At 51.9% G+C, this 55,153-nt stretch carries 62 protein-coding genes and 2 pseudogenes (1 of these 64 running past the window's edge); 33 read left to right on the top strand and 31 right to left on the bottom strand.

Annotated elements, in window-relative coordinates; all coding sequences use genetic code 11:
• The 10 genes from AC0T7J_RS03375 to AC0T7J_RS03330 form a co-directional block, all read left to right on the top strand.
• A protein-coding gene (locus AC0T7J_RS03375; protein ID WP_473792146.1) for a tail assembly protein crosses the window boundary here: on the top strand, window positions 1-485 show its 3' portion. Its footprint begins 139 nt before the window's first position; 485 of the gene's 624 nt are visible here — the last part of the coding sequence; its start codon lies off the left edge, out of view; its stop codon occupies window positions 483-485.
• Between the two features lie 55 nt (window positions 486-540).
• Entirely contained in the window at window positions 541-3,753 is a 3,213-nt protein-coding gene (locus tag AC0T7J_RS03370; RefSeq protein ID WP_473792145.1) for a TipJ family phage tail tip protein, read from the top strand.
• A complete protein-coding gene (locus AC0T7J_RS03365) occupies window positions 3,753-4,055 on the top strand; it encodes a hypothetical protein (RefSeq protein ID WP_425025093.1) in 303 nt (100 codons plus the stop codon). Before AC0T7J_RS03370 ends, AC0T7J_RS03365 begins: the two co-directional genes overlap by 1 nt.
• Window position 4,056: 1 nt before the next feature.
• A complete protein-coding gene (locus AC0T7J_RS03360; RefSeq protein WP_143788960.1) occupies window positions 4,057-4,737 on the top strand; it encodes a hypothetical protein in 681 nt (226 codons plus the stop codon).
• Between the two features lie 86 nt (window positions 4,738-4,823).
• Window positions 4,824-5,048, top strand: coding sequence for a phage exclusion lipoprotein Cor (gene cor / locus AC0T7J_RS03355; RefSeq protein WP_473792142.1), 225 nt, complete (start codon window positions 4,824-4,826; stop codon window positions 5,046-5,048).
• Between the two features lie 62 nt (window positions 5,049-5,110).
• Window positions 5,111-6,007, top strand: coding sequence for a hypothetical protein (locus AC0T7J_RS03350; protein WP_473792140.1), 897 nt, complete (start codon window positions 5,111-5,113; stop codon window positions 6,005-6,007).
• A complete protein-coding gene (locus tag AC0T7J_RS03345; protein ID WP_473792138.1) occupies window positions 6,007-6,294 on the top strand; it encodes a hypothetical protein in 288 nt (95 codons plus the stop codon). The genes AC0T7J_RS03350 and AC0T7J_RS03345 overlap by 1 nt, the downstream gene beginning before the upstream one ends.
• Window positions 6,295-6,511: 217 nt before the next feature.
• Entirely contained in the window at window positions 6,512-6,751 is a 240-nt protein-coding gene (locus AC0T7J_RS03340; protein WP_143990317.1) for a hypothetical protein, read from the top strand.
• 2 nt (window positions 6,752-6,753) lie between these two features.
• Window positions 6,754-7,077, top strand: coding sequence for a S24/S26 family peptidase (locus AC0T7J_RS03335; protein WP_473792136.1), 324 nt, complete (start codon window positions 6,754-6,756; stop codon window positions 7,075-7,077).
• Between the two features lie 79 nt (window positions 7,078-7,156).
• The gene (locus AC0T7J_RS03330) at window positions 7,157-7,498 is read left to right on the top strand and encodes a hypothetical protein (protein ID WP_473792134.1); all 342 of its coding nucleotides are present in this window, start codon (window positions 7,157-7,159) and stop codon (window positions 7,496-7,498) included.
• 29 nt (window positions 7,499-7,527) lie between these two features.
• On the opposite strand, the gene AC0T7J_RS03325 is transcribed toward AC0T7J_RS03330, so the two are convergent.
• From AC0T7J_RS03325 to AC0T7J_RS03315, 3 genes and pseudogenes are all read right to left on the bottom strand, one after another.
• The gene (locus AC0T7J_RS03325) at window positions 7,528-8,658 is read right to left on the bottom strand and encodes a site-specific integrase (RefSeq protein ID WP_473792132.1); all 1,131 of its coding nucleotides are present in this window, start codon (window positions 8,656-8,658) and stop codon (window positions 7,528-7,530) included.
• 517 nt (window positions 8,659-9,175) lie between these two features.
• The gene (locus tag AC0T7J_RS03320; protein ID WP_473792130.1) at window positions 9,176-9,565 is read right to left on the bottom strand and encodes a hypothetical protein; all 390 of its coding nucleotides are present in this window, start codon (window positions 9,563-9,565) and stop codon (window positions 9,176-9,178) included.
• Window positions 9,555-10,566 (bottom strand): annotated as a pseudogene (locus tag AC0T7J_RS03315) (hypothetical protein). The gene AC0T7J_RS03320 and the pseudogene AC0T7J_RS03315 overlap by 11 nt, the downstream one beginning before the upstream one ends.
• An 834-nt stretch (window positions 10,567-11,400) precedes the next feature.
• On the opposite strand from AC0T7J_RS03315, the gene AC0T7J_RS03310 reads away from it, so the two are divergent.
• Window positions 11,401-12,249: a hypothetical protein gene (locus AC0T7J_RS03310; protein ID WP_473792128.1), complete on the top strand. Its 849-nt coding sequence runs from the start codon at window positions 11,401-11,403 to the stop codon at window positions 12,247-12,249.
• Between the two features lie 30 nt (window positions 12,250-12,279).
• Here AC0T7J_RS03310 and AC0T7J_RS03305 read toward each other — a convergent pair whose 3' ends face one another.
• A complete protein-coding gene (locus AC0T7J_RS03305; protein ID WP_473792126.1) occupies window positions 12,280-13,377 on the bottom strand; it encodes a glycerol dehydrogenase in 1,098 nt (365 codons plus the stop codon).
• Between the two features lie 154 nt (window positions 13,378-13,531).
• Here AC0T7J_RS03305 and AC0T7J_RS03300 point away from each other — a divergent pair, with 154 nt between their 5' ends.
• Window positions 13,532-14,152, top strand: coding sequence for a LysE family translocator (locus AC0T7J_RS03300; protein ID WP_473792125.1), 621 nt, complete (start codon window positions 13,532-13,534; stop codon window positions 14,150-14,152).
• A gap of 4 nt (window positions 14,153-14,156) precedes the next feature.
• On the opposite strand, the gene cmoB is transcribed toward AC0T7J_RS03300, so the two are convergent.
• The 4 genes from cmoB to AC0T7J_RS03280 all read right to left on the bottom strand — a co-directional run bounded on the left by cmoB (window position 14,157) and on the right by AC0T7J_RS03280 (window position 17,218).
• A complete protein-coding gene (gene cmoB / locus AC0T7J_RS03295) occupies window positions 14,157-15,125 on the bottom strand; it encodes a tRNA 5-methoxyuridine(34)/uridine 5-oxyacetic acid(34) synthase CmoB (RefSeq protein WP_010258611.1) in 969 nt (322 codons plus the stop codon).
• A complete protein-coding gene (cmoA, locus tag AC0T7J_RS03290; protein ID WP_010258614.1) occupies window positions 15,122-15,850 on the bottom strand; it encodes a carboxy-S-adenosyl-L-methionine synthase CmoA in 729 nt (242 codons plus the stop codon). The genes cmoB and cmoA overlap by 4 nt, the downstream gene beginning before the upstream one ends.
• A gap of 81 nt (window positions 15,851-15,931) precedes the next feature.
• Complete coding sequence (locus AC0T7J_RS03285) at window positions 15,932-16,327, bottom strand: MAPEG family protein (RefSeq protein ID WP_010258617.1); 396 nt, start codon at window positions 16,325-16,327, stop codon at window positions 15,932-15,934.
• A gap of 69 nt (window positions 16,328-16,396) precedes the next feature.
• Complete coding sequence (locus tag AC0T7J_RS03280) at window positions 16,397-17,218, bottom strand: DUF72 domain-containing protein (protein ID WP_473792122.1); 822 nt, start codon at window positions 17,216-17,218, stop codon at window positions 16,397-16,399.
• 211 nt (window positions 17,219-17,429) lie between these two features.
• On the opposite strand from AC0T7J_RS03280, the gene aspS reads away from it, so the two are divergent.
• From aspS to ruvB, 6 genes are all read left to right on the top strand, one after another.
• Entirely contained in the window at window positions 17,430-19,208 is a 1,779-nt protein-coding gene (aspS, locus tag AC0T7J_RS03275; protein ID WP_473792121.1) for an aspartate--tRNA ligase, read from the top strand.
• The gene (nudB, locus tag AC0T7J_RS03270; protein WP_473792119.1) at window positions 19,208-19,639 is read left to right on the top strand and encodes a dihydroneopterin triphosphate diphosphatase; all 432 of its coding nucleotides are present in this window, start codon (window positions 19,208-19,210) and stop codon (window positions 19,637-19,639) included. Before aspS ends, nudB begins: the two co-directional genes overlap by 1 nt.
• A 284-nt stretch (window positions 19,640-19,923) precedes the next feature.
• Window positions 19,924-20,667 carry a YebC/PmpR family DNA-binding transcriptional regulator gene (locus tag AC0T7J_RS03265; RefSeq protein ID WP_010258633.1) on the top strand — a complete coding sequence of 248 codons (744 nt, stop codon included), beginning with the start codon at window positions 19,924-19,926 and terminating at the stop codon, window positions 20,665-20,667.
• 37 nt (window positions 20,668-20,704) lie between these two features.
• Window positions 20,705-21,232 carry a crossover junction endodeoxyribonuclease RuvC gene (gene ruvC / locus AC0T7J_RS03260; protein ID WP_003849205.1) on the top strand — a complete coding sequence of 176 codons (528 nt, stop codon included), beginning with the start codon at window positions 20,705-20,707 and terminating at the stop codon, window positions 21,230-21,232.
• 96 nt (window positions 21,233-21,328) lie between these two features.
• The gene (gene ruvA / locus AC0T7J_RS03255) at window positions 21,329-21,943 is read left to right on the top strand and encodes a Holliday junction branch migration protein RuvA (RefSeq protein ID WP_010670803.1); all 615 of its coding nucleotides are present in this window, start codon (window positions 21,329-21,331) and stop codon (window positions 21,941-21,943) included.
• 8 nt (window positions 21,944-21,951) lie between these two features.
• Complete coding sequence (ruvB, locus tag AC0T7J_RS03250; RefSeq protein WP_010258640.1) at window positions 21,952-22,956, top strand: Holliday junction branch migration DNA helicase RuvB; 1,005 nt, start codon at window positions 21,952-21,954, stop codon at window positions 22,954-22,956.
• Here the strand turns inward: ruvB and znuB are convergent, their stop codons facing one another.
• Together znuB and znuC are read right to left on the bottom strand one after the other, a co-directional pair.
• Window positions 22,957-23,742: a zinc ABC transporter permease subunit ZnuB gene (gene znuB, locus AC0T7J_RS03245; protein ID WP_010258643.1), complete on the bottom strand. Its 786-nt coding sequence runs from the start codon at window positions 23,740-23,742 to the stop codon at window positions 22,957-22,959.
• Window positions 23,739-24,494 carry a zinc ABC transporter ATP-binding protein ZnuC gene (gene znuC, locus AC0T7J_RS03240; RefSeq protein ID WP_473792115.1) on the bottom strand — a complete coding sequence of 252 codons (756 nt, stop codon included), beginning with the start codon at window positions 24,492-24,494 and terminating at the stop codon, window positions 23,739-23,741. Before znuC ends, znuB begins: the two co-directional genes overlap by 4 nt.
• A gap of 77 nt (window positions 24,495-24,571) precedes the next feature.
• Between znuC and znuA the strand changes: the two genes are divergently transcribed.
• From znuA to lpxM, 3 genes are all read left to right on the top strand, one after another.
• Window positions 24,572-25,519, top strand: a complete 948-nt coding sequence (znuA, locus tag AC0T7J_RS03235; protein WP_473792113.1) for a zinc ABC transporter substrate-binding protein ZnuA — start codon at window positions 24,572-24,574, stop codon at window positions 25,517-25,519.
• A gap of 13 nt (window positions 25,520-25,532) precedes the next feature.
• Window positions 25,533-26,864, top strand: coding sequence for a murein DD-endopeptidase MepM (gene mepM, locus AC0T7J_RS03230; RefSeq protein WP_473792111.1), 1,332 nt, complete (start codon window positions 25,533-25,535; stop codon window positions 26,862-26,864).
• 125 nt (window positions 26,865-26,989) lie between these two features.
• Complete coding sequence (gene lpxM / locus AC0T7J_RS03225) at window positions 26,990-27,964, top strand: lauroyl-Kdo(2)-lipid IV(A) myristoyltransferase (protein WP_473792109.1); 975 nt, start codon at window positions 26,990-26,992, stop codon at window positions 27,962-27,964.
• Between the two features lie 187 nt (window positions 27,965-28,151).
• Here lpxM and AC0T7J_RS03220 read toward each other — a convergent pair whose 3' ends face one another.
• From AC0T7J_RS03220 to AC0T7J_RS03210, 3 genes are all read right to left on the bottom strand, one after another.
• Window positions 28,152-29,384 carry an MdfA family multidrug efflux MFS transporter gene (locus AC0T7J_RS03220; RefSeq protein ID WP_473792108.1) on the bottom strand — a complete coding sequence of 411 codons (1,233 nt, stop codon included), beginning with the start codon at window positions 29,382-29,384 and terminating at the stop codon, window positions 28,152-28,154.
• Window positions 29,385-29,468: 84 nt separating this feature from the next.
• A complete protein-coding gene (gene pyk, locus AC0T7J_RS03215; protein ID WP_031591426.1) occupies window positions 29,469-30,911 on the bottom strand; it encodes a pyruvate kinase in 1,443 nt (480 codons plus the stop codon).
• A 115-nt stretch (window positions 30,912-31,026) separates the two neighbouring features.
• Complete coding sequence (locus AC0T7J_RS03210; RefSeq protein ID WP_168769770.1) at window positions 31,027-31,896, bottom strand: MurR/RpiR family transcriptional regulator; 870 nt, start codon at window positions 31,894-31,896, stop codon at window positions 31,027-31,029.
• 364 nt (window positions 31,897-32,260) lie between these two features.
• Here AC0T7J_RS03210 and zwf point away from each other — a divergent pair, with 364 nt between their 5' ends.
• A complete protein-coding gene (gene zwf / locus AC0T7J_RS03205) occupies window positions 32,261-33,736 on the top strand; it encodes a glucose-6-phosphate dehydrogenase (RefSeq protein ID WP_010258671.1) in 1,476 nt (491 codons plus the stop codon).
• Window positions 33,737-33,950: 214 nt separating this feature from the next.
• Window positions 33,951-34,589 carry a bifunctional 4-hydroxy-2-oxoglutarate aldolase/2-dehydro-3-deoxy-phosphogluconate aldolase gene (locus AC0T7J_RS03200; protein WP_010258674.1) on the top strand — a complete coding sequence of 213 codons (639 nt, stop codon included), beginning with the start codon at window positions 33,951-33,953 and terminating at the stop codon, window positions 34,587-34,589.
• Window positions 34,590-34,623: 34 nt separating this feature from the next.
• On the opposite strand, the gene purT is transcribed toward AC0T7J_RS03200, so the two are convergent.
• Window positions 34,624-35,802: a formate-dependent phosphoribosylglycinamide formyltransferase gene (gene purT, locus AC0T7J_RS03195; protein ID WP_473792105.1), complete on the bottom strand. Its 1,179-nt coding sequence runs from the start codon at window positions 35,800-35,802 to the stop codon at window positions 34,624-34,626.
• A 166-nt stretch (window positions 35,803-35,968) separates the two neighbouring features.
• Between purT and AC0T7J_RS03190 the strand changes: the two genes are divergently transcribed.
• Together AC0T7J_RS03190 and AC0T7J_RS03185 are read left to right on the top strand one after the other, a co-directional pair.
• Complete coding sequence (locus tag AC0T7J_RS03190) at window positions 35,969-36,625, top strand: tellurite resistance TerB family protein (protein WP_010258682.1); 657 nt, start codon at window positions 35,969-35,971, stop codon at window positions 36,623-36,625.
• A 126-nt stretch (window positions 36,626-36,751) separates the two neighbouring features.
• On the top strand, window positions 36,752-38,815 hold the full coding sequence (locus tag AC0T7J_RS03185) for a prolyl oligopeptidase family serine peptidase (RefSeq protein ID WP_473792103.1): 2,064 nt from the start codon (window positions 36,752-36,754) through the stop codon (window positions 38,813-38,815).
• On the opposite strand, the gene exoX is transcribed toward AC0T7J_RS03185, so the two are convergent.
• Together exoX and AC0T7J_RS03175 are read right to left on the bottom strand one after the other, a co-directional pair.
• Window positions 38,809-39,480: an exodeoxyribonuclease X gene (gene exoX / locus AC0T7J_RS03180; protein WP_473792101.1), complete on the bottom strand. Its 672-nt coding sequence runs from the start codon at window positions 39,478-39,480 to the stop codon at window positions 38,809-38,811. The genes AC0T7J_RS03185 and exoX overlap by 7 nt on opposite strands.
• Window positions 39,477-39,710: a DNA polymerase III subunit theta gene (locus AC0T7J_RS03175; protein WP_473792100.1), complete on the bottom strand. Its 234-nt coding sequence runs from the start codon at window positions 39,708-39,710 to the stop codon at window positions 39,477-39,479. Before AC0T7J_RS03175 ends, exoX begins: the two co-directional genes overlap by 4 nt.
• A gap of 151 nt (window positions 39,711-39,861) precedes the next feature.
• Here AC0T7J_RS03175 and copC point away from each other — a divergent pair, with 151 nt between their 5' ends.
• The 5 genes from copC to AC0T7J_RS03150 all read left to right on the top strand — a co-directional run bounded on the left by copC (window position 39,862) and on the right by AC0T7J_RS03150 (window position 43,388).
• A complete protein-coding gene (gene copC, locus AC0T7J_RS03170; RefSeq protein WP_473792098.1) occupies window positions 39,862-40,239 on the top strand; it encodes a copper homeostasis periplasmic binding protein CopC in 378 nt (125 codons plus the stop codon).
• A gap of 5 nt (window positions 40,240-40,244) precedes the next feature.
• Window positions 40,245-41,120 carry a copper homeostasis membrane protein CopD gene (gene copD, locus AC0T7J_RS03165; RefSeq protein ID WP_473792096.1) on the top strand — a complete coding sequence of 292 codons (876 nt, stop codon included), beginning with the start codon at window positions 40,245-40,247 and terminating at the stop codon, window positions 41,118-41,120.
• 28 nt (window positions 41,121-41,148) lie between these two features.
• Window positions 41,149-41,496: a YebY family protein gene (locus AC0T7J_RS03160; protein WP_010670792.1), complete on the top strand. Its 348-nt coding sequence runs from the start codon at window positions 41,149-41,151 to the stop codon at window positions 41,494-41,496.
• A 741-nt stretch (window positions 41,497-42,237) separates the two neighbouring features.
• Entirely contained in the window at window positions 42,238-42,477 is a 240-nt protein-coding gene (locus tag AC0T7J_RS03155) for a hypothetical protein (RefSeq protein ID WP_473792094.1), read from the top strand.
• Window positions 42,478-42,947: 470 nt separating this feature from the next.
• Window positions 42,948-43,388 (top strand): WapI family immunity protein, encoded by a 441-nt coding sequence (locus tag AC0T7J_RS03150; RefSeq protein WP_473792092.1) that lies wholly within the window; start codon window positions 42,948-42,950, stop codon window positions 43,386-43,388.
• A 397-nt stretch (window positions 43,389-43,785) separates the two neighbouring features.
• Here AC0T7J_RS03150 and AC0T7J_RS03145 read toward each other — a convergent pair whose 3' ends face one another.
• The 10 genes and pseudogenes from AC0T7J_RS03145 to AC0T7J_RS03100 form a co-directional block, all read right to left on the bottom strand.
• The gene (locus tag AC0T7J_RS03145; RefSeq protein ID WP_376716130.1) at window positions 43,786-43,914 is read right to left on the bottom strand and encodes a GPW/gp25 family protein; all 129 of its coding nucleotides are present in this window, start codon (window positions 43,912-43,914) and stop codon (window positions 43,786-43,788) included.
• Between the two features lie 20 nt (window positions 43,915-43,934).
• Window positions 43,935-44,536, bottom strand: a pseudogene (locus AC0T7J_RS03140) (phage baseplate assembly protein V).
• Window positions 44,537-44,583: 47 nt separating this feature from the next.
• On the bottom strand, window positions 44,584-45,348 hold the full coding sequence (locus AC0T7J_RS03135; RefSeq protein ID WP_473792090.1) for a hypothetical protein: 765 nt from the start codon (window positions 45,346-45,348) through the stop codon (window positions 44,584-44,586).
• 132 nt (window positions 45,349-45,480) lie between these two features.
• Window positions 45,481-45,597 carry a hypothetical protein gene (locus AC0T7J_RS03130; protein WP_311977697.1) on the bottom strand — a complete coding sequence of 39 codons (117 nt, stop codon included), beginning with the start codon at window positions 45,595-45,597 and terminating at the stop codon, window positions 45,481-45,483.
• 238 nt (window positions 45,598-45,835) lie between these two features.
• Window positions 45,836-45,988, bottom strand: coding sequence for a DUF2732 family protein (locus AC0T7J_RS03125; protein WP_473792088.1), 153 nt, complete (start codon window positions 45,986-45,988; stop codon window positions 45,836-45,838).
• A gap of 310 nt (window positions 45,989-46,298) precedes the next feature.
• Window positions 46,299-46,895 carry a 7-cyano-7-deazaguanine synthase gene (locus tag AC0T7J_RS03120; RefSeq protein ID WP_473792086.1) on the bottom strand — a complete coding sequence of 199 codons (597 nt, stop codon included), beginning with the start codon at window positions 46,893-46,895 and terminating at the stop codon, window positions 46,299-46,301.
• On the bottom strand, window positions 46,892-48,112 hold the full coding sequence (locus tag AC0T7J_RS03115; protein ID WP_473792084.1) for a nucleoside 2-deoxyribosyltransferase: 1,221 nt from the start codon (window positions 48,110-48,112) through the stop codon (window positions 46,892-46,894). Before AC0T7J_RS03115 ends, AC0T7J_RS03120 begins: the two co-directional genes overlap by 4 nt.
• Window positions 48,113-48,118: 6 nt before the next feature.
• Window positions 48,119-48,421 carry a hypothetical protein gene (locus AC0T7J_RS03110; protein WP_311977701.1) on the bottom strand — a complete coding sequence of 101 codons (303 nt, stop codon included), beginning with the start codon at window positions 48,419-48,421 and terminating at the stop codon, window positions 48,119-48,121.
• Between the two features lie 412 nt (window positions 48,422-48,833).
• The gene (locus tag AC0T7J_RS03105; RefSeq protein WP_473792082.1) at window positions 48,834-49,133 is read right to left on the bottom strand and encodes a DUF1493 family protein; all 300 of its coding nucleotides are present in this window, start codon (window positions 49,131-49,133) and stop codon (window positions 48,834-48,836) included.
• Complete coding sequence (locus AC0T7J_RS03100) at window positions 49,127-49,585, bottom strand: STM2901 family protein (protein WP_473792080.1); 459 nt, start codon at window positions 49,583-49,585, stop codon at window positions 49,127-49,129. Before AC0T7J_RS03100 ends, AC0T7J_RS03105 begins: the two co-directional genes overlap by 7 nt.
• 25 nt (window positions 49,586-49,610) lie before the next feature.
• Between AC0T7J_RS03100 and AC0T7J_RS03095 the strand changes: the two genes are divergently transcribed.
• The 3 genes from AC0T7J_RS03095 (at window position 49,611) to AC0T7J_RS03085 (ending at window position 51,925) form a co-directional block, all read left to right on the top strand.
• On the top strand, window positions 49,611-49,973 hold the full coding sequence (locus tag AC0T7J_RS03095) for a hypothetical protein (RefSeq protein ID WP_473792078.1): 363 nt from the start codon (window positions 49,611-49,613) through the stop codon (window positions 49,971-49,973).
• A gap of 578 nt (window positions 49,974-50,551) precedes the next feature.
• Window positions 50,552-51,574 (top strand): alcohol dehydrogenase AdhP, encoded by a 1,023-nt coding sequence (gene adhP / locus AC0T7J_RS03090; RefSeq protein WP_473792076.1) that lies wholly within the window; start codon window positions 50,552-50,554, stop codon window positions 51,572-51,574.
• Window positions 51,575-51,787: 213 nt separating this feature from the next.
• Window positions 51,788-51,925: a hypothetical protein gene (locus AC0T7J_RS03085; RefSeq protein ID WP_473792074.1), complete on the top strand. Its 138-nt coding sequence runs from the start codon at window positions 51,788-51,790 to the stop codon at window positions 51,923-51,925.
• A 97-nt stretch (window positions 51,926-52,022) separates the two neighbouring features.
• Here the strand turns inward: AC0T7J_RS03085 and AC0T7J_RS03080 are convergent, their stop codons facing one another.
• The 5 genes from AC0T7J_RS03080 to mdtJ form a co-directional block, all read right to left on the bottom strand.
• Window positions 52,023-52,208 (bottom strand): hypothetical protein, encoded by a 186-nt coding sequence (locus tag AC0T7J_RS03080; RefSeq protein ID WP_137227732.1) that lies wholly within the window; start codon window positions 52,206-52,208, stop codon window positions 52,023-52,025.
• Window positions 52,209-52,310: 102 nt separating this feature from the next.
• Window positions 52,311-52,571 carry a hypothetical protein gene (locus AC0T7J_RS03075; RefSeq protein ID WP_013358126.1) on the bottom strand — a complete coding sequence of 87 codons (261 nt, stop codon included), beginning with the start codon at window positions 52,569-52,571 and terminating at the stop codon, window positions 52,311-52,313.
• A 182-nt stretch (window positions 52,572-52,753) separates the two neighbouring features.
• Window positions 52,754-53,896: an acyltransferase family protein gene (locus AC0T7J_RS03070; protein ID WP_473792072.1), complete on the bottom strand. Its 1,143-nt coding sequence runs from the start codon at window positions 53,894-53,896 to the stop codon at window positions 52,754-52,756.
• A gap of 200 nt (window positions 53,897-54,096) precedes the next feature.
• Window positions 54,097-54,426 carry a multidrug/spermidine efflux SMR transporter subunit MdtI gene (gene mdtI, locus AC0T7J_RS03065; protein WP_473792070.1) on the bottom strand — a complete coding sequence of 110 codons (330 nt, stop codon included), beginning with the start codon at window positions 54,424-54,426 and terminating at the stop codon, window positions 54,097-54,099.
• Window positions 54,413-54,763, bottom strand: coding sequence for a multidrug/spermidine efflux SMR transporter subunit MdtJ (gene mdtJ / locus AC0T7J_RS03060; RefSeq protein WP_473792069.1), 351 nt, complete (start codon window positions 54,761-54,763; stop codon window positions 54,413-54,415). Before mdtJ ends, mdtI begins: the two co-directional genes overlap by 14 nt.
• Window positions 54,764-55,153 lie beyond the last annotated feature (390 nt).

Raw genomic sequence — 55,153 nt, 5'->3', positions numbered from 1 at the left:
CGCATCTTAACGGTGTTCGCTTTGCCTTCTTCAGCGGCAAAGATAATATCGGACTGCAGGAGTTCGACATGTCCTCAGCGGCGACCGAATTTCAGATGGAGCCGGTTCTGGAGGGTTCGAAGCGGGGCGGTACGTTGCAGATCATCATCGGAGCCGTTGCGATTGTGGCCGCGTTCTTCACTGCTGGTGCGTCACTGGCTGCATACGGTGCTGCTATCGGTACCACGACCGCAGTTGGCCTGGCTACTACAGCACTGACCAGTATCGGTATCAGCATGCTGCTGGGCGGTGTCGTACAGATGCTGACGCCGCAACCCAAGCTCAACGTGGGTGCGTCATCCAGCACGGACAATAAGCCGAACTATGCTTTCGGTGCGCCGGTGAATACCGTTGCCATGGGGTATCCGGTTCCGGTTCTTTACGGGACGCGTGAAATTGGCGGTGCGGTCATCAGCGCAGGTAGCTTTACCAGCGATCAGCAATAGCCAAACACAGTTAATTCAACAGGCCACCTTCGGGTGGCTTTTTTATGGGTGAAATATGCGACTTATCGAAGGTGCCGTGATTCAGGGCAGTAAGGGTGGCGGCGGTGGCAGCGCTCATACTCCGGTTGAACAGCCAGACGATCTGCTGTCTATCGCAAAATTAAAAATGCTGCTGGCTATCTCAGAGGGTGAGATTCAGGGGGATTTAACCGCTCAGCAGATTTACCTGAACGATACCCAACTGGCTAACGAAGACGGCACCTACAACTTCACCGGCGTAGTGTGGGACTGGCGTAAAGGTACGCAGGACCAGAGCTATATTCAGGGCATGCCTGAAGTCGATAATGAGCTTTCTGTTGGGGTTGCAGTAACGCAGGCTATCGCCTGGACCCGCCAGTTTACCAATCTGACACTGGATGCCGTTCGCATTAAGCTGAGTCTGCCTGTGCAGTATCAGTACAAAGACAACGGCGACATGGTTGGTACCGTGACGCAGTATGCCATTGATCTCTCTACTGACGGCGGTTCATGGGTCACGGTGGTGGACGGAAGGTTTGACGGTAAAACCACGTCTGAATATCAGCGCGATCATCGCATCGACTTACCTAAAGCCACTTCCGGCTGGTCAGTCCGGGTGCGCCGCATTACCTCTGATTCCTCATCCTCAAAGCTGATTAACGCTTTCAAAGTTTTTTCGTTCGCTGAGGTCATCGACAGCAAACTTCGCTACCCCAATACCGCGCTGCTGTATATCGAGGTTGATGCCAGTCAGTTCAGCGGTCAGGCACCAAAAGTAACGTGCAAGCCAAAAGGGCGGCTGGTTCGCGTTCCGACAACTTATGACCCGGTATCACGCACCTATGCCGGTACGTGGCAGGGTGATTTTAAATACGCCTATACCGATAACCCGGCATGGATTTTCTATGACCTGGTGCTGGATAAAATCTTTGGTATGGGGACGCGTGTCGATGCCACCATGATCGACAAGTGGGAGCTTTACAGTATTTCGCAGTATTGCGATCAGATGGTGTCTGACGGCGCAGGCGGAACGGAGCCGCGCTTTACCTGTAACGTGTTCATCCAGAGTCAGCAGGATGCTTACACCGTGCTGAAGGATATTGCGGCGATATTTCGTGGCATCACGTTCTGGGGCAACAGCCAGATTTTTGTGAATGCAGACGTGCCGCAGGTCGATTCAGACGGCAATGTTGACGTTGATTTCGTTTACCACGCGGCGAACGTCATTGACGGGCTGTTCACGTATGCCGGTGGCAGTTACAAAAACCGCTATTCATCCTGTCAGGTAAGCTGGTCCGATCCGATTAACCACTATTCCGACACTGTAGAGGGCGTTTACGACTCAGACCTGGTGCAGCGTTATGATGTGCGGGAGATGAGCCTTACGGCCATCGGCTGCACGTCTCAGAGCGAGGCGCACCGTCGCGGGCGCTGGGCCATTCTCTCCAATGCTAAAGATGGTACGGTTTCATTCGGCGTCGGCCTGGATGGTTATATTCCTATCCCCGCTGAAATCATCGGTGTGGCGGACCCATTCCGAAGCGGGAAGCAGAACGGCGGCCGCATCAGTTCCGTTAATGGCCTGCGCGTTACACTCGACCGCCCGATTGATTACGCAGCCGGTGACAGGCTGGTGGTGAACCTGCCGGATGGTACCGCGCAGACACGTACTATTGGCAGCATCAGCGCGGACAAGAAAACGGTCAGCGTTAACACCTCTTTCCGTATCACGCCGGTGGCGGGAGCGGTATGGGCTATCGATAGCGATAATCTGGCAATCCAGTATTTCCGTATCACCTCAGTAGCCGGTAACGATGACGGGACGTTTACCATTACCGGTGTGCAGCACGATCCGAATAAGTACCGTTACATTGACGATGGCGTGCGCATTGAGCCAGCCCCAATTACGGTTACGCCAATCAGTGTGCTGAAGGCACCTGCCAACATCAAAATCAGCGAAGTCAGTTTCGTTGAGCAGGGGTTGTCTGTCTCATCAATGCAGGTAACGTGGGACCGTGTCGAGGGTGCAATCAGCTACGTGGCTCAGTGGCGCAAAGATAAGGGCGATTGGGTAAACGTCAGCCAGACCAGCGCACAAGGTTTCAGCATTCAGGGTATTTATACCGGCGTTTATGACGTGCGGGTGCGCGGCGTTAACGCGGCAGAAGTTTCTTCTCCGTGGGGGTACGCCGATTCAACCTCACTCATTGGCAAAGCAGGTAAGCCGGGTACGCCTGTTAACCTTCGTGCTACCGATAACGTGGTATGGGCAATTGACGTGACGTGGGCGTTTCCTGACGGTTCCGGTGATACCTCTTACACAGAGATTCAGGTGGCCACAACAGCAGACGGGCAGAATCCGCAGTTTCTGGCTTATGTTCCTTACCCAGGAGTGAGCTATCAGCACGGCCCTATGCCCGCTGGTGTTCGCCGCTGGTACCGCGCCCGGCTGGTGGACCGCATCGGTAACACTGGCGACTGGACGAAGTTTGTGGAGGGTGCCAGCAGTGTTGATGCGACCGCGTTGCTGGGCGACATTACCGAGCAGGTCCTGAAAACGGATGCCGGTAAGCAGCTCATAGCCAAAGTTGATACCAACATCGATGCCATGCTTCAGAACGCGCTCAACCTCGACGCAACTGTTGATCACCAGATGGCTGAGTCTGGTAAAAACCGTGCTGATATCCTGACGGTCAAACAAACAATCGCGACAAACGATCAGGCTTATGCGCAGAAGTTTGAACAGGTACAGGCCACAGTTGACCAGAACACTGCCGCAGTTCAGCAGACATCTACCGCGCTGGCCGATACCAACGGCAAGCTGTCAGCACAGTATTCTGTAAAAGTGTCCGTAGACAGTAACGGGCGTCAGTACGCTGCAGGGATGGGTATTGGTGTTGAAAACAGCCCTGCTGGTATGCAGACGCAGGTGCTGTTCCTCGCTGATCGGTTTGCTGTGATGTCACAGGTTGGAGCGACCCCGAAAACTTTCTTTGCCATTCAGAACGGCCAGACAATCATCAATCAGGCGTTTATCGGTGACGCGACTATTACGAGTGCAATGATTGCCGCCTATATCGAGTCCACAAACTACGTTGCTGGCGCTACGGGGTGGAGGCTCAGTAAAGACGGAACCTTTGAGAACAACGGCTATGAGCCTGGCAATGGACGAATGGTGCAAACGAATAACCAGATTAGCGTTTACGACGGAAATGGCGTATTGCGCGTCAGAGTGGGGAAACTCAGCTAATGGCATATGGTTTTGGAACGTGGGATGCCAATGGCGTCGATAACAACACCGGACTCGTGAAAATAAACGCGCTCGGTGTCATGGCTATCGATGCTATCAGTAATTACAGCCAGGCATTTTCATTACCTTCTGGCTACTCCCTGGATTATCTCTTTCAGCCCAGCGGGGATAGGAGTGGAAATGGCAGGAAGAGAATATATGCAAGCGGAGCCAATATGGTTGTCACTCAGGTATCAAGCTCGGATTTTTCGACTGGTACCTTTCCTAATGTACCCGGCAATATTCTGGTATTCGTGAGGTGATATGGCATACGGAGCGATTCTGACAGATGCTGCTGGGGTGCCTTTTTATATTGGCGACACGATGCCTCTCACCCTGCTAGAAAAGCGCGTGCTGAATGTTCCACAAGCATCAGGAAGCGGCGCAGTAATAAACCTATTCAGCAATGATGGAGCAATCAGGTTTATTTTTGCTAACAGCAATGGCGCTCAAGGTAGCAATCTAAACACTTGCGAAGCGCTGGAGCTATCTGGTGGGCTATGGAGCTTAAGGTGCGCTGGCCCAGCAAGAACGGTCAATGTTTATATTTTCGGGTATCAGTTTCAGCCAGTGCCCGCCTGGGGAATTCAGATTAATGACGCTCAGGGCAGGTGCATTCTTACAAATGAAACGAAAGTTCTTCGAGACGCGCAGAAGTTGGGCGATGAAGGATCAGATACGGGATCAGGCTTTAACGCCAACTTCACGCTTACCGGCGAGTGGGCTGTAGCTCCAGCCTATACTGGAAATTATACCGGAACGGTAAGCCAGGGTGGGCAGGTTTATCCTGTAGTGGCTCAGTATGCAAGCAGTGCAAGATTCAACGGCAGCACGACCCAAATCACCAGCGGCTATATTGGCAACCTTAATACAGGAGGCGGAGGCACCGGCACCCTTACCAACTACCGAAACCGCCTAGTAGCTGTAAATGTTCAGCGGTATTAAGATTTTCGATCTTCGTGATTGATAAATAAAGTTGATGATATTTTATGGCGCAGGTATAAGGGAATGAAACAGACAAGGATGATGAAATGAAAAATAAACTCTTAGTGGTAGCTGTAATGTTACTCACCGGATGCCAGACGCTTCCTCCTGTAAAATGCTCTGCAACCGCCAGAATTGGCGGGCAGGATGTAGCGGTGCCTATCTATGATGTTAAGACGGTAGCAAACCAGACTAAATATTACGCGGGAAATCCTTTTGGATGGAAGTGGGTTTCTAAATCAAACTTCACCGAAAGTACCTGCGATAAATAGTAAATAACTCAAATCAATGAACCCGGCCACCGCGCCGGGTTTTTTATTGCCCGGAGAAAGCTATGCCAGCAGGCACTATTGCACTAACTAATAATTCAACCGCGGTCACCGGCACCGGGACATCATTTACAGCAGAGCTTAAAGCTAACGATTTCATTGTCACGGTTGTTGGCGGTGTGACATACACGCTGGGCGTGCAGTCAGTTAACTCAGCGACCAGCGTTACACTGACTACGGCATACAATGGGCCGACAACTTCAGGTGTGGCATGGACGGCAGTTCCTAATGCGGCGCTGGTTGGGATTACAGCTCAGGTAGCCGCGGATGTAGCAAAGGCCATACGCGGCCTCAATCTCGATAAGGCTAACTGGCAACAGATATTTACCGGAACAGGTAATGTTACGGTTAACCTTTCTGACGGCAGTTCATGGACGGGGCCAGCCTGGAATGGAATTTCCACTTCCATATCCGGCAAGATGGATAAAAGCCAGAACCTGAATGACCTTCAGGACAAGCCCACATCAAGAAATAACCTCGGCTTAGGAAGTGTGGCAACTGAGAACACTGTTCCTATTAATAAGGGCGGCACAGGTGCAACAACTGCAGCTAATGCACGAACGGCATTGGGCGTTAGCTACACAAATTCCGAAGCGAATCCTGGCGGAGGGATTTATCGGCTCTTCGCTACCAATTCTGGCTTATTGATTGTAGTCAGGCGGTTTTATATCGCAGCTGCTGCGAACTCGGCAACATCCTGGTCTTATAGCTGGAGTGATGAAGGCGCTGGTTCTTTTACAAATTATCCAGGGGTATCCATAAATGGGCAGGCGGGCAATTCTGGCTCCTGGCGAGTTGGAGTTGAAGGCCATACGCCACAGGGAGTGAGTGGTTTTGTTCATAATTCCGGATCGACCAATAATATATGGATAACTGTTACAGCTATAGGAGTGAAGGCATAATGACCGACAAACAACCTGAAAATACGCAAGAGGCACTCCTGGAAATAAATGGTGAGCCACAGGAGATTAATCCGGATGCCGTAACAAGCGGCGTGGACTACGAAGCCACTGCTGATATGCGCATGCAACTGGCAATGTCGGAAATCCAGAAATATGCTGCTATGGCTGACTTTGACGAAGATGCAGACGCCCTAAGGAAAGGGTGGGGCGCGTATTATAAATCAATTAAACCACTTATTGCTGACGGAAAGTTTGAAGAGGTCTTTAATATCGCACTTCCAAAGTAGGCATAAAAAAGCCCCGGCGACGGGGCAGCTACAGACCGCGCCAATCTCAGCAGGCTGCGGGGTGTGATTTGAGATTAGTCACTCCCCACCGTAATCGCCAACTAAAAACCCTTCACCATCAATCCCTTTACAAATCTGTGACCTACTCCGCCTTGATCAAATCTACCGATCGATATTACTGTTTATCCATACAGTATTTATCAGAGGAGGATTAATTATGGCTAGAGAGAGTGACATACACGCGGCGTTCACTGGAGCGATAACGAAGGACGGCAGGGGGCGGCAGATTGTCACCACTGCGGCGTTCCAGAAGCGGCTGGATGACCTGAATCACGTCTGGACGCTGGCAGAGTGCAATCGGTGGATACGGTACTACCAGAACTTCTTCTTCGAGCTGGTCACAGAGGAAAGCGAGAATAAGACCTGGTCGTTACGCAACATGGGATACGTGAGGTAATTATGGGATTTCCATCACCAGCGTCCGATTACATCGAGCGGCGCATCGATCTTAACGATGTACTGATGCCTCACCGCAACAACATGATCCTGATTGAGACGCCAGATGGGTTCGTGCTGGCGGACAAGTCACTCAAGCCCGTTCCGGGCGATAAGATCGCATTCCAGATAGGCGAGTTCCCGCAGGTGGGAAAATTATTCAGTACCGGGATTATCACCTCAGACGGTGAAACGATCGACGGAGAGGGCATGGACGGGATTATCATGCTGGGAAAAGTAACTGCTGAAATAGTGTCGGTTTATGAACAATGTCGCCCCACGATTTAAGGTTTATCCTAATCGAACAGGTCTCATAGTGACGCATCTCTGTTAGCATGAGCTCAAGTAAAACTGACAGGATTAATTGATGAAAAATTTAGCCGTCGCGCTGATAGCTCTGGGGCTAGTGGGATGCACTAACCCATATAATTATCGTAAGGATCAAGAGGTTTTAGCGTCATATACGACGGCAAAAACCCCAGAAGAGACTCAAGAGTGCATTTTAGCTGCATGGCAGAAAAATCCACTTATGTACCAAATTATTCCTCAGAAAACAGGTAAGTATTACAGCGTATTTTCTGGAGCAGATAACGCAGATGTATTTGCAGATGGCGAGGTGACGCGGATAAACTTTTACTCTCTTCGTGGCGCTCTGGACGTCACAAGTGGCATAGAAAAACGTAAGGCTGCAATCAAAACCTGCTTATGATTTTCCGCCCGGCACCTTCCGGGCGTTACTTACTTAACACTCGCGTTCACGGGTGTTTTATCAAGGTCAGTAATGAGGTCGCTTCTTTTATCCTGCAACTCTTTGAATCGGTCATGCAGGGAGCGGGGATAAAGCTCTGTATATATTTGCCACAATGTCTTAAGCGAACGGTGTCCTGTTACTTGGGCTACCTCCTCGATCACAAATCCCGCCTCAAAAAGCCTACTGGCTCCCTCTCTGCGCAGGTCATGGTATCGAAGGTCTTCAATGCCTAACTTGTTCCTTTCTTCACCAAACACGATTGAAATCCTTTTGTGCCTGTAGGGAAAAATCATATCGCTGGTTTTAGGCTGCATCATGACTATGTCCCAGGCATCACCAAGCAGCGCGACGTACATGTGATTACCCATCTTTTTACGTGGGTGCTTACGATCGCGAACCAGTATGGCTTTCTGCTGATGATCAATATCATCCCACCTCAAGCGAGTTACCTCGCCAATCCTCATGCAAGACAATATCGAAAAAAGAAAAATGCGGTGAAAGGGAATTTTTTTGTATGAATGACGCGACCGCTCTTCAAGTGCAACCAGAAGGGCATCCGTCTCATCTTTGGTAGGTCGCCGGCTTCTTTTTTGAGAGTGAGCGATCATCCCTAATTTGCTCATCTGATATTTGGCAGAACGATAACACTCCATATCAAATGCTATGTTGAACATAGGCGATGCCGAAGCCAGGACAGCACCGATAAAGGTGATATCGTTTCTAATGGTTGAAGGGCCGGCACCTTGGTCAGCCCTCAGCTTGGCGTGATTTATGAAAGTGTTTGAGCTGAAGTCTTTGAGAGGTACGCTGCAAATTTCGCAGCGACTAATCAGGCTTAAGGATGAGGCCTTGCTTGCACTATAAGTTATGCTGGGGTGGCTGATATACATCTTCAGCAAATCGCCAAAGAGGGCGTTATTTTTTTTATTCTCAACAGGTATGCCGTTCTTTTCGATGTCGGCAACCCTGATGACACCCCATGATTTTGCCTCAGACTGCTTGGAGAAAGTCTCTCTTTCACGGTGAACTACTATCCCTTCGTTTTTTACTGCTACAGTACAGCGATAACGAAGATCACCCTTAGACGTCTTTCTTTTTTCAATAACGTAGTAAGCCATAGAATCAGCCCTGTTTGATTGGGATGCTCAGGGGGTCCTGCAGGGGATCCTGACCCGTCAAAAATGATTGCTAATACTGTGATAATGTACAGTAATCTGCAAGTGAAAAAACCACATCACAACGCAATTTATTGATTTATATAACAATAACCTTTGGTGGCTTTTTTAGAATCACTATATGCTTGCTGGGGTTCTTTTTGTGTAAAGCAACAAGTTAAACAGTTAAGGAAACCTCGGGAGCTAAGCGAATACGACGCAGCACAATTCCTTAATCAACAACATTATTCATCTTGAATTAAAAATGATGCCGGATAAAAAGTTTATTCAATCCTATTGTAACTGCCGCTAAAAACACCTTTCTCTTTTACATTCATTTTAGCTACTTACTCCGACTTTTGCGGCCTAAGGATCAGATTTCTGAGAGATTGATAGATAGGTGTCTATCGATGCTCAATGTGCATCTTGAAATGGATGAAAATTTTTGACAAAAGTGGCCCATTGAAGAGCCACCACTATTTTATGGTAAAAGCAGTCCGATAAAAGCGAAAATGATGAGACATGCTGTAGCTGCAAACCACAGGCCAGAAAAAAATCTCATCCATGAGTGTATTTTGATGTTGTTATCATCAAAGAAAGAATATGCTGGGTCATTACTGTCCATAAGAAATATTTTCTTCCGCTGGCTTAATTTTATAAAAAAACGTATGACCGGGAATGCACCGAAGAAGCCGACACTATGATAGAAAGAACAAGGTGCGGGGAATTTATATTTATTCGAATAAGATGAGATCAGTTTGTAGTAATCTTTTCTTTTCGCCGCATAAACAAAAAACGAAAAAAATATAAGCCCGCTGCCTAATAATCCAAAAAATAATGATGTGCCAGCTAATAATTTGTCAGTTACCATAGTAGCTCTGTTAACTTATTAACAATTGCTTCTGCGCCAGTGCTGCCAATATAACCACCGGCGACAGATCCCACAACAGCACATGCCACTCCACCTGCTCCTACGGTAGCAATACCTATAGCGGTACAAATACCGGTCATAGCAGCACCTCCATATGCACCGCCAACCACTCCTCTGGCTGTGCCAAGCACAAACTTTGAGTAATCTCTTACGGCGATTTTGCCACATTCACCCTCTCGGCCTGTCATACAGGCATTCACAACTTCATTACTTGTCCCGGCAAAAGCAAATCCCATACCAATATATCCTCCGGCCTTTAGGAAGCGCGCTGCTCTAGCCGCATTGCCCATATAATACGAATATCCAGGAATGCTACCCATCCCCACAGTAGACCACTCATGAACAATCGAACGGCTGGAGAGGTTTAACGCCCGCTTCATATTGTCATACTGTTGGAATTTCAAGGTATATCGTGCAAGGGATTTTAACAGCGGTCTGTTAACTAATTCCTTTAGCTGGTGCAGCAATTGATTACTTTCCACAAAAAACTGCTGGCTGATCAACGTCCCCTGGGTACGAAACTGATTCTGGTAGCTGGCTTCAATTTTTTTTAGTGTTTGCTCAATGGCATTGAAATACTTTTCGCCGACATCACCCGCAGTGCTGAAGATTTTTTATCCGGCACCACTCAGCGCAGCGATCATTCCGTAATGTTTCTGCATAAACCGGGCATCGTCGACACTTACGCCTGTAAGCGCCGCGTTGGTTTTATTTTTTGCCTGTCGGAGTGTGGTCAGCATCTGCATTGTCAGGTGATCAGGCGTGTCCGGGTCAGCAACGATTAAAATTTGCCCGGGTTTCAGATATTGCGTATCCGCATTGATTTTCATAAACAGGCTGGTGGCTGGGGAACGAATATCTCTGAACAGTTCCCGTGCCTGATAATCCAGTGTACCGGGTCTTTCCACTATACAATATCCGGGGGCTAATTTACGCGGCATGCTTCCGTGCTCCATCAATATTAATGCCACAATCTTCAATGTTGTGGATTGTAAATCCGCATTAAGTATAAATAATTTAAGTGCGTCACGCAAAAAGAATCCCATAGTGTTAAATATTGAGATAACGCGCCAACATATAACATTAGAAATCTCGCCATCTGGTGGGTTTTTGGCTTTCTTAGCAACCTCTGATGTAAAGAGAAAAACAGCCCTCTTGTTTCTTTGACCCTCGAATGACAATAGTGCAGTCTGAAGAATGGCTGAATAAGCAAAAGTTACATGTCTCTCTATAACCGCCTGTGCATCTGCGCTGATTTTTATCAATCCTGAGTTCGTCCTGAATGACGAACACCTGCTAACTACCTTACATAATATGCAGAATGAGGCATGTTACAGTTTTCGTTAATTCTGGAACGAGTTAAGTGCAGTACCCGGACAGACTGATTTCCTTTTTTTGTAATTTGATGAATCAGCTTCCAGGCAGGCTGATACACACTGATTCTACTCTTTAAAAGTGTGAAATCCTGATATTTACAAGATGGACATAACAGGTAAGAGTACTTCATAGTAACAGTGGGGGGCTGAAATCTGGCTGCAGCGAAGTTATCACTCTTTCGCCTGGCTCGATAAAAATCACCTGCCCCTTATTAATCATTACATGTCATCCAGGACTTCCCGTCCCGGCAGCAACGTAATCACTCGCTTTCTTCGTTATGCTGATGCCGCATCGCCTCTTCAATCCTTAAAGGCGATGCAGGCTGAAATCTTCACAGATCGCCGCCGTTAATCACCGCAGCGTTTACACTGAAAGCAATGTCGCCCGGAAATGACTCTATGAAACCCAATCCGATTGCTGTCCTGATCCTGACCCTGACTGCTCTCTGCAGTGGTAGCGCTGCAGCCAGTGCATGCAGTCCGAACCACGTTGCCGTTACGAACAGCAATAATCTGATTTTGCTGGGCGGGATGGCGAAAGGCGCGGTGAAGCAGGTGGTTGCGGGTGAGTTTGGCAAAGATGTGAACTCGCAAAAGCGGGTACTGGGGCAGTTTGACGCCTGTGGCGATCTGACGGTTGCCGACGTCAGCTATGACAAAAGTGAGCGCAACGTAACGCTTAGCATGGAGCAACATATTGCCCGGGTGCAGGGCGGCTGGGTGGCGGAATATGCGTATCGGGTAAAAGTGTTGAAAGAGGGCAAAGAGGTGGTGGTCGATAACCGACAGGGGACGATTAACTGGCAGAAAGGTCAGCATGGCAACATCACCAGCGCCTCCGATAAATTTATCAGTATGGGTAAAAGCGGCTTTACCGATACCACCTATCGCTATGATCGGCAGTTCCGGCTTGAGAAGAGCGTGGCGCGCGGCAGCGATCCCCTGACCAACGGTGAAACTCACTATCACTGGAACCCGCAGGGTCTGGTGACCCGCACCACATCGGCTCGCAGCACTGACAGTTATACCTACGATCCCCAATGGCGAGAAGTGCGGCTCAACGGCACGGCGACCACACCGCTGAGCACTATCCGATCGGTGGATGAGTGTCAGTTCTGGGATCAGAGGGGTAATTGTACGCTGAGCTACCTGCACGAGACTGAAGTTTTCACGCGTGGCACTATCGAGCGCCATCTCAGTTCCGCCTACAAATATGAATACTGGGACCAGCCTGCGGCGGCGGAGTAAAAGGCGATCGGATGATCGCCTGTCGGGTGGCTATTTTACCGTCTGACTAAAGGCATCCAGCGCCAGCAGTGCGTGTGCAATATCTTCCGGTGAAAGATTTGGATTCAGGTTTTTCAGCGTGTCGCCCTCACTGTTCGCCAGTGCACCCACTTTCACCAGATTCTCCCAGCTCTCATTTTCCAGATGCAGTTCCCGGAGCGTAGTCGGCATGTTGATCGAGCGATAGAAGCGGATATAGCGCGCAATGTCCTCATCCGGACGCTTCTCAAGGACCATCTGCGTCAGTGTGCCATAGGCGACTTTCTCGCCATGGGTCAGATGGTGGATATCCCCATCAATCGCGGTGAACCCATTATGAATAGCGTGCGCAGCTGCCAGCCCTCCGTTTTCAAAGCCCAGCCCCGATAGCAGCGTATTCGCCTCAACCACCGCTTCCACCGCGGGCGTCACTCGTTTTTGGGTGACGGCAACATAGGCGCTGTAACCCCAGGTAAGAAGCGTTTCTTCGCAGGCACGGGCAATCGCCAGTCCGGCAATTGTCGGATCACCATTGACCATCGACTTTGAATGCGAGCGCGCCACCGCCTGCGCTTCAACCCAGGTCGCCAGTCCATCTGCAATGCCTGAGGCAAAGAGTCGTGCTGGCGCACTGGCGCAGACTGCGGTATCCACCAGCACCAAATCAGGATTTTTGCTGTAGAAGCGATAGCTCTCAAATACGCCGCTGTCAGAATAGATGACCGACAGCGCACTGCAGGGGGCATCGGTGGAGGCGATAGTAGGCACGATGGCTACCGGCTGCTTCAGCTCATCCGCCACCGCTTTAACTGTATCCAGCGTTTTTCCGCCGCCCAGCCCGACAACCACGTTACAGCCCTGGTTTTTCGCCAGCTGGCTCAGGCGGGTAATCTCATTGCTCGACGCCTCGCCGTTGAACTGGTGCCAGTTGAAGGTAACGTCCGCCTTTTGCAGCGCCTGTTGCGCGCGTTCGCCGATCAATTTCCAGACGACATCATCCGCGACCAGAAAAGCGTTATCACCCAGTTCGGCCACATAGGGACCCAGCTCATCCAGCACGCCCGCGCCCTGCACATATTTACGGGGTGAAGAGAAGATAAATTTACTCATAATCACAGCTCCTTAATATGAAGTTAAACCGTCCTTAGCCTGGCACACGCTGACGAACAGGGAGAGTAAGCAGGGTGAGATAATTCGACGGGCCTGTTACGCTGGCAGGACACCCATTCGCTGCTGATCGGCTGTTACCTCCAGGGAGAACGCCATGACCACCACGCTGTTTTCATTTCTGTTTGCCATCACCATACTGACGCTGACGCCGGGCTTTGATACCGCGCTGGTGTTGCGCTCAGCAGTCGCTCAGGGCGCGAAGCGCGCCAGCGTGACGGCACTGGGTATCACGCTCGGCTGTCTGGTCTGGGGTGTCGCGGTGGGATTCGGATTAGGCGCGCTGCTGCTGGCCTCCGAAATGGCCTATAACCTGCTTAAGTGGCTGGGTGCCGCCTGGTTACTCTGGCTGGGGCTGAAATTGTTGCTGAAACCCCGTCAGGCAGCAATCGACACGCAACAACCCGCGCTGCAACCGGGCTATCTTGCCTGTTTCAGCCGCGGGCTGCTGGGCAATCTGCTAAACCCCAAAGTGGGCATCTTCTATGTGAGTTTTTTGCCACAGTTTATCCCGGCGGGGGCGTCGGTGGCGCTCTGGTGTAGTCTGATGGCGCTGGCACACATGCTACTGGGGCTGATCTGGAATGCGGTACTGATTGGCGGCAGCCACTATTTCGCCGGTCATTTGCGAAAACCGCGGGTGCTGAAGGTGATGGATCGCCTGACCGGTTGTGTGTTTATAGGATTTGCGGCGAAACTGGCGTTGTCTCGCCGCTAGGGCATTACGGTTTGGTGGCAACCAGCACGGCGCGCAGAGGCGCCGGATAGCCCTCGACCGTTTTGCTGGGATCATCGGGATCGAGGAATTCAGCCAGAGACTCGCTGGTCATCCAGTCGGTACGGCGTTGCTCTTCAGTTGTGGTGAGGGCAAAATCGACAATCCGGACATCGACAAAGCCGCTTTTTTCCAGCCAGCTTTTCAGCGCTTCAGCTGATGGAATAAAGAAGACATTGCGCATCTGCGCATATCGCTCACCAGGCACCAGCACCTGATTCACATCGCCTTCAATTACCAGCGTTTCCAGTACCAGTTCGCCACCGCTGACCAGCTGATTCTTAAGCTGTAACAGGTGATCCAGCGGCGAACGGCGATGATAGAGCACGCCCATCGAGAACACGGTATCGAATGCCTGCAATACCGGTAACTGCTCAATGCCCAGCGGCAGCATATGCGCCCGGCGATCGTCGTTCAGCAGCTTACGCACCGCTTCGAACTGCACCAGGAACAGCTGCATTGGATCGATGCCGACCACCAGATGGGCACCCGCGCCAATCATCCGCCACATGTGATAGCCACTACCGCAACCGACATCGAGCACTGTGCGGCCCGCCAGCGGAGAGATGTGCGGTAGCACGCGCTCCCACTTCCAGTCAGATCGCCATTCGGTATTGATGTGGGTGCCATAAAGGAAATAGGGCCCCTTGCGCCACGGCATCAGGTTGCGCAGTAATTTCTCAATACCCTGACGATGACGATCGCTGATGTCATCGCGGTCGGCGGTAACGCTGTGCAGCAGGTCAAGCTTTTGAGGCTCCAGCAGCGGCAGATACTCCAGCGACTTGTACCAGTCGCGGAAGTGCCCATGCAGGTTTTCACGCTGCCACTCGCTGATTTGCGCCGGTAACACTTCCAGCCACTTCGCCAGCGGTCCCACCGCAATTTGCTGATAAAAACGGCCAAAGTCGATCATTTCAACGCCACCAGAGATCCAAAATTAAAGCACTGGAACCAGAGTTCGGCGTGCGAGAAACCGGCCTGTTTCAGACGGGCTTTATGAGCTTCAACGCTGTCAGTCAGCATCACATTTTCCAGCATGCTGCGTTTCTGGCTGATTTCCAGTTCGCTGTAGCCGTTGGCGCGCTTGAAGTCGTGATGCATGTTAAACAGCAGCTCACCGACTTCGGCATCTTCAAAACTGAACTTCTCTGACAGTACCAGCGCACCGCCCGGTTTCAGTCCCTGCCAGATCTTTTCCAGCAGCGCCAGACGCGCAGGCGGTTCCAGAAACTGCAGAGTAAAGTTGAGTACCACCAGAGAGGCATTCTCAATCTCAATATCGCGGATATCCGCTTCCAGCACCGTTACCGGTGTATCTGCGCGAAACGCATCAAGATGGCGACGGCAGCGCTCCACCATCGCCGGGGAGTTATCCACTGCGATGATCTGGCAACCCGGCACCTGAATATTGCGGCGCACCGACAGGGTGGCCGCGCCCAGCGAGCAGCCCAGGTCATAAACCTTGCTGTCCGGGGTAACAAAACGTTCTGCCAGCATGCCAATCATCGAAATGATGTTGGAGTAGCCCGGCACCGAGCGCTGAATCATGTCAGGAAAGACTTCAGCTACGCGCTCGTCAAAAGTCCAGTCGCCCAGTTTTGCAATGGGCGCTGAGAAGAGTTGATCGCGGTCAGACATATCGAAAATCCGAAGAGACGACGGAAAGGGCGCTATTCTCGCAGAAAGTGGGGCGGGCTGCACCCCTTAACCCAGGCCAGCTTAATGCAGCGTCAGCACCAGTTCCCACGGCATATAGATCAGGTTAAAAATCACCATGCCGCACAGGGAAAATAGCGTCAGCAGCATGCCATATTTGCGGCCTGCCATTGCGCTGCTGCGCAAACCCCAGGCGTGCAGCAGGCGACTGATAAAGAACAGCAGACCCGTGAGATGCACCATCCAGATATCGGCGCCGTTCATCTCCATCATCACCAGCAGAAACAGCGCCAGCGGAATAGTTTCGATGGCGTTGCCATGAATGCGAATCGCCATTTTCAGGTCGTGGTAGCCGCCATCGCCATACGCCACGCGATAGAAACGGCGGTAGCGAACCACGTCCAGCGTGAATTTCATCACCAGTAATGCACCCATCACCACATATAACGCGCTAACCATTGCCACCCCTGCGACTGTCCATAATGCTTCTATTCTAACGGGCGCACAGCCCGCTGTCCTGGGCAGGGATCAAAACAGTGACGTCTGCTGCGGCCAGTCCGGTCCATTGCCAATAGCCGGATCGATTTGTTGCAGTTGCGGCCAGAGCGCCTGCACCAGCGGAAAGACCTGGCCCATATCAGGCGTGTGCAGAAACAGCATGGTGTCGCCCTGTTGCTGCCACGCCGTCAGCTTGTCACGCCAGATCTGAAACAGCGGCACGCTCTCTTCCACGCTATCACTGCCGATAAAACGCACCATCGGCTGCGAGCCGGTTCGCAATGCATGAGGCGGCACCCGGGGCTTCTGTGCGCGGGCCACCAGCGCGGCCGGACTTTGCGAGGTGGAGGCGTGAACCGGACGGCTGTCGAGGATTACGCGATTGATGCCACGCGCCAGCAGGCCGCGATTCAGCGCCCGCTCCGCTTCACCCTTGGCGAAGAAAGCGGGGTGGCGGACTTCGACGCCGTAGTGAAAACGGCGCGGCAGGCTGTCAAGAAAGCGCCACAGGTCGTCGAGCTGCGTCGGTGAGAAGCTGGCAGGCAGTTGCAGCCAGTACTGACCGATGCGATCGGCCAGCGGCTCCATCAGGCGCAGGAAATCGGTCAGCAGGTCGTCGCTGTGCTGCAGCGCCGCCTGATGGCTGATGGTATTGGGAAACTTAAAGCAGAAGCGAAACGCATCGTGCGTCATATCACGCCAGCGCATCACCGTTTCCGGATTCGGCAGCGCATAGAGCGTGGTATTTCCCTCTACGCAATGGAAATAGCGGGCATAGTCCGCCAGGCTTTCGATGCCCCAGCGTTTCCAGTGTGAATGCTGCCACTGGGGCAGGCCAATACGAAGTGTCACGCGCGCTCCTGGCTGCAGATTAAGATACCCCATTATCCGTCAGGGTCAGGCTGGGGGGCAAATGCACACAGGAAATCGGCGCTTTGGCGCGGATCTGCTTATCCTGTCTGGCTTTTTCCATTATAATGACCGCCATTTTTGCGACAGCATCGCAACAGGTAACGCGGCCGGATGCTGTCAGATGCAGCGGCGAAGTTAAAAGGATAGTGTTATGCGTACAGAATATTGCGGACAGCTCAATCTGTCTCATGTGGGTCAGCAAGTCACGCTTTGCGGCTGGGTAAACCGCCGTCGCGATCTGGGCAGTTTGATTTTTATCGATATGCGCGACCGTGAAGGCATCGTGCAGGTGTTTTTTGATCCCGATCGCCAGGACGCATTTAAGCTGGCTTCTGAACTGCGTAACGAATTCTGTATCCAGATTACCGGTACCGTGCGGGCGCGTGATGAGAAGAACAAAAACAGCGATATGGCGACCGGTGAAGTGGAAGTCTTTGCCCAGGCACTGACCATCATTAACCGCTCTGAGCCACTGCCGCTGGACTCGAATCAGACCAACAGCGAAGAAGCGCGTCTGAAGTACCGCTATCTGGATCTGCGCCGGCCTGAGATGGTGACGCGTCTGAAAACCCGCGCAAAAATCACCAGCTTTGTTCGTCGCTTTATGGATGACGAAGGTTTCCTGGATATTGAAACCCCGATGCTGACCAAAGCGACGCCGGAAGGGGCGCGTGACTATCTGGTGCCAAGCCGGGTACATAAAGGCAAATTCTATGCGCTGCCGCAGTCACCTCAGCTGTTCAAACAGCTGCTGATGATGTCCGGTTTTGACCGCTACTATCAGATCGTTAAATGTTTCCGCGACGAAGATTTACGTGCCGATCGCCAGCCAGAATTTACCCAGATCGACGTGGAAACCTCCTTTATGACCGCGCCACAGGTGCGTGAAATCATGGAGCGTTTAATCCGCAATCTGTGGCAGAACGTGCAGGGCGTTGATCTCGGTGAGTTCCCGCAGATGACCTTTGCAGAAGCGATGCATCGCTACGGTTCTGATAAACCGGATCTGCGTAACCCGATGGAGCTGGTGGACGTCGGCGACCTGCTGAAGAACGTGGAGTTCCAGGTCTTCTCTGGCCCGGCTAACGATGAAAAGGGCCGTGTTGCCGCGCTGCGCGTACCGACCGGCGCACAGCTGAGCCGTAAGCAGATTGATGAATATGGCAAGTTCGTGGAGATTTACGGCGCCAAAGGTCTGGCGTGGATGAAGGTTAACGTCCGTGCTGACGGCCTGGAAGGCGTACAGAGCCCGGTTGCTAAGTTCCTGAATGCAGAGATCGTGGAAGGCATTCTGAGCCGCACCGGTGCTCAGGATGGCGACATTATCTTCTTTGGTGCCGATCGCGCCAAAGTGGTCGCTGATGCACTGGGTGCACTGCGTCTGAAAGTGGGCCGCGAGCTGAACATCACTGATGAGAAAGCCTGGGCACCGCTGTGGGTGATCGACTTCCCGATGTTCGAAGAGGACGAAGAGGGCGGTCTGGCTGCGATGCACCATCCGTTCACGGCGCCAAAAGAGATGAGCGCAGAAGAGCTGGCCGCCGATCCAACCCGTGCCGTGGCGAATGCCTACGACATGGTGATCAACGGTTATGAGGTGGGCGGCGGTTCAGTGCGTATCCACAACGGCAAAATGCAGCAGACGGTGTTCAGCATTCTGGGTATCGAAGAGCATGAGCAGCGTGAAAAGTTTGGCTTCCTGCTGGATGCGCTGAAGTTCGGTACGCCACCGCATGCGGGCCTGGCCTTTGGTCTGGATCGCCTGACCATGCTGCTGACCGGCACCGATAACATTCGTGACGTCATTGCGTTCCCGAAAACCACCGCGGCCGCCTGCATGATGACCGAAGCGCCAAGCGAAGCCAATCCGGCTTCCCTGCTGGAGCTCGGTATTCAGGTCGTTAAAAAAGAAAAGCCTGAGAATAAATAATGGGCTATAAACACCCGGTTTCAGTGCTGGTAATCATTTCGGCGCGCGATACTGGCCGGGTGTTGATGCTGCAGCGACGCGACGACCCCACGTTCTGGCAGTCGGTTACCGGCAGCCTGGAGTCGGGAGAGTCACCGCTGGCGACCGCGTGTCGTGAAGTGAATGAGGAAGTCGGCATCGACGTGCTGGCCGAGCGGCTGGAGGTGGAGGATTGTCAGCGTCAAATCGACTTTGAAATCTTTCCCCATTTCCGCCATCGCTATGCCCCTGATGTCACCCATAATCACGAGCACTGGTTTCGCCTGCAACTGCCGACGGAGCGCAATGTGATGCTCACCGAGCATCTGACGTTTCGCTGGCTGGCACCCGCGGACGCTGCAGCATTAACCCGATCATGGAGTAACCGCCAGGCAATTGAAGAATTTATCTGAATGCTCGCCATCGCCCGGTATTCCGGCGGCGGATAGATTAAATTTTATGAATCTGGTGAGTTTTAACCGGACTTCACCAACATATTGAACAGTCAGGCGTAATCGGCACCGTGAGGTTGTTCACCGCCCGCGCGACATCGTCAGCGTACGCTTGTACATGAGGATGCTTCGCGAAGCTCGCCCTCGGGGCATGCAGGTTGTCAGTCACCTGTATGCGTACGGACGGTAAACAGGCTCGCAAGCAGAATAGCCTGCACCCTGTAAAAGATCGGAGAAAAGTTAAAATGGCAGGACACAGTAAGTGGGCAAATACCAAACACCGTAAAGCGGCGCAGGATGCCAAGCGCGGCAAAATCTTCACCAAAATCATTCGTGAGCTGGTGACGGCGGCCAAGCTGGGCGGCGGCGATCCGGGCTCAAACCCGCGTCTGCGTGCAGCGATGGATAAAGCGCTGGCGAACAATATGACGCGTGACACCATGGATCGCGCTATCGCGCGTGGTGTGGGCGGCGATGACAATGCCAACATGGAAACCATCATCTATGAAGGCTACGGTCCTGGCGGCTCGGCCATCATGATTGAATGCCTGAGTGACAACCGTAACCGTACCGTGGGCGAAGTGCGTCACGCCTTCACCAAAACCGGCGGGAATCTCGGCACCGACGGCTCCGTGGCTTACCTGTTCAACAAGAAAGGCGTGATCTCCTATGCGCCGGGTCAGGATGAAGATGCGGTGATGGAAGCGGCTCTGGAAGCGGGCGCAGAAGATGTGGTCAGCTATGACGACGGCGCGATTGATGTCTTCACCGCATGGGAAGAGATGGGCACGGTGCGTGATGCACTGGAAGCACTCGGCCTGAAAGCGGACACTGCAGAAGTGGCGATGATCCCAACCACCAAAGCCGAAATGGATGCGGAAACCGCACCTAAACTGCTGCGTCTGATCGACATGCTGGAAGATTGCGACGATGTGCAGGAGGTCTATCACAACGGTGAAATCTCCGACGAGGTAGCGGAAACGCTGTAATGGCGTCTACCGTAATCACTTTAACCAAAGAGGCGTAATGTCGATTATCCTGGGTATCGATCCCGGCTCACGCATCACCGGTTATGGTGTTATTCGTCAGACTGGCCGCCAGCTCACATATCTGGGCAGCGGCTGTATCCGCACTAATACCACCGAGTTGCCCGCCCGTCTGAAGCTGATTTATGCGGGCGTCTGTGAAATCATTACGCAGTTTTCACCTGACTTCTTCGCCATTGAACAGGTGTTTATGGCGAAGAATGCAGACTCCGCGCTGAAGCTCGGCCAGGCGCGCGGTGCCGCGATTGTTGCCGCGGTAAATCACGATCTGCCGGTGTTTGAGTATGCCGCCCGTCAGGTTAAACAGACCGTCGTTGGCATCGGCAGCGCAGAGAAAAGTCAGGTACAGCACATGGTGCGAACCCTGCTGAAGCTGCCAGCGAACCCGCAGGCCGATGCCGCCGATGCGCTGGCAATTGCCATTACGCACTGTCATGTGGCTCAGAATGCGGCGCGCATGAGTGACAGCAAGCTGGTGCTGACGCGCGGACGGTTACGCTCAGGTTAGCCGTCATCGCCCAGGTCTCACTCTCAGGCTGGATATTCATCCAGCCTTTTTTATGTTATAAAATCCGCCACATTCGTTAGTTAAGGAAGCGTTCAGGTGATAGGTCGTTTACGGGGCAATATTCTGGAAAAGCAGCCGCCACTGGTGCTGCTTGAGGCACACGGCGTCGGCTATGAAATTTATATGCCCATGACCTGTTTTTATGAGTTGCCTGAACTTCAGCATGAAGCGGTCATTTTTACCCACTTTGTGGTGCGTGAAGATGCCCAGTTGCTGTTTGGTTTTAACAGCAAGCAGGAGCGCGCGCTGTTTCGCGAACTGATTAAAGTGAATGGCGTCGGACCCAAGCTGGCGCTGGCGATCCTCTCCGGCATGTCGGCGCAGCAGTTTGTAACCGCTGTTGAGAAAGAGGAGATCGCCTCACTGGTGAAACTGCCAGGCGTGGGCAAAAAGACGGCTGAGCGTCTGGTGGTCGAGATGAAGGACCGCTTCAAAGGGATGCACGGCGACCTGTTTGGCGGCGATTCTGCGTTTACGCTGACCACGCCGAGCGCCGAGCCGGAAACCAATGACGCGGAAGCCGAAGCGGTTGCCGCGCTGGTATCACTGGGTTATAAACCGCAGGAAGCGAGCCGTATGATCAGTAAAGTCGGACGACCGGATGCGGATTGCGAAACCCTGATCCGCGAAGCGCTACGCGCCGCCATTTGAGGTAATTCATGATAGAAGCCGACCGCCTGATCTCCGCTGCCAGTATCAGCGAAGAAGAGGTTATTGACCGCGCTATTCGCCCGAAGATGCTGACCGAGTATGTCGGTCAGCCGCAGGTGCGTGAGCAGATGGAGATTTTCATCAAGGCAGCGCAACTGCGCGGCGATGCGCTCGATCATCTGCTGATCTTCGGTCCGCCGGGACTGGGTAAAACCACCCTGGCGAACATCGTGGCCAACGAGATGGGCGTTAATCTGCGCACTACCTCAGGTCCGGTGCTGGAAAAGGCGGGCGACCTGGCGGCGATGCTGACCAACCTTGAACCGCACGACGTTCTGTTTATCGATGAAATCCATCGCCTCTCACCGGTGGTGGAAGAGATACTCTACCCGGCGATGGAAGATTATCAGCTGGATATTATGATTGGCGAAGGCCCGGCTGCACGCTCAATCAAGCTCGATCTGCCGCCGTTTACCCTGATTGGCGCCACCACGCGTGCGGGCTCGCTGACCTCGCCGCTGCGCGATCGTTTCGGCATTGTGCAGCGGCTTGAGTTCTACCAGGTTAAAGATTTGCAGCACATCGTAGGCCGCAGCGCCGCCTGTCTGGGTCTGGCGCTGAGTGACGAAGGGGCGTTAGAGATCGCCCGTCGCGCCCGCGGCACGCCGCGTATTGCCAATCGTCTGCTGCGACGCGTTCGTGACTTCGCCGAAGTGCGGGCTAACGGTGACCTGAGCGGTGAAGTCTCCTGCAGCGCGCTGGATATGCTGAACGTAGACAGCGAAGGGTTCGATTACATGGACCGTAAACTGCTGCTGGCGATCATCGACAAATTTATGGGTGGGCCGGTGGGGCTGGATAACCTGGCTGCCGCCATTGGTGAAGAGCGCGAAACCATCGAAGATGTGATTGAACCCTTCCTGATTCAGCAGGGCTTCATTCAGCGCACACCGCGTGGCCGGATGGCCACGCAGCATGCTTATCGTCATTTCGGCATTACGCGCGAAGAGTAACTAGACTGCCGGTTTACGTACCATACTGAAGATAAACAGGATGGCGGCGCAAAGCACTACTGAAGGCCCGGCTGGCGTGTCGTAAAAAGCGGAGAAGGTCAGACCGCCGGTTACGGCGATCACCCCGATGACGACGGCGACGGCCGCCATGCCTTCCGGCGAGCGCACAAAACGACGTGCGGTCGCAGCGGGGATAATCAGTAGTGAGGTAATGATCAGCGCACCCACGAACTTCATTGCCACTCCGATCGTCAGTGCCGTGACCAGCATCAGAATCAGTCGGGTACGCTGGATATTGACGCCATCCACCTGTGCCAGTTCCGGGCTGATGGTCATCGACAGCAGCGACCGCCACTGCCACGCCATCACCAGCAATACGATCACCACGCCGCCACCCATCATCCAGAGGTCGTCTGGCGTCACCGCCAGCAGGTCGCCAAACAGATACGCCATCAGATCGACGCGAACGTTCTTCATCAGGCTGACGACCACCAGGCCCAGCGACAACGCACTGTGCGCCATAATCCCCAGCAGGGTATCGATAGCCAGATGCGGACGACGCTCCAGCCAGACCAGCCCCAGCGCCAGACAGACCGTAACCAGAATCACTGCGTAGTAAGGATTCACATTAAACAGCAGGCCAAATGCCACGCCCAGCAGCGAGGCATGCGCCAGGGTATCGCCGAAATAGGACATCTTGCGCCAGACAACAAACGACCCCAGCGGACCGGCAGCCAGCGCTAACATCACACCGCCTATCCAACCCGGTAATAACAACTCAATCATGATGGACCCTGTCCTTTGCGTAAAACGATACGTCCCTGAAGGTCGTGACGGTGATTATGATGATGACGATAAATTGCCAGCTCCTCCGCGCCGCGCGGACCAAACATGGCGATGAATTCCGGATGCTGTGATACCGCTTCCGGGGTACCGGAACAACAGATGTGATGGTTAAGGCACAGCACTTCGTCGGTTTTGGCCATCACCAGATGCAGGTCATGGGAGACCATCAGTACGCCGCAGTTCAGTTCAACGCGTAACTGATTGATGAGGTCATAGAGTGACACCTGACCGTTCACATCCACCCCCTGCGTAGGCTCATCCAGCACCAGCAGCTGAGGTTGATTGAGCAGGGCACGCGCCAGCAGCACACGCTGGGTTTCACCACCGGAAAGCTTTTGCAGCGGGGAATTGAGCAGATGACCCGCCTGCACGCGTTTCAGTGCTGGCAGGATTTCGGCGTTTTTGCTGCCCCGGGTCAGACGCATAAAGCGCTCCACCGTCACCGGCAGGGTCGGATCAATGTGCAGCTTCTGTGGCACATAGCCAATACGCAGACCGGGATCACGCTGAACGCTACCGGTAGTGGGGGCGAGCAGGCCAAGCACCACACGCACCAGCGTTGATTTTCCAGCGCCGTTGGGACCCAGCAGAGTCAGGATCCGCCCAGGCTGCAAGGCCAGGCTGACACCTGATAACACATTGCGCTGATTAAACTTTATCGAAACATTATCGAGTGTAACAAGTGAGGTCATAGTATTTACAGGTTGCACAGAATTTCGAATGTTATAATATCACATTCTAACTCATGGTCACGATGGAATGACGCAATATGTTACATAATAAAAAGGGCGCATTATTCGCCTTAACGGCTTTATCGGTTTCAGCTTTGTTAACCCTTCCTGCTCAGGCGAATGTCGTGGCTTCGCTTAAACCGGTAGGGTTTATCGCTGCGGCCATTGCTGATGGTGTCACACCGGTTGAAGTACTGCTTCCGGATGGGGCTTCTGAACACGATTATTCTTTGCGGCCCTCTGATGCAAAACGCTTAAAAACCGCGGACTTAGTCGTCTGGGTCGGGCCTGAAATGGAAGCCTTTATGGCGAAGTCTGCGTCTGAACTTCCGCCCCAAAAAAACCTCGCGATGGTGAACATCGACGGGGTAAAACCGTTATTGATTAGCGGTGGTGAAGATGAAGATGAACACACAGGGGAAAAATCCGAAGAACAGGACGCCGATGCTCATCACCATCATCACGGCGAGTTTAATATGCACCTGTGGTTGTCGCCAGAGATTGCGCGCAAGACCGCGGTTGCAATCCATGGAAAATTATTGGAACTTATGCCGCAAGATAAAGCCAAACTTGACGCCAACCTCCAGCAGTTTGAGGTAGCTTTGGCGGACACGGACAAACGCGTTAGCGCACAACTCGCTCCGGTCAGAAATAAAGGATATTTCGTTTTTCACGACGCTTACACGTACTTTGAAAAACAATACGGTCTCTCGCCTACCGGGCACTTTACCGTCAATCCTGAAATTCAGCCGGGCGCTCAGCGTTTACATCAGATACGAACACAGTTGGTTGAGCAAAAGGCGGTCTGCGTCTTTGCTGAGCCACAATTCAGGCCAGCAGTCATCGATGCTGTCGCCCGCGGAACGCAGGTGCGTAAAGGCACGCTCGATCCTCTGGGAACAGACATCAGCTTAGCCAAAGACAGCTATGTGAAATTCCTCTCACAACTGTCGAGCCAGTATGAAAGCTGCCTGAATGGAGCATGAGGAATAGGTAAAAGTGCAGCAGATAGCCCGCTCTGTCGCCCTCGCATTTAATAATTTGCCGCGCCCCCACCGCGTAATGCTGGGTTCTTTAACTGTAGTCACTCTGGCCGTCGCTGTCTGGCGGCCTTACGTTTATCATCCTTCGGATGATGTGACGCCCATCGTCAAAAATATCGAACTGGATAAGAACACGTTCCGCACGCTGTTGCCGGAAGCCAGTGAGCCTATCGATCAGAGCACACCGGAACCGGACGAAGAACTGCCTGCGGACGATGTCGATACCGATGTGCCCCAAACGGCAGGGGTTCACGACTACACCGTTTCATCGGGCGATACCCTGAGCAGTGCGCTGAATCAGTATGGCATCGACATCAGTGACATTAATGCGCTGGTGATGAGCGACCGCGACCTGCGTAATCTGCAGGTTGGTCAGCAGCTGAGCTGGACGCTGGATGATGATGGTGGCCTGAAAACCCTGAGCTGGGAAATCTCCCGCCGTGAAACCCGCACCTATGAGCGCACCCCTAAAGGCGGCTTTAAGATGGATGCGGAGATGCAGAAGGGTGAATGGCGCAACAGCGTGATGCAGGGCGAAGTGCGCGGCAGTTTCGCCGCCAGCGCCCAGCGTGCCGGGCTGAGCAGTGCCGAATCCAGCGCCGTAATCAAAGCGCTGCAGTGGCAGATGGATTTCCGTAAGCTGCGTGCGGGAGACCAGTTCAGCGTACTGATGTCACGCGAAATGCTGGATGGGAAGAGTGCGCAGAGTCAGTTGCTGGGTGTGCGCCTGCGCAGCGGAGGTAAAGACTATTACGCTTTCCGCGCCGAAGATGGCAAGTTCTACGATCGTAGCGGCTCCGGTCTGGCGCGCGGCTTTATGCGCTTCCCGACGGTGAAGCAATATCGTGTCTCCTCTAACTTTAATCCGCGTCGTCTCAACCCGGTCACCGGCCGTATTGCACCGCATAAAGGTGTCGATTTTGCGCTGCCAATCGGTACGCCGGTGCTGGCGGTGGGTGATGGTGAGATCGTCGTGGCGAAGAACGGCGGTGCCGCCGGTAACTACGTCGCGATACGTCATGGTCGTCAGTATATGACGCGCTATATGCATATGAAGAAAGTGCTGGTGAAGCCTGGACAGAAAGTGAAGCGTGGCGACCGTATTGGACTGTCAGGCAATACCGGACGTTCCACCGGGCCGCATCTGCATTTCGAAATCTGGATCAATAATCAGGCAGTGAACCCATTAACGGCGAAACTGCCGCGCATGGAAGGCCTGACCGGCAAAGATCGCAGTGATTACCTGGCACAGGTTAAATCCTGGCTGCCGCAGCTGGGTCTTAAATAAGCGAATTTCGTCAAATCGCGTAAAAACCGACGGGTTCCCCGTCGGTTTTTTGCTATCTGGCGCAGGATGATTGCAAATTTTCAGGTCGTCACTATCATTAGCCGGTCATTGCTTGAGGCGAGTGCATGGAAACCCGTAAAAAAAATAACACTGAATTTATTCCCGTTTTTGAACGTTCTTTTCTCAAACCTAAGTACTGGGGCAGCTGGCTGGCAATTGGTGCGCTGGCGGGTCTGGCTTATTTACCCCCAAAAGTGCGCGATCCGCTACTGGGGCGTCTGGGCCGTTTCGCGGGTAAGCTGGCAAAGGGTGCGCGTCGCCGTGCGCTGATTAACCTTTATTACTGTCTGCCGGAACTCAGCGAGGCGCAGCGCGCAGCACTGGTCGATGAAATGTTTGCGACGGCACCGCAGGCGATGGCAATGATGACCGAGCTGGTACTGCGCGATCCGGCGCATATCCGTGATCGTGTTGAGTGGCATGGTCGTGACATTATCGATCAGATGATGGCTGACGAGCAGAATGTGATTTTCCTGGTGCCACACGGCTGGGCGGTGGATATTCCCGCGATGTTGCTGGCATCAGAAGGCCAGAAGATGGCGGCGATGTTCCATAATCAGAGCGACCCGCTGATGGACTATGCCTGGAACACGGCACGTCGCCGCTATGGCGGCCGGTTGCATGCCCGCAATGACGGAATTAAGCCGTTTATCAGTTCGATACGACAGGGTTACTGGGGCTACTATCTGCCCGATCAGGATCATGGTCCGGAGCACAGCGAGTTCGTCGATTTCTTTGCCACCTATAAAGCGACGCTGCCGGCTCTGGGGCGTTTGATGAAGCTGTGCCGTGCCCGCGTGGTGCCACTGTTCCCGGTTTATAACAGTGAACGGCATGTGCTTGAGATTTATGTTCGTCCGCCGATGGACGATCTGCTGGAGGCGGATGACCATCAGCTGGCTCGCCGGATGAATGAAGAAGTTGAAGTCTTTGTCCGCCCGCATCCCGAGCAGTACACGTGGATCCTCAAGCTGCTGAAGACCCGCAAAGCGGGTGAGACTGAACCGTATTCGCGTAAAGAGCTGTATCCGCGCAAATAGTAAAAAGGCCGCGCAAGCGGCCTTTTTATGATGAGAGGGAAGGAACTGGCTCAGGAAGCAGACGCCTTTCGCAAAGACGCATAAGGCGCCCTCCCTGGCCCGCGCTGTTTTGCTACAGTCATATACTCTCATCGCTTTGAACTTCTGAGCTGCCTGCTCAGGGTAAACCTGTGGCTGCGCTGCCTGTTTATAACGCCTCCAGCCTGCTGCGACGTTTACGCTCGCGCATAAACAGGATCACCAGACCAAACCAGAGCACGCCGCTGATAAAATTGACCAGACAAAACCACAGCGTGCCGCCGCTGAAGTAGCCACTTTTCGCCAGCTCAATTCCCACTGCCAGCGTCATAATACTGATCATTCCCAGCATCGCTGCCACGCTGCCTTTGCCTTCGTTGCTGGCGTAGAGCGTCAGGCGATAGAGTCCTGCATTGACCATGCCCGCGCCATAAGCGTAGAGGCTCAGACCCGCGGTTATCAGCAGATAACCGTGGCTGTTCATCAGGCTCGCCACCAACGCCAGGCTCAGACCAATCAGAATCGGCCAGGCGGCGAACTTCACCGGCTGTTCTATGGGCACGCGTCCCGCCAGCTTACTTAGCGTCAGGTTACCGGCGATCATTGCCAGAAACACCGGCAACTGCAACAGGGCGTACTGCATACGCGACAGACCTTCGTCGTGCATCAGGATCACCGGCGAAAGGGCAACCCAGGTGAGGATCGGGATAAACACCAGCCCGATAGCGAAGGAACCAAACATCACCAGCCGGTCTTTCATCAGCCGGCCGTAGTTGCGCGCCAGATTGGGCAGAGCGATGGAGTGACTGCGGTCACCGGCGGTTTCGGGCATCACACGCCACAGCACCACAAAGGCAACCAGGCTGCAGGCGGCAAACAGCCAGAACATGCTGCGCCAGCTGCCAATGGTAAGCCAGGCTGCACCAGCAAGCGGACCCGCCAGCGGAGCCAGCAGCGCCACGTTGGCCATCAGCGCCATCATGCGCACCGCCAGTGCCTCATCAAAGGCCTCCTGAATCGCGGCATAGCCGACTGCGCCGATAAAGCAGAGGCTGATGCCCTGAATAAAGCGCAGGCTGACAAATTCTTCAATCGAGCTGACCCAGTGCATCAGCATGCAGGCGACGGCAAAAAACAGGATGCCGAAGAGCATCACCGGTCGCCGGCCAAACTTATCAGAGAGAGGGCCCAGCAGCCATTGCAGCACCACGCCGCCAATCAGGTAAGCGGTCAGCGAGGTAGAAACCCATTCAGGGCCGACGGAAAATTCGCTGGTGACGATCAGCATACCAGGCTGGATCATGTCGTGAGCAATATAGGTGGCAAACTCGAACAGCACTAACGCCAGAGGAAAGAGTAAAATTCGGCCGGTAAGCTGGCTGATGGGGTGGAAACGGGCCATCTGGCCTCCTTGTCAGAAAAGAAAACGCGACTGCCAGGCAGTCGCGTCGTTTATTCTACACCGACAATGTAAACCCGGGCTCAATTAATCCACGCGCAGGACACGCGTGGTGTTGGTGGTGCCGGTAGCGCCCATTACATCGCCCTGCGTGACAATAACCAGATCGCCAGAGACCAGGAAGCCTTTGTCGCGCAGCAGGTTAACGGCATCATGCGCAGCCGCCACACCGTCGTTATTGCTGTCGAAGAACACTGGCGTTACGCCGCGATAAAGCGCGGTGAGATTCAGCGTGCGTTCATGGCGTGACATGGCAAAAATCGGCAGGCCCGAGGTGATACGTGAGGTCATCAGCGGGGTACGGCCTGACTCGGTCATGGTGATGATCGCGGTGACGCCCTGCAGGTGGTTCGCGGCGTACATCGATGACATGGCAATCGCTTCTTCGACATTGTCGAACTGCACGTCCAGACGATGCTTGGAGACGTTGACGCTCGGGATCTTCTCCGCGCCCAGGCAGACCTTCGCCATCGCTGAGACAGTTTCAGCCGGATACTGACCCGCTGCGGTTTCCGCAGAGAGCATCACGGCATCGGTACCATCCAGCACGGCGTTCGCCACGTCCATCACTTCTGCGCGGGTCGGCATCGGGTTAGTGATCATCGACTCCATCATCTGCGTTGCAGTAATGATGGTGCGGTTAAGCTGACGGGCACGACGAATCAATGCTTTCTGAATGCCGACCAGTTCCGGATCGCCAATCTCAACACCCAGATCGCCACGCGCCACCATCACCACATCAGAGGCCAGAATAATGTCATCCATCGCTTCCTGGCTGGCGACCGCTTCGGCACGCTCCACTTTTGCAACCAGTTTGGCGTCACAACCCGCTTCGCGCGCCAGACGACGTGCCAGATTCATATCTTCACCACAGCGTGGGAAAGAGACGGCCAGATAGTCGACCCGGATTTTGGCGGCGGTAATAATATCCGCTTTATCTTTTTCAGTCAGCGCTTCTGCTGAGAGTCCGCCGCCCAGCTTGTTAATACCTTTATTGTTCGACAGCGGGCCACCCACGGTGACTTCGGTGAACACTTTCATCTCCTGAACTTCCAGCACTTTCAGCTGCACGCGACCATCATCCAGCAGCAGGATATCGCCCGGCACCACATCTGCAGGCAGGCCTTTGTAGTCGATACCGACGCGCTCTTTATCGCCTTCGCCTTTACCCAGATTGGCATCCAGCAGGAAACGGTCGCCGATATTCAGGAAAACTTTGCCTTCTTTGAAGGTTGAAACACGAATTTTTGGACCCTGGAGGTCACCGAGGATGGCCACGTGGCGACCCAGTTTTGCGGCAATCTCGCGTACTTTATCGGCACGGATCTGGTGATCTTCTGGCGTGCCGTGAGAGAAGTTGAGTCGTACAACGTTCGCGCCGGCAGCGATGATTTTTTCAAGGTTATTATCACGATCGGTGGCCGGGCCGAGGGTTGTAACGATTTTGGTTCTTCTGAGACGTCTTGACATCGAGGACTCCGTAAACATTTAAGCGTGCCCTGGTCTGTGGACACAGCATGGTTATCTATTCTATATGATCGACGGGTTGTGATACGACTCACATTGTAAATGTGATGTTAATTTTTTACTGATCATCCTTTTCCCGAATGGTGTGCTTTTCGTAACGCGACGCTTTCAACGCCTCTTTCACGCGTTTCAGGTTTTCCCGGAAGGGCGCACCCCGTTCCAGGGTGAAACCGGTCGCCAACACATCGATCACGGTCAACTGCGCCAGGCGCGATACCATCGGCAAATAGATATCCGTATCTTCCGGTACATCAAGCACTAAAGCTATCGCTGCTTCATGGGCAAGGGGAGAATCGGCAGAGGTGATGGCTATAACGGTGGAACCGTTTACACGGGCCAGGCGAGCCAGTTCTACCATATTTTTTGTGCGTCCAGTATGCGAAATGAGAACAAAAACGTCACCGGCTCGACTATTTATGCAACTCATGCGCTGGATCACAATATCGTCTGACCAGATGACCGGCAGATTAAAGCGCAGAAATTTGGTAAAGGCGTCATGCGCCACCACAGCGGAAGCACCCAGCCCGAAAAAGGCGAGTTTGTCAGCCTGAGTGAGCAGGGTGACGGCCTGCTGCAGTTGGGCGCTATCCAGTTGATCCCGCACCCGCTGCAGCCCTGCCAGCGCCGAGTCAAAGATTTTGTGGCTGTAGTTCTCCACACTGTCATCGTCCTCCACGCCCCGGCTAACCCAGTTGCTGCTTTTCACCAGGCTCTGCGCCAGTTGCAGCTTAAAGTCGGGAAAGCCGCGCGCGCCCAGTCGATGACAAAAGCGATTCACGGTGGGTTCACTGACGCAGGCTTCGCGCGCCAGGGTTGCGATACTGGAGTGCATCGCTGCCTGAGGCGCAGCCAGAATCTGTCGGGCGACTTTCTGTTCCGCATTGCTGAGCGCGGCGAACTGCGCCTCAATTTTCTCCAGCATATTCATAAGCCGATGACCATAATCACTTTTACCAATTTCAATTATCCCTGTCGTCAGAGTCGATTAACAGAGACTATATCGTGTCAGCACCTGCCAGGCGCAACGGCGGACAAGTCGATTGCCCTTTTTTTTGGGATACTTTGACCGGTGCCTGATTTTCCTGACACCAACAGACACAGAAAAAACCGGCAATCCGCACGTGTCATCACACGCGCATAGCACATCCGGTACAGAGTTAATGCGGTTGACCCGGCGAGTCGGTTTACCTGGCGCGGGGAAAAAAGTACATTGTGCTCAAAGAAAATAATAACCTGGACCCGGTGGCAGAGGATGCATCCCCACCGGACTATCCTGCAACGAGGAGAGGAAAATGGCGGTAACACAAACAGCCCAGGCATGCGATCTGGTGATTTTCGGTGCCAAAGGCGATCTTGCACGCCGTAAACTGTTGCCTTCACTGTACCAGTTAGAGAAAGCGGGGCAGATCCACGAGGAAACCCGCATTATTGGTGTCGGCCGTGCCGAGTGGGATAAAGCGGAATACACCAAAGTGGTACGTGAAGCACTGGAAACCTTCATGAAGGAGAAGATTGACGAAGCGCTGTGGGACAAACTCAGCAATCGTCTCGACTTCTGCAACCTCGATGTCAACGACACCACGCACTTCCCGAAACTGGGCAAGATGCTGGACCAGAAAAATCGCACCACCATCAACTACTTCGCCATGCCACCCAGCACCTTTGGCGCTATCTGCCAGGGTCTGGGCACCGCGAAGCTGAATGCTAAACCGGCGCGCGTAGTGATGGAGAAGCCGCTGGGCACTTCACTGGAAACCTCACAGGAGATCAACGACAGCGTTGGTGAGTACTTTGATGAGAGCCAGGTGTTCCGTATTGACCACTACCTCGGCAAAGAGACCGTGCTTAACCTGCTGGCGCTGCGCTTTGCTAACTCTATCTTCGTGAATAACTGGGATAACCGCACCATCGACCACGTCCAGATTACCGTGGCCGAAGAAGTGGGTATCGAAGGCCGCTGGGGTTACTTCGATAAAGCGGGCCAGATGCGCGACATGATCCAGAACCACCTGCTGCAGATTCTGACCATGATCGCCATGTCGCCGCCATCCGATCTCAGCGCCGACAGCATCCGTGACGAAAAAGTTAAAGTGCTGCGCTCGCTGCGCCGCATCGATCAGACCAACGTGCGTGAGAAAACCGTGCGCGGCCAGTACACCGCTGGCTTTGTTCAGGGCAAAAAAGTGCCGGGCTACCTGGAAGAAGAGGGTGCCAATAAGTCGAGCGCCACAGAGACCTTCGTGGCAATTCGTGTCGATATCGACAACTGGCGCTGGGCGGGCGTACCGTTCTACCTGCGTACCGGTAAGCGTTTACCGACCAAGTGTTCAGAAGTGGTGGTTTACTTCAAAAACCCGGAAATGAACCTGTTTAAAGACTCCTACTCAGAGCTGCCGCAGAACAAGCTGACCATTCGTCTGCAGCCGGACGAAGGGGTGGATATCGAGATCCTGAACAAAGTGCCAGGCCTCGATCACAAGCACAAACTGCAGACCACCAAGCTGGATCTGAGCTACTCCGAGACGTTTAACCAGTCGCACCTTGCCGATGCTTACGAGCGTCTGCTGCTGGAAAGCATGCGCGGTATCCAGGCGCTGTTTGTACGCCGCGATGAAGTTGAAGCCGCATGGACCTATGTCGATTCCATCATCGACGCCTGGGCTGCGGATGGTGACTCTTCCAAGCCGTATCAGGCGGGCACCTGGGGCCCGGTGGCCTCCGTGGCGATGATCACCCGCGATGGCCGTTCGTGGAACGAGTTCGAATAACAGACGTGATAATGAAGCCCGCAACGCGGGCTTTTTTTTCGCCCTTTAACCGGGCCAGCCGATATGAATAAAACTGAACTGCCGTTTCAAAATGGTTGCAGGATGATAGACGCTCAGGAAGTTGATCATGTATGGTAGTGACGCAATTTACAGGGCAGGAGCCAATGCTCCATGACCGGGTCGCAATCCTGGTGTTATCAAGCAAGGGGAACTGATGAAAAACTGGAAAACGAGTGCAGAACAGATTCTGACCACCGGACCTGTCGTACCGGTCATCGTCGTGAATAAACTGGAACATGCGGTGCCGATGGCGAAAGCGCTGGTGGCAGGCGGTGTCAGGGTGCTGGAAGTGACGCTGCGCACACCCGTGGCGATGGATGCCTTACGTGCAATGATCAAAGAAGTGCCGGATGCGATCGTCGGTGCGGGAACCGTGATCAACCCACAGCAGTTACAGGAAGTGACCGATGCCGGTGCGCAGTTTGTGATCAGCCCTGGCGTCACCGAGTCGCTGCTGAAAGCGGCGGTTGAAGGGCCGGTACCGTTGATTCCCGGCATCAGCACCGTTTCTGAGTTAATGACCGGTATGGACTACGGTCTGCGCGAGTTCAAGTTTTTCCCGGCAGAAGCGAACGGCGGCGTCAAAGCGCTGCAGGCGATTGGCGGACCCTTCCCGCAGGTGCGATTCTGCCCAACCGGGGGCATCTCTCCGGCGAACTACCGTGACTATCTGGCGCTGAAAAGCGTGCTGTGCATCGGCGGCTCCTGGCTGGTGCCCAACGACGCGCTGGAAGCGGGCGACTGGGATCGCATCACCCGCCTGGCACGCGAAGCTGTTGAAGGCGCGAAGTAAGTTATGGCGGTGAGCGTCTGCTCACCGCACACGTTTACCCCTGAACCGTGAGCGCTGCTGCGCTGGCAACGGCACGCGCAATCGCCTGATCGGTGCTGTCACCGCTGGCCAGTGCCACGCCCAGACGACGCTGACCGCTGATTTCCGGCTTGCCGAACAGGCGCAGTTGCAGACCGGCACCCAGCGCCGCTTCGACATTCACAAATTGCACATTCTGGCTGGTGAGTTGCGGCAGAATAACGGCGGACGCTGACGGACCATACTGGCGAATCGCGCCAATCGGCAGACCGAGAAACGCCCGCACGTGCAGGGCAAACTCTGACAGATCCTGTGAAATCAGCGTCACCATGCCGGTGTCGTGAGGACGCGGCGAAACTTCGCTGAATACCACCTCATCACCGCAGACAAACAGCTCAACGCCAAACAAGCCATAGCCGCCCAGCGCCTTAACCACCTGCGCGGCAACATCCTGTGCCCGCTGCAGCGCCACATCACTCATCTGCTGCGGCTGCCAGGATTCACGATAATCGCCATCCTCCTGACGGTGACCAATCGGCGCACAGAAATGAATGCCATCGACTGCGCTGATGGTCAGCAGGGTGATCTCAAAATCGAAGTCGACAACCCCTTCGACGATGACGCGTCCGGCACCCGCGCGGCCACCCTGTTGCGCATAGTCCCAGGCGCTCTCGAGCTGGCTGGGGTCGCGGATGAAGCTCTGACCTTTGCCGGAGGAGCTCATTACCGGCTTCACAATGCAGGGAAAGCCGATTTCGGTAGCCGCTTCATCAAAGCGCGCCTTACTATCGGCAAAGCGATAGCGGGAGGTCGGCAGAGAGAGCTCTTCAGCCGCCAGCCGACGAATGCCTTCGCGGTTCATGGTCAGCCGCGCAGCACGGGCAGTCGGCACCACGCGCTGGCCTTGCTCCTCCAGCTCAACCAGGGTTTCCGTGGCGATGGCTTCGATTTCCGGTACGACAAAATCAGGCTTCTCTTCAGCTATCAGCGCAGCCAGTGCCGCGCCATCCAGCATGTTAATCACATGGCTGCGATGGGCAACGTGCATCGCCGGAGCATCGGCATAACGATCAACCGCGATCACCTCCACACCCAGACGCTGACACTCCAGCGCCACCTCTTTACCCAGTTCACCTGAACCCAATAGCATCACACGCGTGGCTGCCGGACGCAGCGCTGTTCCGAGAGTCGTCATTTCTTCACCTAAGCAGTCAAAATTCGCGCGCAAGTATAAACGAAAACGTTTGCGTTCTCATCTTCCGTCCATCTGACACGACTTTTTGCCTTACTTTTCCCGCTCTGACGTTTCCTGACATCCTTTTCGTCAGGATAGCGGGCTGACGTCTTAAAAGGAGTGGATGATGAATAACTGGTTGCAACAAATTCAGTCGGTACTGACGAAGAAGGGCGGTGAGGGCAAATCGGGCGGCGGCTTAAGCGACATGCTGGCGCCGGGTGCGCTGGGCGGCCTGGCCGGTATGCTGATAGCCAGTAAATCGTCGCGCAAACTGCTGACAAAATATGGCGGCAAGGCGCTGATTATCGGTGGCGGTGCGGCTGCGGGCGCGGTGCTATGGAACAAATATAAGCAGCGGGTCAGCGAAGCACACCAGAATGAACCTGACTTTGGCGTGGCGCAGACGCCGGTTAACCTGCGGGCTGAACGTCTGGTAACGGCGCTGGTGTTTGCCGCCAAGAGCGACGGGCACATTGACGATCAGGAACGGGCAGCGATTGAGCAGAATATTCATCAGTCCGGCTACGGACAGGAAGCGGAACAGCTGATCCAGAAAGCGATGAACCGCCCGCTGGATCCGCAGTGGCTGGCTGCCGATGTGAAAAACGAGGAAGAGGCGCTGGAGCTCTACTTCCTGAGCTGTGCCGCTATCGACGTTGATCACTTCATGGAGCGCAGCTACCTCTCCGCGCTGGGCGACGCGCTGAAAATCCCCCAGGATGTGCGCGACGGCATCCAGCAGGATCTTGAGGCTGAGAAAGCCCGTTTACCCGCCAGTTAATCTCTCTGATATTCCGCTGGCGGGTCACAGGATGTGATCCGCCAGCGGCTGCTTCTCAACCTATACCTGGCTTCCCGCTGCTGAAGTGTTACGCTTACAGATCATTACGTTCACGGAGACGGATGGATGAAAGCACCCATCGCAAAAAAAATACCCCATGAGATGACGTTGCACGGCGAGACGCGCGTTGACGACTACTACTGGCTGCGCGACGACAAGCGCGAAAACAGCGAGGTCCTTGATTACCTGCGTGCCGAAAACAACTACGGCAAAAAAATCATGTCGTCACAGCAGCCACTGCAGGACCGGGTATTAAAAGAGATTATCGATCGGCTGCCGCCTGAAGATCACTCGGTGCCCTATGTGAAAAATGGCTACCGTTATCAGAGCCGCTACCAGAGCGGTAACGAATATCCGGCCTATTACCGCCAGCCCGCAGCGAGCGATGAGTCTGACGAGTGGAGCCTGCTGCTGGATGCCAACCAGCGCGCTTCGCACAGCGATTTCTACACCATGGGCGCGCTGCATATCAGTCCGGATAACAGGGTCATGGCGCTGGCTGAAGATTTCCTGTCTCGCCGGCAATATGGCATCCGCTTCCGTAACCTGGAGAGTGGCAGCTGGTACCCTGAAGTGCTGAGCAATGCCTCTTCCAGCTTCGCGTGGGGTAACGACTCGCGCACCCTCTACTATGTGCGAAAACACCCGCAGACGCTGCTCTCCTATCAGGTATGGCGACACGAACTCGGTTCACCACAGTCTGCTGACCATTTGGTGTATGAAGAGCAGGATGACACTTATCATCTCAGCGTACATAAGACCACCTCTAAGCAGTTCATCATGATTGCGCTCTACAGCACCAACACCAGCGAAATTCAGCTGATTGATGCGAACTTTCCCGACGCGCAGCCCCATGTGTTTCTGCCGCGCCGCCGCGATCATGAGTACAGCATCGACCACTACGAGCATCAGTTCTTCATTCGATCCAACCGGGAAGGCGAAAACTTCGGGCTTTACCGCAGTCGCTATCTGGACGAGTCACGCTGGGAAACGCTGATCCCGGCACGGGAACAGGTGGTGATGGAAGATTTTCAGCTGTTTCGGGACTGGCTGGTGGTCGAGGAGCGCCAGCGCGGCTTAACCAGCCTGCGGCAGATCAACTGGGCCAGTGGTGAAACCAGCGGCATCGCCTTTGACGACCCGACCTATGTGACCTGGCTGGCCTACAATCCGACGCCGCGCACCAGCAAACTGCGCTACGGCTATTCGTCGATGACCACGCCGACCACGCTGTTTGAGCTGGATATGGATACCGGCGAACGCCGCATCCTGAAGCAGAGCGCGGTGAAAGGCTTTAACGCGGAAGATTACAAAAGCGAACACCACTGGATTAAAGTCAGTGATGGCACCGAAGTGCCTGTATCGCTGGTGTATCACCGCAAACACTATCAGCCCGGTCAGAACCCGATGCTGGTTTATGGCTACGGTGCCTACGGCAGCAGCATGGATGCCGATTTCAGCGTCAGCCGCCTGAGCCTGCTGGATCGCGGCTTTGTTTATGCGCTGATACAGGTGCGCGGCGGCGGTGAGCTGGGGCAGCAATGGTATGACGGCGGTCGCCTGCTGAACAAAATGAACAGCTTCACCGATTTTATCGATGTCACTAACGCGCTGGTTGCGCGCGGCATCGGACACCCGGAACGGCTCTATGCCATGGGGGGCAGCGCGGGCGGCCTGCTGATGGGCGGGGTGATTAATCTTGCACCGGAACGGTTCCACGGCGTGGTAGCTCAGGTGCCATTTATGGATGTGGTCACCACGATGCTGGATGAGTCGATTCCTCTGACCACCGGCGAGTATGACGAGTGGGGCAACCCCAACGATCCTGAGTACTACTGTTATATCCGCCAGTACAGCCCTTATGACAACATCGAGGCGAAAGCCTATCCCCACCTGCTGGTCACCACTGGTCTGCACGATTCGCAGGTGCAGTACTGGGAACCGGCCAAATGGGTGGCGAAACTGAGATCGATGAAAACCGACAATAACCTGCTGCTGCTTTGCACCGACATGGATGCGGGGCACGGCGGCAAGTCGGGGCGCTACAAAGCCTATGAAGGGATCGCGATGGAGTACAGCTTCCTGCTGGGGCTGGCGCAGGGCACCTTACCGCCGGCTCAGGATTACTGAGATTCGGTCAGGTACTTACGCAGCGCCTGCCGCAATGGCGGGCGCAAATCGCTGACGTTATCCAGCATCCACTTCAGATAGCCCGGATCCTTGCGCGCAACCACCGCAATCGCCTGTCCGCGGTATTTGCCAAACGGCAGAACGTCATCGCGCTGGGCCGCCGGTTGTGACCGCACAATCATCTCGGAGGCACTCCAGCCGGAGATCTCCATGATTCGGATCAGCAGCGCCGCCGTAACATAGCAGTCATAGAGTGCGCGGTGAGCATGCAGGTCAGCGGGCGGCGTGACATCCAGCTTTAGCGAATGACGCAGAGCCTGGTTGCCATATTTAATGCCCGGCCAGAGCTGACGTGCCAGCTGCATGGTGCAGATCCATTCACCGTACATTTCCGGCAGCATCCTCCGATCAAAGCTGGCGTTGTGCGCCACATAAAAAGCACTGCCGTAATAACGTGGGATCGCCTCTTCAATGGTCGGTTTACCGGCGACCATCGCTTCGGTAATGCGATGCACCGCCATCGCCTGACGGCTGATAGGGCGGTCGGGCAGGGTGAGATCGCTCATCGGATTCACAATCTGGCCGTCGACAACATCCACGGATGCGACTTCAACTACGCCGCCCTGCAGACCGCAGGTTTCAGTATCAATAACGCGAAATATCATTGCTTCATCTTCGGTTCATAAGGAAGGCGCGACAGGCTGAGCGACGCCTGGCGGTATTGCGTCAGACGCTGACGAAACCAGTCACGCAGCGCTTCGGGCTGTTCCTGCGCCACCATTTCGGCAACGACCGGCATGTTATAGCGCTCTTTAAACGCCACACCCGCTGCCGCCAAATCGACATTAATCTTGTCTTTCTCTTCCTGGGACAGCCGGGCAAGGTTATGGCTCATAATATTCTCCTGACGATAGCGGGCAAAAGTAATGTTTTCGGCGGTCTGAATCAAGGATAAAGGATCGCATCGCTGGCCTCGACAGTGCAAATACAGCAGCGTATCCTTTTGCCACGTTTATCGCCCTGGCGGCGGTTAAAAGGATGATCTTATGCATAAAAAACTGATTTCCCGCATGGTTATTGCGCTGGCAGCAGCCGGACTGATGGCATTCAGTTCGCTGGCGGCGGCGCATGCGCATCTCCAGTCTTCTCTCCCGGCGGCCAAAGCGCAGGTCACGGCATCCCCTGATGCGTTGACGCTGAACTTCAGTGAAGATATTGAAGCGGCATTCAGCGGCGTCACGCTGCTGGATAGTGAACAGAAGCCTGTCGCCACCGCTAAAGCCCGCGTTGAATCTGGCCAGAAAAACCGGCTGATTGTCGGCCTGTCTCAGCCCCTGAAAGCAGGCAGCTATCAGGTTAACTGGCATGTGCTGTCAGTGGATGGACATAAAACGGCAGGAAGCTATCGCTTTAGCGTGAAGTAACGCCGGTGACCACCCTCTGGATCCTGTTGCGCGCGCTGCATTTTATCGCCGTGATGCTGATGACCGGCAGCGCCTGTTACAGCGCGCTGCTGGCGCCCGGACGCTATCGACCCCTACTGGCGCTACGATTAAACCCGCTGGTGAAAGGGAGCGCCTGGCTGGCGCTGCTGAGTGCACTGGCGATGCTGGCCTGCCAGAATGTGTTGATGAGCGGCGACAGCGCCAATCTGGCCGATGTCGATATCTGGCAGGCGGTGATTGGCACGCACTTCGGTGGCGTGTGGCTGTGGGAAATCCTCTTTAGCCTGCTGGCCGTTGCTGGTTTGTTACTGACCGGGCGGCTGCGTCAGCCGGTGTTACTGCTGGCAGGCGTACTGCAACTGGCCTGCATGGCTCTGATAGGTCATGCCGCGATGCGCGATGGCTGGCCGGGATTGTTTCAGCAGCTCAATCATGCACTGCATCTGATTGCCGCGGCGTTCTGGACGGGCGGATTACTGCCTCTGTTGCTGTTGATGCGAGAGGCGCGCCAGATCGATCGCCGTGCCGACGCTATCCGCACCATGATGCGCTTTTCGCGCTATGGTCATCTGGCGGTGGCGTTAACGCTGCTGAGTGGCCTGATTAACAGCGTATTGATCGTGGGCTGGCCGCTCTCGTGGCACGATTCACGCTACATTATATTGTTGCTGTGTAAAGTGCTGCTGGTTGCCCTGATGGTGCTGGTGGCGTTGATTAACCGATACTGGCTGGTGCCGCGATTCCGCCTGGCGGGCAGCGGGACGCAGCAAAAATTTATTCGCATGACGCAGCTTGAACTGCTGCTGGCGTGTGGAGTGGTTGGGCTGGTCAGCGTATTTGCCACGCTGTCGCCAGCCTGAATGTGGTTTAAGAGAGAAAAGGGTAGTTATGTTGCTGAAGAAAGTGATCCCCGCAATCCTGTTGTTATCCGTATGCGGCCAGGCGCTGGCGGCACAAATCATTACCGTCAGCCGCTTTGAGATCGGTAAAGAGAAGTGGCCGTTTAACCGTGAAGAGGTGATGCTGACCTGCGAGAAAGATGGTGCGATGTTTGCCATCAATCCGAGCACGCTGATGACATACCCTCTGAACGATATCGCCGACACACTGTTCAAAAACAAACAGGTGAAAGCGCAGCCGATCAGCGTGATCCAGGCCGAAGACAAAGCGCATCCGGGTCAGATGATGAGTCTGCAGCCGATTGTTGAGCGCACCCAGGCGCTGTGCGGTAAATAAACCTGTCGGGTGCAGCATCGTGCTGCGCCCAACCCCTCTTTTTTGCCGTTGCGATCACAAACTGATCCGGTTTATGCCCCTGCGCCTCCCGTTTGCTGGCAATTCCACCGCGCTGTTCTAATGTTAAATGGCAAGGCGACATCGCCTTCATAAATGCCAACTTTTAGCGCACGGCTCCTTGAGAGCCATTTCCCTGGACCGAATATAGGAATCGTATTCGGTCTTTTTTTGTTTTATGATTTTTAAAGATTTTATGTGATTGTTACGAAACATCCCGAAATCACACTATTCAATCTATGCCATCAAATATTCCTGATCGCTTGAATCACGATTGTTTTTTCTTCATGGAAAAATTTTTTATGGTCGAATGGCCTTTACAAAAAACTTCTTCAATTCTCACATCAAATAATCGACTTTCAGCGCGTCTCATCTCATGAAAATTCGGCAGGTCTGGCCCAATCTTAATACCTCTTATTTCGCACGCTTCGACTAATACTCTCATTAATCCATCTGGGGCATTACGTTGGATCAAGTCTTCATGACAAACATGCCGTTATTGATTTCGATAATGCAGACACAGTGACGTTAATCATTCATCCGATGTCCATTGATTGAAGGTATGTTAGGGGACACAGCTCGTGCCGAGGGATTCACGTATTTATAGGTCTCTGACGGACGCATAGGCAAATTTCGGAGAGTGATCGTTTTATCTTAGTGTGGCACTATAATGCAGCCATTATCATGAACGAGGGATTGAGAATGATATCAGGAACAGCAGCAAAACAGGAACCTGGACGTTACTACACATTTGAGTCGAGATTGCCTCAGGGCGTTTTTTTTGAGATTCGCCCCAGCCATTTGCCAGGAAATGTAAAGCCCGTAACAGATGAAACCAGCGGTATGTGTATCGGTTACTCGGTCGCACAGGCTCCGGGTTTGTGGCAGATTTATGATGTTCAGGGGCATTTTCTTCACCTTTAAGAAGCACCGCTTGAAACACCGCTAATTGATCCAACTGATATTGTATTATTGGCGTTAGGTGTTTTTCGTATTCTTCGTACCGGACGGGTACTATTTGAAGCTGGCTCACGTGCGGCAATCTCAGCAAAAATTAGTCAGGGTACGGTATCTATTTTGCGTGGGCGGCTGAAATTCGGGCTACATGCGCGCAAACTTAAAATGACGGAAACAGCCGCAAGCCATATGTACGAACCCGCTCGATATGTTCCTTTGCAAATTCAGTAAAGGGCTATTCGTTATGGCAAGCGCATGCCAGATCCTCGTGAAGGTAAGGGAATGTCCCGATACGAAACGGACATTTATAAGCTGCGCTTCGATAAGCAGCTTCAAGAGTATTTCTATCAGAAGTACAAATTAGAGGTGATTGTCAGAGAATCAAACTGGACAATATCTCATTTTCAATATTTTCATTAATTAACAGGAACATTTCCATGTTTGATATCAGGAGTGAAGAATTTACTTTTGCAATCGCACCTTTTGAACGCATTGTGGATAACGAAGCCGATCCTGTTAACCATCACTGGGATTGGATACAGTCCTGGATCGAATTCTCGGTAAGCGGCCTGAAGGTGGCGTTTAAGACTGAGTTCACTGTTGGAGAGTTAAAAATGTTGAAAAAAGAATTTTCAGCTTTTCATCAGGCGATAATTACTCAGCAAAAGTTAAAGTCGTTTAAATATCAGAGCGATATTCATCAGCTTGATATGATACTGACAAATGAAAATAGTATTGATAGCGTAACTATTGATTTTATCCTCCGACCGGAACCCCATGCCGACAGCGTTCAGGTTAAAGGCAGCTTTGGCCTTAATGAAAGCTATTTCCCCGACATTCTGAAGAGGCTGGATGAAATGATTCAATGGCAGAATTAAAGATTTTGTCATTAAAAATTTTTAACTGAAAAATTCGGGCGTAGAATGGATTTTAATTTAGTCCTTTCCGTCTATGTACTATTCGATGCGGCAGTATCAAGTACCTGTACTGCCTGCATGTAGTTCATCCATGCCGAAAGCGATGCCTCCCAAGGTCAGCGTGTAACCCGTGCAGTAAGCGGTCTGCGTTTGTCGAGCACCACGTCAGCGGAAGGCTTGATAAGGTTGACGCGCTGCACGCTCTCAACGTGTATGGCGGCATAGAGCGCAGACAGGCGAATGGTCGCGGCCAAGTCGCTTTTGCTCGATAACGTATGCGGTGAGCTTCGCCTCAAAGGCACCATATAGTCAGCCGACATAATCTGCAGGCGCAGCTCCTCGTATTACGGCTGGTCAATCAGTGTGGATAAAGAGAACCATACTGGCGGTGCATCACTCTGGTGCCGACAGGGGGCAGCAGAATGTCACGCACGGATTGCCGGATGTGATCGAGGTCGGTCAGCATGCCGCCGGTTTCCCTTTCCATGCCGATGTATTATACGGTTGTCATACTGGCGCTCCCGTTTTTCCGTCTTTGTCGTCCGGATATAAATGCGAACGCGATACCTTGCCGTTGGAGGAAAGATTGCCGCCGGTATGCTTACGTTGCCTTTCATCGTGCCGCCCTGGGTGACTTCCAACTGCGCAGTTTTGAGCAGCGCTGTGCATTCAGCTTCTGGCGAGTCGAACAGGATTTTTACCGCTGCTTTATTGGTTGCCGTCTGTATGTCGGTTGCGGTCAGAGCACCGGTTTCCGGCTCGTACTCGATCACCACGCCGTCGAGAAATCACCAGTGCAGCGCATCGGCCGAGGCAGACAGAGCAGGGTTGTCATCTGAGAAATGCCCGGAAGTACTAAACCGGTATCGAGTTCGCCGCCCAGGCAGAGAACAAGCGCCTGCTCACCAACTGACGAGGCATTCCACGAGCGGGTTCTACACATGTGTGTGCTCAGCCAGTGCAGCCAGCCGGTAATATTTTTTTCCGGTATCGACATGGCACAACCCGCCGTCAAGATTGACGGCCGACACGGTTCCTATGCGGATCAGATTGCGTAACAGGCGCTGAATTTTAGATATTTGTAAGTTGATGGGGATAGATAGCCCCATCAACCAGAGAAAAAAAGATTTAGCGTTTGTTCATGGACAGCTAAACATCAGAGGAAGTAAGAAAAGAAATAGTACCAAACGTTTTGATACATCCATGTAATGTAATTGAAGTTAAGATTTAAAATAGCAATCACGCCTCCACAAGCAAAAAAATGGCCAAATAATGAGGCTGGCACCCAGCGAAATATAGCATCAAATGTCACGTCAAAATTCTTATCTCTATTTAGAAATCCAAAGCAACAATGAATTAGTGAAATAAACAGAATTGAAAGCCCAAGGTAGGCCACACCTTCTCCAATAATCGAGGTTATCCCTTGCGAGTATCCATGGATATAGCCCCCCCCGACTATGGTTTCATAAGCACGTAGATAATAGTCAGTGAATATATATTTATTGGCATGCACCATAGATAACGCAGAAATAGAAAAGAAACTTATGACCGCCGTTCCAATTAGATAGAAAAGACTGTAAATTCCATTGTTAACATTTTCTGAGATGTTTTTATACGTACCGGTCGCACAAATAAATAAAGCACATATGGAAAATGTGGATAATGAATCTATGAAGAAATCAGGATAAACTGGAAATAATGCCAAGATTATCAACTCAATACAAACCCATAAACGTTTAAAGCTGGAGATTTTGCCTGAATAATCTGAGTAATTTACATAAACGTTGTTGTTATTACCTGTTATCTCTGACTTTATTACACTACTATTATTAACGTAATTTATATTTAATGCTTTAATGGTAAGGGCGAAACTTAAGGTTACAGATATAAGAGAACCTAGCGACAGGAAATTTTCAAACATGACAACTCCATAATAGACGACAAACATTCTAGAATGTTACCTGCCAAATCCCAGTGCTTCAATCATTAGATATTGTAACGTTTCACTATAACCTTTCGGCAAGTCCAGCAGCGGTCTTGCCTCATATAGAATTTATTTACCCCCACGGGCTGGCTGATCGCGCAGTCCGTAATGATGCACGCGGGCCATGTGCTGCACGTTACCCGCAAACTCGATAACAGTCTCATTCAGGCTGGCATGCGTCTTCATATACTTAGCCGTGCGCAGCTTTGCAAACATCTCGCCCTTTTATACAGCCCTTTATGCTGCGCACCGGCTGCGTTTTGCGGGGCTTAAAGGGCGTGACGTCCTGTGCCTGATGTTCAACTGCTGACTTGCGCGCAGCCTTGCGACCAATGCTCAGCGCCATGTCTTTACGTACCGGGATTGACAGGTTGCTGCACGATGTCCATTGAGTCAGCCATCAATGCGCCTCCTCAGCCTGAGCCTAGATTTTTTCCGCTTCCTGATTAAGTAGTTCAACTGCTTCGACACAGATCAATTCATTCCGGCGAATATTCGAGGCCAGGATGTTAAGGAGGGATATCATGAGGTCAGAACGACCGCAGCGCTCTTCACGACGCACATCATTCAGCAACATAAGTATTTTTGGTGCATGGGTTGTGGACGAAAGTATAAGTAGAATTAGCAAGGGTAGCTGGATCTTAGGTGTAGATGGCAAATATTACGTTTAGGATGTCTCTTTACTCCCGGGTAAAAAAATTAGATTTAATAATGCAAATGCAAATGCAAATGCAAATGCAAATGCAAATGCTAAGTTTAGTTATTTAATTAGTGATGTATAGATTGCAAAAAAAGTGTTGGCTATCCTGAACTTCAACTGATACGGACGTTTATTGAATTAAGGGCGTATTGATGACGCCCTTTAACATAAGTAATTATAAATTAAGTCAATAATGCCCTAGTTCATGTAAGACTTGATTGTGCTTATTACACCCCCTGCATTGGTTGCATGGGGTGATTGACTTATGGCAACTGTGAGAGAGTTTTAGTACTCCATAGGGTATTGACGATTTTTTTATTAATTCCAAAGTGTCAAGATTTATTGCTGGAGCATCAATAGTAATGTTTCCTTCTTGTAGGGATACTAATTTAGATATTGCTTCAATAAAATATTGAGTTCCATCTTGATGAAAGCCATCACTTTTCACAGAGCCTATCAAAAGTTTGTTTACTCCCAAAGAAATTGCTTTCATGGCTGCAAAAGTAATTAGCATTTGGTTTCTGTAAGGCCACCAATCAGTTGCTGGAGCTTTATTATCAGCTGATTTTCCTGCCATGTCACCGGAGCCAAGTTGTCGACAGTCTATAGAAATTATATGGTACTCAATATCTAAAGCTCGACAAATCTCAATAGAGGCCTCAATCTCTGCTTTTGCAGCCAATTGTCCATAATCAATAGTAAAGGCAACGGTCGGTCTCAACCACCAAGCTAGGCAGGTTGAATCCATACCGCCAGATAAAATAAGTCCAACTTTATTATTCATAAGTTTGCCCAAAGGGTCTTGTAAATAGCTGTTACGTAATCATCGACTATTATAGTATGCTCATTGTGAAACATAACCAAATCGCTATTCGAAACGTTTTCTGAGTATAAAATTATTCTCTTTTTCAAAGACGTAGTATAACCCAATTCGAATATCGTTCCAGTGTCATGTCCATCAACTATTCCAAATACAATGTCAGAATTTTCTATTCCTTCCAAGTCTAACTTACATATTTCATGAAAATCATCAGGATGTTCATCTTGGATCATTCCAATATCATGATAAGGAGATATTACATTTATCCCCATCTCGATTAAATTAAACCTTACTTGTTCAACTAGCCATAGTTGAGATAGTGTAAAAAATGGACCAGCTATATAAACTGTTGGGTCTACACTTTTCTCTATATACTTAATGGGCTCAGGCTTAAATTCTTTAAGCATGAAGGGAGATGGCAAAGTTGAACTTTCACAAAAAAAGGCAGTAGCCAAAGAAGCATTATAAGCAGCATTCTCCGGTGATTCTTTATTCTCTATCCAATTGTTTGCAAAATGGGCAGAAAAACAATCGCCAGATCCAATTTTCCATACTCTATTAGTTTTAAATGCGGGAATTGTTGTTTTTTTATTTTTATAGGATACAACAGCACCTGAAGGTCCACATTTTACTACAATTACTTCAGCTGATTCTTTAATATGGAGCAGGTCGATGATGTCATTAATACTTTCAGATAAATCTCTACCAGCAAGAATTCTTGCTTCATTCTCGTTAAGTACTAATGCTAAGTGCTTTGCTGTAGATCCATTTTTAGAAAAAGGCTGGGTGCTAAAAGTATTTTGAGGATCATACACCGCAAATTCGGCTTTGATTTCAAATTCACACTCTAACATTCCAAAGACGAGGACATTATCAGCTTTTAAATTAATGTTTTCTTTTCTTTTAACTATTGGTGGATTCAGTGGGTCTAAACCATGCGAATAATTGAAACAGATTTCATTATCGTAAGATAATTCTTTAACTTCAATAATGTTCCCTTCTATAAGAGCAAGTTTAAATTTGAATTCACTTAAAGATTTGTCACTAACATATGCATGCAAATTGACTCTGGTTCCCATGTTCGCGATAGCTATTGCAGCTCTACCTCCAGAGCCATAAACATGATCCCATGAAGGCTTTATACATCTTTCACGATAAATACCACCTATAACATTGAGCATTTTTTATCACTCCGGATATACATAAACTCTAATCTGCCCCAAGTTTTTATTAAGCACGCTCGCTTTATAAGTATTTCCTTGAGACAGACAGAACTTCAATCGTGCACTTTCTTTACAGGCGATGCCGCCCACTATAACTCCACCAAAAATAACAACTATGCCATCGTCTTGAACCATAACATCTAATATGTCGCCAATTTCTAAATCCATTGCTGCCGCTTTGGGAGAAGCAAGGTCTGTTCTGAATTTAAGATTGTTACAAGGAGTTGTTATATCTGAACTACTTACGCCGCCACCTGAACCACTCATGAGAAATCCTTTCATTAGGAAATGGATGATAAGAATTATCCTAATTAATTTAGAAGTTAAAGAGCCCTAAAGAATTATTGTGATCTTTACCACATTATAAAACATTTAATGCCATTTAACGTTCTGAATAGTAAGCGTTTTTAATGTAATGAGTTTACTATCACTATTCATGCAAAAATTGGTTCCTGCCTGTTGAGCCATATCATCGCCAAGTTGATGCATAACTGATTGATTTTATTGACTATCAATAGTATTAGGTCTTTTTTTGTGTGTGTAACGTTCAGAAACTACTTCAGAGTGCCTGAAGAAGATGAATTACTGGAGAGGGTAAGAGATTATCGCGTTCCACTCTTGTCCTCTGGAAGTGGTCGCACAAACTGAAGATATAGACGCCTGCATTTGCAGACGTGAATTATTTACCCAACCAGCGTCCGGCCTGTGCAGACTCAATTAACAGACGAATAGTCAGCGGATCGTGCGGCGCGTTGAAATCTTCCGGGAAATATTCGGCAAACGTGATAGTTTCAGGATTAATGCCAAATCTTTCAGCATACCGCTCTAGCAATTCATACGCGTCAAGAGGATCCATGCGAAAGTCATTGTTCAGATCGGTATCCAACTCAAGCTTATAACGTCTTAACGTAAAAAAACTTCTGCCGTTATAATCTTCAACCAGCGCAAATACAGCTTCCTCTATATCCTCGTTTACCATATCTTGTCTTCCTTATGAGCAAGAAGGTTATATTTTGCCGTAGTTTTCCAGCCAATTTCTGCCACATCAGCGGCCATAATTACCCAGCCTAAAACGGGGATTGTGCGACCGACGAAAGTCCCCAGCTTGTGAGTCATTAACATTTTAATTTGAAGAGGGTTTTTAGGGTTCTGTATCCACGTGGGTAATCTGAATGGAAGACGGTATTCCCGTAACAGCTTTCGAGAATAGACCGAAGCATAAGAGGTGCCGTTCCATGCTCCGTTTAGCTTACCGGATACGTCAATCGTATTTTGCCCCGAGTAAATCGCAACCAGAGCGATGATATCCTTTTTACCGCTGAAGTGCTCTGCAGTCACATCAATCATTATCCAGAAATAAAGCTCTCTTGTGTAAAGGTTAGTAAGCCCGCCATAGAAGTAAGTTCCGTTTAACTGCTCCGTTGTATCCATACCATTCCCTTAAATGGGTACTGTAATGGTCAAAACTGTATCACATCAATTCCGGTCACTGCCAGATACTGGCTGGCGCTATCTGATGCATTTTGCGACTTTCAAATCTATAGTTGTTGCTCCGCTGGTATCAAACGATCACGATGCCCACGTTCGGATCGTTGACCGCTGCATGATCTATGCATCTTATCCCTCAGCCCACAGTAGCTATCATCGCAATGGCGGATCACTGGATGCATGCTTTAACTACAGTTTTACTAACGTTCATCTCATCATTGCTACTATGGCAGGATTTGGCAGCGAGAAGAAAAAGCAAAGAGTCTGTCAATATATAAAGGTCAACGCCCCTCATAACAGATATTTAGTTATTGCGAAACCAATAGGTTGATTTGTGAAAAAAGTAAATATGAGTTATGGGGTGCTCTATGGCTGAATTACAGGATGTTTACTTATGAAATCTTTAATTCATATAGGTTGTTGAAATTGAAGATAAACATCAAAAAATATTGGGTGCAGGCTATGTATAACAGCGAAGGGAAAATTGCTGATGCTCTATATGAGATTATGAATAAATGAAGCGTGCTATTTTATGGCTGATTCAGTCATTTTTCTATTTAGTCCCTGCTGCAGTTATTGTGGCTGGCGTGTATATCTTCATCTGCTTTGTTCCGCAGTATGCAGCACTTCTTAGTTTTGCATGGGTTATCGTAGTTTCTTATGTGTATATTAAATTTAACCGATGGTATTGATAAAATCCTGACATATTAGTGAGCTTAAAATTTGGGTTGAAAAGCGAACGCAAAATAACCCTATTAGTTTAAGGTGCTCGGCCTCCATCCCAAAAACCCACCCCACTCACAAAAGCAGAAACAACCCTGCCAGCCTCGCACCCAAAGCTTACCTGTCATCTTGTCATCACCCCCGTTTGGCTTATCCTTAAATCTTCAATCATAAGGAGTAACGTTTATGAAAGCGGCAATTGCTAACAGTGAACACAAGGTTGAAGTGGTTGAGAAGACGCTGCGTCCTCTCAAAACGGGCGAAGCACGGCTCAGGATGGAATGCTGTGGCGTATGCCATACCGATCTGCATGTGAAGAACGGGGATTTCGGTGATAAAACCGGCGTGACGCTGGGCCATGAAGGTATCGGTATTGTTGAGGAAGTCGCGCCAGATGTGACCTCACTCAAGCCAGGCGATCGCGCCAGTGTGGCGTGGTTCTTCAAGGGCTGCGGGCACTGCCAATACTGTAACGCCGGTAACGAAACGCTCTGCAGAGAGGTCGTTAATGCCGGTTATACCGTCGATGGCGGTATGGCTGAAGAGTGTATCGTCGTTGCAGACTACTCGGTCAAAGTCCCCGACGGGCTTGATCCTTACGCCGCCAGTAGTGTCACCTGCGCCGGTGTCACCACCTATAAAGCGGTGAAAGTGTCAGAGGTAAAACCGGGTCAGTGGCTGGCGATTTACGGTCTTGGCGGGCTGGGAAACCTCGCTCTGCAATATGCAAAAAATGTCTTTAACGCCAAAGTGATTGCGGTTGATGTGAGTGATGGGCAACTGGCACTGGCGAAAGAGATGGGTGCCGACCTGGTCGTAAACTCGGCCAGCGAAGATGCGGCTCGCTTTATTCAGGAACAAACGGGTGGGGCGCATGCGGCTGTGGTGACAGCGGTTGCCAAAGCGGCCTTTAACTCTGCTGTCGATGCGGTCAGAGCCGGTGGTCGGGTGGTCGCTGTCGGACTGCCGCCGGAAGCGATGAGCCTGAATATTCCACGTCTGGTGCTCGATGGCATCCAGGTCGTAGGATCGCTGGTCGGGACGCGTAACGATCTGGCAGAAGCTTTCCAGTTTGCGGCAGAAGGGAAGGTAGTGCCGAAGGTGACCAAAAGGAAGATTGGTGAGGTCAATGCTATCTTCGATGAGATGATTCAGGGCAAGATCCGCGGCAGGATGGTGATCGACTTTACCGATCACCATGCCGAATAATCTGCGCAGATAATTGCAAATGCCCGCGCCGTGCGGGCTTTTTTATGCCTGTGAGGCCAGTTCCCTCCCTCTGAATGCGCAAGAGCCCTTTCCGTTAAAGCATTAATAAGCACAGCTTTATGTTTCATGATGTGATTTTCACTTGAACTTTACCGGTAACATTATAGTTTATGGGGTGAAGTCTGATTACACACATCTGAAGGAGGGTTATTTATGGCTAAGCATCACTTACTCAAATCCATTGAAATTGCAGCAATTGTGCTGTTTGTCCTGATACTGGCGTATCTGGCGGTTACCGGTCTGCTGTCATCAACAGGCATGGATCACGCCTGGCCTTATCCCAGTAAGTAACTGAGTGCCGCACCAGGGAATTAATAAATAAGATAAATAGATAACTGATCCTGATACAGGACATAAAAAACCCCGCGATTGCGAGGTTAATCAGAATTTACACCAGGCTCACCGAAAGCAGAATCAGCTCTTCGGTTTCCAGCGACAGGCTTTTTTTGGTTTCGAACATAAAGGCTTCCAGTGCCTCCTCGACATCGTCGCCCTCGATAAAGGCGTGAGTCGTGACATGATTTTCACCTTCAGGCTTAATCACGTAAGAAACAAACCACTTCTTCTTTTGCATGATGCTAATCCTCTTCTGAATAGGTAAATGCCGCGCACCGGCAAGACTGAGCTTTTCCGCCAGCAGTTCAGCGGAACATGTACGGGTTCTGTCCGACAAAGACTAATCGAGCGGGGCCGGATGCAGCAGGTCGATCACGTCATCAATTTCATTGCTGGCCGCATGGCGATCAAGGGCAACCGCATAGTAGCGTCCCTTGCAGTAGTGCTTTGTTACCGCCACCCGGTGGCCGGTATCGCTGTCAGCTTCACCACCGCTCAGGGTCTGCAGGTGGGGCGGGATAACCAGCTCACTTTCGAGTTGTTCTGCTTCAATGATCACCGCGCCACCGTCACTGGATAGCAGCAGATGCTGAATGCTCATGTTCTCTCCTCTGCGTCAGATTGCTAACCGGGAAAGTGTAGTTCACCTCAGCGCGCGTGCTGGCAACGGCGCTTAATCATTGCCAGAGCAGGCTCGTTATCACAGCCAATTGCGCTTTTCCTGGCAAAAAAAAGCCCCGAAAATGGGGGCTTTTTTAAAACTGAACGGCCTGCGTTAAAAACTCAGCTGGTCTGATCGGCCAGTTTCGGCTTCAGCACGCGCTTACCAATCTGAATGCCAGGCTTCTCAACATATTTATAAAGTAACGAGGCCAGCGCATAAGTCAGCGGGATGGCAGAGACGCAGACGATCAGGAAACGCATCATGTCGCTCTTAAACTCAAGGTCGGTGTGATTGAGCAGCAGTGCAATCATCGGGAGCACAATCAGCAGGTGCAGCAGGTAGACCGAGAACGATACGTCACCCAGCCAGGTGCTGAGACGGTTGTTCAGCAGCTTACGTGGCAAGGCAATCAGCGTTGCCATCAGGCTGCCCTGGGGGTATTGCCACAGAATCGCCGTCATACCAACGATCATCAGCGCTTCCATAATCACCTGCAGCTTAATCGCCCCCAGGCCCATCGCCACGCTGGCAACCGGGCCGAGTAGTGCATAAGCGACGTAAAGCAGTGATTTACGGCGAATCGCCTCGGCCAGCAGCATGCCCGACAGGAACATGTTCAGCTTAATCAGGATCATTGAAGGCATCTCAAACGCCTCATAATAATCTGCCAGCACATACCGGCCAGCGCAGCAGAGTGCCATGATGCCAATCAGCGATGCGGCATAACCAAAGCGCAGCGTTACCAGCATGATGAACGGGAATAGCAGATAGAACTGCATCTCCAGTCCGATACTCCAGTCTGGCAGCACGGTATTAAAACCATATTCGGGGAGCAGGCCGAACAGGAAACTGAAGTGGGTCAGGATGTTTGCCAGCGACTGGTCGGTGTAACGTGATGACTCAGTGGCGGTGCCGGAATAGAAATGAGCAATGGTGTCACGCATCTCGCCAAACCATGGGCCATAAATCAGGGCGATGATTAACAGCAGATAGTAGAGCGGGGCGATACGGAAGAAGCGGCGGATCCAGAACTTCTTAATGGTCTCCGCGCTCTGCCACGGCTCTTTCTGCTGACGCTCGACGTAGTTTTTCGCCATCAGATAACCCGATAACAGAATAAACAGATCGACCCCGATGCCAGGCGATGAAATAAGCGTGATATGGCAATGAACCAGTAAGCTGATATGGCCAACTAATACCCAGAGAGAAGCGATGCCGCGCAACCCCTCCAGTTCCGTAGACCAACCTCGTGTTGCAGACATAACTATTCCTCGTTTTTATCCGACCTTCGGCGCTCACTAAGCCTTAAGGCAACAGATATGTAAACGGGCCTTTACAAAAGTAAGAAGATTCCGACCACAGAAGAGGGGCGAAAATCAACCGCAAAAGGGCGGGAAAGCACAGGAAGTTAAGGGCGTGCAGTGGCACACCCTTAATCAATATCACTGATTGAGAGGGCCGATCAGGCCAGTTTTAACAGGATCATACCGGCCAGCAGCAGGGTCAGGCCGGCCCAGCCTTTGCGGTTCAGCCGCTGGCCAAACAACACCCATCCGGCCGCGACAGTGGCGATAATCCCAAAGCCGCCCCAGACCGCATAGGCAATCGACAGCTCGATACCTTTGACCGCCTGGGCGAGTGCGCTGAACGCGAGCAGAACGCAGCAGAGGGAAAGCAGACCGTACAGCGGTTTCTTAAACCCATCAGAATATTTAAGGAATATGTTGGCGGCAATCTCCAGCACGATCGCCAGCGCCAGCCAGGACGCATGAACAAGATCAGCGAGGAGCATGATTAACCTCCGCTGATGATTGGGTGCCGGTTTTGATCAATACAATTCCGGCGATCAGCGTCACCAGCCCACAGATTTTCAGCGCTGACAGCGTTTCACCAAACAGCTGCACACTGAATAACGTAATCAGCATGATGCCGATACCTTCCCACAGGGCATAAGCCACGCCCAGGGCGATACGTTTAATGGCGAAACTCAGCAGAATATAAGAACAGGCAATCATGCCCAGCATCATCAGGTAGCCTGAATGGCTGCCATTGAGGCTGGACCATTTCATAAAAAGGGTTCCAACAATTTCAGTAACAATAGCGAGTGATAATAAAATCCAGGCGCGCATGGGTGCTCTCCAGCAACGATAAATGACGACCTGCAACAACGCACAACGTGCGGGCAGACTCAGAACAGTGTCGAAGTGGTGAGGGGACTACAGGGCGTTACGCCAGTGCTGATCGGCGGCGTTCCAGCCAGAAAGGCAAGAGGGGGATAAAAGGGGGTTTGTCATGAACATTCTGCTCATAGAATTTACAACGCATCCACATTGTTGCTTCTCATCAGTGGACGGATAGTGCCTCCGGTTAAATAGACGCTGGATTTATAGCATCCTGCACATCGCCAAATCAACAGCAGATGCTGCTTTGTTTGATGTCGGTTAAGGTTTGATGATTTGAAAAATGTGAAGTGTGGAAAAGGATGTGTGGTAAAACGGAATGAAAAAAATAGCCGAGCA

Source organism: Pantoea sp. E956-1, assembly GCF_982223955.1.
Note: the sequence above shows the minus strand (reverse complement) of the source record. Positions and strands in the feature narration are given on the sequence as shown.

Coding starts and splice junctions, on each gene's coding strand:
- ruvB (WP_010258640.1), top strand. CDS start 21,952: ATGATAGAAGCCGACCGCCTGATCTCCGCTGCCAGTATCAGCGAAGAA.
- AC0T7J_RS03360 (WP_143788960.1), top strand. CDS start 4,057: ATGGCATACGGAGCGATTCTGACAGATGCTGCTGGGGTGCCTTTTTAT.
- AC0T7J_RS03285 (WP_010258617.1), bottom strand. CDS start 16,327: ATGGTTAGCGCGTTATATGTGGTGATGGGTGCATTACTGGTGATGAAA.
- znuA (WP_473792113.1), top strand. CDS start 24,572: ATGTTACATAATAAAAAGGGCGCATTATTCGCCTTAACGGCTTTATCG.
- exoX (WP_473792101.1), bottom strand. CDS start 39,480: ATGATATTTCGCGTTATTGATACTGAAACCTGCGGTCTGCAGGGCGGC.
- cmoA (WP_010258614.1), bottom strand. CDS start 15,850: ATGTCTGACCGCGATCAACTCTTCTCAGCGCCCATTGCAAAACTGGGC.
- AC0T7J_RS03190 (WP_010258682.1), top strand. CDS start 35,969: ATGAATAACTGGTTGCAACAAATTCAGTCGGTACTGACGAAGAAGGGC.
- znuB (WP_010258643.1), bottom strand. CDS start 23,742: ATGATTGAGTTGTTATTACCGGGTTGGATAGGCGGTGTGATGTTAGCG.
- copC (WP_473792098.1), top strand. CDS start 39,862: ATGCATAAAAAACTGATTTCCCGCATGGTTATTGCGCTGGCAGCAGCC.
- AC0T7J_RS03220 (WP_473792108.1), bottom strand. CDS start 29,384: ATGGCCCGTTTCCACCCCATCAGCCAGCTTACCGGCCGAATTTTACTC.
- AC0T7J_RS03300 (WP_473792125.1), top strand. CDS start 13,532: ATGACCACCACGCTGTTTTCATTTCTGTTTGCCATCACCATACTGACG.
- pyk (WP_031591426.1), bottom strand. CDS start 30,911: ATGTCAAGACGTCTCAGAAGAACCAAAATCGTTACAACCCTCGGCCCG.
- AC0T7J_RS03145 (WP_376716130.1), bottom strand. CDS start 43,914: ATGGAAAGGGAAACCGGCGGCATGCTGACCGACCTCGATCACATCCGG.
- zwf (WP_010258671.1), top strand. CDS start 32,261: ATGGCGGTAACACAAACAGCCCAGGCATGCGATCTGGTGATTTTCGGT.
- ruvC (WP_003849205.1), top strand. CDS start 20,705: ATGTCGATTATCCTGGGTATCGATCCCGGCTCACGCATCACCGGTTAT.
- AC0T7J_RS03320 (WP_473792130.1), bottom strand. CDS start 9,565: ATGGTAACTGACAAATTATTAGCTGGCACATCATTATTTTTTGGATTA.
- AC0T7J_RS03080 (WP_137227732.1), bottom strand. CDS start 52,208: ATGCAAAAGAAGAAGTGGTTTGTTTCTTACGTGATTAAGCCTGAAGGT.
- adhP (WP_473792076.1), top strand. CDS start 50,552: ATGAAAGCGGCAATTGCTAACAGTGAACACAAGGTTGAAGTGGTTGAG.
- AC0T7J_RS03335 (WP_473792136.1), top strand. CDS start 6,754: ATGGGATTTCCATCACCAGCGTCCGATTACATCGAGCGGCGCATCGAT.
- AC0T7J_RS03155 (WP_473792094.1), top strand. CDS start 42,238: ATGAACGAGGGATTGAGAATGATATCAGGAACAGCAGCAAAACAGGAA.
- AC0T7J_RS03365 (WP_425025093.1), top strand. CDS start 3,753: ATGGCATATGGTTTTGGAACGTGGGATGCCAATGGCGTCGATAACAAC.
- mdtI (WP_473792070.1), bottom strand. CDS start 54,426: ATGCTCCTCGCTGATCTTGTTCATGCGTCCTGGCTGGCGCTGGCGATC.
- AC0T7J_RS03200 (WP_010258674.1), top strand. CDS start 33,951: ATGAAAAACTGGAAAACGAGTGCAGAACAGATTCTGACCACCGGACCT.
- AC0T7J_RS03115 (WP_473792084.1), bottom strand. CDS start 48,112: ATGCTCAATGTTATAGGTGGTATTTATCGTGAAAGATGTATAAAGCCT.
- AC0T7J_RS03340 (WP_143990317.1), top strand. CDS start 6,512: ATGGCTAGAGAGAGTGACATACACGCGGCGTTCACTGGAGCGATAACG.
- AC0T7J_RS03210 (WP_168769770.1), bottom strand. CDS start 31,896: ATGAATATGCTGGAGAAAATTGAGGCGCAGTTCGCCGCGCTCAGCAAT.
- nudB (WP_473792119.1), top strand. CDS start 19,208: ATGGGCTATAAACACCCGGTTTCAGTGCTGGTAATCATTTCGGCGCGC.
- AC0T7J_RS03070 (WP_473792072.1), bottom strand. CDS start 53,896: ATGTCTGCAACACGAGGTTGGTCTACGGAACTGGAGGGGTTGCGCGGC.
- cor (WP_473792142.1), top strand. CDS start 4,824: ATGAAAAATAAACTCTTAGTGGTAGCTGTAATGTTACTCACCGGATGC.
- lpxM (WP_473792109.1), top strand. CDS start 26,990: ATGGAAACCCGTAAAAAAAATAACACTGAATTTATTCCCGTTTTTGAA.
- AC0T7J_RS03175 (WP_473792100.1), bottom strand. CDS start 39,710: ATGAGCCATAACCTTGCCCGGCTGTCCCAGGAAGAGAAAGACAAGATT.
- AC0T7J_RS03370 (WP_473792145.1), top strand. CDS start 541: ATGCGACTTATCGAAGGTGCCGTGATTCAGGGCAGTAAGGGTGGCGGC.
- AC0T7J_RS03160 (WP_010670792.1), top strand. CDS start 41,149: ATGTTGCTGAAGAAAGTGATCCCCGCAATCCTGTTGTTATCCGTATGC.
- AC0T7J_RS03130 (WP_311977697.1), bottom strand. CDS start 45,597: ATGAAGACGCATGCCAGCCTGAATGAGACTGTTATCGAGTTTGCGGGT.
- AC0T7J_RS03085 (WP_473792074.1), top strand. CDS start 51,788: ATGGCTAAGCATCACTTACTCAAATCCATTGAAATTGCAGCAATTGTG.
- AC0T7J_RS03075 (WP_013358126.1), bottom strand. CDS start 52,571: ATGAGCATTCAGCATCTGCTGCTATCCAGTGACGGTGGCGCGGTGATC.
- purT (WP_473792105.1), bottom strand. CDS start 35,802: ATGACGACTCTCGGAACAGCGCTGCGTCCGGCAGCCACGCGTGTGATG.
- AC0T7J_RS03100 (WP_473792080.1), bottom strand. CDS start 49,585: ATGGATACAACGGAGCAGTTAAACGGAACTTACTTCTATGGCGGGCTT.
- AC0T7J_RS03150 (WP_473792092.1), top strand. CDS start 42,948: ATGTTTGATATCAGGAGTGAAGAATTTACTTTTGCAATCGCACCTTTT.
- AC0T7J_RS03110 (WP_311977701.1), bottom strand. CDS start 48,421: ATGAGTGGTTCAGGTGGCGGCGTAAGTAGTTCAGATATAACAACTCCT.
- AC0T7J_RS03265 (WP_010258633.1), top strand. CDS start 19,924: ATGGCAGGACACAGTAAGTGGGCAAATACCAAACACCGTAAAGCGGCG.
- AC0T7J_RS03135 (WP_473792090.1), bottom strand. CDS start 45,348: ATGTTTGAAAATTTCCTGTCGCTAGGTTCTCTTATATCTGTAACCTTA.
- AC0T7J_RS03305 (WP_473792126.1), bottom strand. CDS start 13,377: ATGAGTAAATTTATCTTCTCTTCACCCCGTAAATATGTGCAGGGCGCG.
- AC0T7J_RS03120 (WP_473792086.1), bottom strand. CDS start 46,895: ATGAATAATAAAGTTGGACTTATTTTATCTGGCGGTATGGATTCAACC.
- AC0T7J_RS03095 (WP_473792078.1), top strand. CDS start 49,611: ATGGTCAAAACTGTATCACATCAATTCCGGTCACTGCCAGATACTGGC.
- AC0T7J_RS03325 (WP_473792132.1), bottom strand. CDS start 8,658: ATGGCTTACTACGTTATTGAAAAAAGAAAGACGTCTAAGGGTGATCTT.
- AC0T7J_RS03310 (WP_473792128.1), top strand. CDS start 11,401: ATGAAACCCAATCCGATTGCTGTCCTGATCCTGACCCTGACTGCTCTC.
- AC0T7J_RS03185 (WP_473792103.1), top strand. CDS start 36,752: ATGAAAGCACCCATCGCAAAAAAAATACCCCATGAGATGACGTTGCAC.
- mdtJ (WP_473792069.1), bottom strand. CDS start 54,763: ATGCGCGCCTGGATTTTATTATCACTCGCTATTGTTACTGAAATTGTT.
- AC0T7J_RS03105 (WP_473792082.1), bottom strand. CDS start 49,133: ATGGTAAACGAGGATATAGAGGAAGCTGTATTTGCGCTGGTTGAAGAT.
- aspS (WP_473792121.1), top strand. CDS start 17,430: ATGCGTACAGAATATTGCGGACAGCTCAATCTGTCTCATGTGGGTCAG.
- AC0T7J_RS03350 (WP_473792140.1), top strand. CDS start 5,111: ATGCCAGCAGGCACTATTGCACTAACTAATAATTCAACCGCGGTCACC.
- AC0T7J_RS03125 (WP_473792088.1), bottom strand. CDS start 45,988: ATGTTGCTGAATGATGTGCGTCGTGAAGAGCGCTGCGGTCGTTCTGAC.
- AC0T7J_RS03345 (WP_473792138.1), top strand. CDS start 6,007: ATGACCGACAAACAACCTGAAAATACGCAAGAGGCACTCCTGGAAATA.
- cmoB (WP_010258611.1), bottom strand. CDS start 15,125: ATGATCGACTTTGGCCGTTTTTATCAGCAAATTGCGGTGGGACCGCTG.
- AC0T7J_RS03330 (WP_473792134.1), top strand. CDS start 7,157: ATGAAAAATTTAGCCGTCGCGCTGATAGCTCTGGGGCTAGTGGGATGC.
- znuC (WP_473792115.1), bottom strand. CDS start 24,494: ATGACCTCACTTGTTACACTCGATAATGTTTCGATAAAGTTTAATCAG.